Source organism: Streptomyces sp. NPDC003011 (genome assembly GCF_053591515.1).
Genome location: NZ_JBSFTY010000050.1, coordinates 1 through 56,039 on the forward strand (window position 1 = coordinate 1; position 56,039 = coordinate 56,039).

Annotated in this window: 51 protein-coding genes and 4 pseudogenes (1 of these 55 running past the window's edge); 23 read left to right on the forward strand and 32 right to left on the reverse strand. The window is 70.9% G+C overall.

The window, feature by feature from the left end; genetic code table 11:
• The 13 genes and pseudogenes from ACWD0J_RS24790 to ACWD0J_RS24850 form a co-directional block, all read right to left on the reverse strand.
• Window positions 1-252, reverse strand: a pseudogene (locus tag ACWD0J_RS24790) (glucose-6-phosphate isomerase); the annotation flags it as partial.
• A 64-nt stretch (window positions 253-316) separates the two neighbouring features.
• Complete coding sequence (locus ACWD0J_RS24795; RefSeq protein WP_451498021.1) at window positions 317-1,585, reverse strand: MFS transporter; 1,269 nt, start codon at window positions 1,583-1,585, stop codon at window positions 317-319.
• Window positions 1,586-1,717: 132 nt separating this feature from the next.
• The gene (locus ACWD0J_RS24800) at window positions 1,718-2,053 is read right to left on the reverse strand and encodes an RNA polymerase-binding protein RbpA (protein WP_010352468.1); all 336 of its coding nucleotides are present in this window, start codon (window positions 2,051-2,053) and stop codon (window positions 1,718-1,720) included.
• Between the two features lie 213 nt (window positions 2,054-2,266).
• Window positions 2,267-2,497: a preprotein translocase subunit SecG gene (gene secG, locus ACWD0J_RS24805; RefSeq protein WP_086757824.1), complete on the reverse strand. Its 231-nt coding sequence runs from the start codon at window positions 2,495-2,497 to the stop codon at window positions 2,267-2,269.
• A 104-nt stretch (window positions 2,498-2,601) separates the two neighbouring features.
• On the reverse strand, window positions 2,602-3,378 hold the full coding sequence (gene tpiA, locus ACWD0J_RS24810; protein ID WP_451498022.1) for a triose-phosphate isomerase: 777 nt from the start codon (window positions 3,376-3,378) through the stop codon (window positions 2,602-2,604).
• 6 nt (window positions 3,379-3,384) lie between these two features.
• On the reverse strand, window positions 3,385-4,596 hold the full coding sequence (locus tag ACWD0J_RS24815) for a phosphoglycerate kinase (RefSeq protein ID WP_451498023.1): 1,212 nt from the start codon (window positions 4,594-4,596) through the stop codon (window positions 3,385-3,387).
• Window positions 4,597-4,739: 143 nt separating this feature from the next.
• The gene (gap, locus tag ACWD0J_RS24820; RefSeq protein ID WP_451498024.1) at window positions 4,740-5,750 is read right to left on the reverse strand and encodes a type I glyceraldehyde-3-phosphate dehydrogenase; all 1,011 of its coding nucleotides are present in this window, start codon (window positions 5,748-5,750) and stop codon (window positions 4,740-4,742) included.
• Between the two features lie 224 nt (window positions 5,751-5,974).
• Entirely contained in the window at window positions 5,975-8,926 is a 2,952-nt protein-coding gene (locus ACWD0J_RS24825) for a M14 family zinc carboxypeptidase (protein WP_451498025.1), read from the reverse strand.
• Between the two features lie 148 nt (window positions 8,927-9,074).
• A complete protein-coding gene (gene whiA, locus ACWD0J_RS24830) occupies window positions 9,075-10,064 on the reverse strand; it encodes a DNA-binding protein WhiA (RefSeq protein WP_451498026.1) in 990 nt (329 codons plus the stop codon).
• Entirely contained in the window at window positions 10,055-11,122 is a 1,068-nt protein-coding gene (locus tag ACWD0J_RS24835) for a gluconeogenesis factor YvcK family protein (protein WP_451498027.1), read from the reverse strand. The genes whiA and ACWD0J_RS24835 overlap by 10 nt, the downstream gene beginning before the upstream one ends.
• Window positions 11,119-12,123: an RNase adapter RapZ gene (rapZ, locus tag ACWD0J_RS24840; protein WP_451498028.1), complete on the reverse strand. Its 1,005-nt coding sequence runs from the start codon at window positions 12,121-12,123 to the stop codon at window positions 11,119-11,121. Before rapZ ends, ACWD0J_RS24835 begins: the two co-directional genes overlap by 4 nt.
• Window positions 12,120-14,165: an excinuclease ABC subunit UvrC gene (uvrC, locus tag ACWD0J_RS24845; protein WP_451498029.1), complete on the reverse strand. Its 2,046-nt coding sequence runs from the start codon at window positions 14,163-14,165 to the stop codon at window positions 12,120-12,122. The genes rapZ and uvrC overlap by 4 nt, the downstream gene beginning before the upstream one ends.
• An 84-nt stretch (window positions 14,166-14,249) precedes the next feature.
• Window positions 14,250-14,435 (reverse strand): annotated as a pseudogene (locus tag ACWD0J_RS24850) (response regulator transcription factor); the annotation flags it as partial.
• A 192-nt stretch (window positions 14,436-14,627) separates the two neighbouring features.
• On the opposite strand from ACWD0J_RS24850, the gene ACWD0J_RS24855 reads away from it, so the two are divergent.
• Entirely contained in the window at window positions 14,628-14,789 is a 162-nt protein-coding gene (locus ACWD0J_RS24855) for a hypothetical protein (RefSeq protein ID WP_451498030.1), read from the forward strand.
• A gap of 125 nt (window positions 14,790-14,914) precedes the next feature.
• On the opposite strand, the gene ACWD0J_RS24860 is transcribed toward ACWD0J_RS24855, so the two are convergent.
• Complete coding sequence (locus ACWD0J_RS24860; protein ID WP_451498031.1) at window positions 14,915-15,343, reverse strand: sensor histidine kinase; 429 nt, start codon at window positions 15,341-15,343, stop codon at window positions 14,915-14,917.
• Window positions 15,344-16,028: 685 nt separating this feature from the next.
• On the opposite strand from ACWD0J_RS24860, the gene ACWD0J_RS24865 reads away from it, so the two are divergent.
• The 3 genes from ACWD0J_RS24865 to ACWD0J_RS24875 all read left to right on the forward strand — a co-directional run bounded on the left by ACWD0J_RS24865 (window position 16,029) and on the right by ACWD0J_RS24875 (window position 19,360).
• Window positions 16,029-16,985 (forward strand): hypothetical protein, encoded by a 957-nt coding sequence (locus ACWD0J_RS24865; RefSeq protein ID WP_451498032.1) that lies wholly within the window; start codon window positions 16,029-16,031, stop codon window positions 16,983-16,985.
• Between the two features lie 233 nt (window positions 16,986-17,218).
• Complete coding sequence (locus ACWD0J_RS24870; protein WP_451498033.1) at window positions 17,219-18,328, forward strand: LacI family DNA-binding transcriptional regulator; 1,110 nt, start codon at window positions 17,219-17,221, stop codon at window positions 18,326-18,328.
• A 123-nt stretch (window positions 18,329-18,451) separates the two neighbouring features.
• Window positions 18,452-19,360 (forward strand): carbohydrate kinase family protein, encoded by a 909-nt coding sequence (locus ACWD0J_RS24875; RefSeq protein ID WP_451498034.1) that lies wholly within the window; start codon window positions 18,452-18,454, stop codon window positions 19,358-19,360.
• A gap of 230 nt (window positions 19,361-19,590) precedes the next feature.
• Here ACWD0J_RS24875 and ACWD0J_RS24880 read toward each other — a convergent pair whose 3' ends face one another.
• Complete coding sequence (locus tag ACWD0J_RS24880) at window positions 19,591-19,923, reverse strand: MmyB family transcriptional regulator (protein WP_451498035.1); 333 nt, start codon at window positions 19,921-19,923, stop codon at window positions 19,591-19,593.
• A gap of 38 nt (window positions 19,924-19,961) precedes the next feature.
• On the opposite strand from ACWD0J_RS24880, the pseudogene ACWD0J_RS24885 reads away from it, so the two are divergent.
• Window positions 19,962-20,473, forward strand: a pseudogene (locus ACWD0J_RS24885) (YceI family protein); the annotation flags it as partial.
• A 122-nt stretch (window positions 20,474-20,595) separates the two neighbouring features.
• On the opposite strand, the gene uvrA reads toward ACWD0J_RS24885, so the two are convergent.
• Window positions 20,596-23,649: an excinuclease ABC subunit UvrA gene (gene uvrA, locus ACWD0J_RS24890; RefSeq protein ID WP_451498036.1), complete on the reverse strand. Its 3,054-nt coding sequence runs from the start codon at window positions 23,647-23,649 to the stop codon at window positions 20,596-20,598.
• Window positions 23,650-23,873: 224 nt separating this feature from the next.
• Here uvrA and ACWD0J_RS24895 point away from each other — a divergent pair, with 224 nt between their 5' ends.
• From ACWD0J_RS24895 to ACWD0J_RS24915, 5 genes are all read left to right on the forward strand, one after another.
• On the forward strand, window positions 23,874-24,560 hold the full coding sequence (locus ACWD0J_RS24895) for a maleylpyruvate isomerase family mycothiol-dependent enzyme (RefSeq protein ID WP_451498037.1): 687 nt from the start codon (window positions 23,874-23,876) through the stop codon (window positions 24,558-24,560).
• Window positions 24,561-24,657: 97 nt separating this feature from the next.
• Complete coding sequence (locus ACWD0J_RS24900) at window positions 24,658-25,308, forward strand: MBL fold metallo-hydrolase (RefSeq protein ID WP_451498038.1); 651 nt, start codon at window positions 24,658-24,660, stop codon at window positions 25,306-25,308.
• Window positions 25,309-25,701: 393 nt separating this feature from the next.
• A complete protein-coding gene (locus ACWD0J_RS24905; RefSeq protein WP_451498039.1) occupies window positions 25,702-26,586 on the forward strand; it encodes an ABC transporter substrate-binding protein in 885 nt (294 codons plus the stop codon).
• On the forward strand, window positions 26,583-27,500 hold the full coding sequence (locus tag ACWD0J_RS24910; RefSeq protein WP_451498040.1) for an amino acid ABC transporter permease: 918 nt from the start codon (window positions 26,583-26,585) through the stop codon (window positions 27,498-27,500). The genes ACWD0J_RS24905 and ACWD0J_RS24910 overlap by 4 nt, the downstream gene beginning before the upstream one ends.
• A 20-nt stretch (window positions 27,501-27,520) precedes the next feature.
• Complete coding sequence (locus ACWD0J_RS24915) at window positions 27,521-28,249, forward strand: amino acid ABC transporter ATP-binding protein (protein ID WP_451498077.1); 729 nt, start codon at window positions 27,521-27,523, stop codon at window positions 28,247-28,249.
• An 87-nt stretch (window positions 28,250-28,336) separates the two neighbouring features.
• Here ACWD0J_RS24915 and aroQ read toward each other — a convergent pair whose 3' ends face one another.
• A complete protein-coding gene (gene aroQ, locus ACWD0J_RS24920) occupies window positions 28,337-28,810 on the reverse strand; it encodes a type II 3-dehydroquinate dehydratase (RefSeq protein ID WP_451498041.1) in 474 nt (157 codons plus the stop codon).
• 103 nt (window positions 28,811-28,913) lie between these two features.
• Here aroQ and ACWD0J_RS24925 point away from each other — a divergent pair, with 103 nt between their 5' ends.
• Both ACWD0J_RS24925 and ACWD0J_RS24930 read left to right on the forward strand, forming a co-directional pair.
• Window positions 28,914-29,960, forward strand: coding sequence for a S66 family peptidase (locus tag ACWD0J_RS24925; protein WP_451498042.1), 1,047 nt, complete (start codon window positions 28,914-28,916; stop codon window positions 29,958-29,960).
• A gap of 92 nt (window positions 29,961-30,052) precedes the next feature.
• The gene (locus tag ACWD0J_RS24930; RefSeq protein WP_451498043.1) at window positions 30,053-31,324 is read left to right on the forward strand and encodes an MFS transporter; all 1,272 of its coding nucleotides are present in this window, start codon (window positions 30,053-30,055) and stop codon (window positions 31,322-31,324) included.
• Between the two features lie 42 nt (window positions 31,325-31,366).
• On the opposite strand, the gene ACWD0J_RS24935 is transcribed toward ACWD0J_RS24930, so the two are convergent.
• The 7 genes from ACWD0J_RS24935 to ACWD0J_RS24965 all read right to left on the reverse strand — a co-directional run bounded on the left by ACWD0J_RS24935 (window position 31,367) and on the right by ACWD0J_RS24965 (window position 40,335).
• Complete coding sequence (locus tag ACWD0J_RS24935) at window positions 31,367-32,467, reverse strand: calcium:proton antiporter (protein WP_451498044.1); 1,101 nt, start codon at window positions 32,465-32,467, stop codon at window positions 31,367-31,369.
• A gap of 63 nt (window positions 32,468-32,530) precedes the next feature.
• Window positions 32,531-32,833, reverse strand: a complete 303-nt coding sequence (locus tag ACWD0J_RS24940) for a hypothetical protein (protein WP_451498045.1) — start codon at window positions 32,831-32,833, stop codon at window positions 32,531-32,533.
• A 132-nt stretch (window positions 32,834-32,965) separates the two neighbouring features.
• Window positions 32,966-33,967 (reverse strand): TerC family protein, encoded by a 1,002-nt coding sequence (locus tag ACWD0J_RS24945; RefSeq protein WP_451498046.1) that lies wholly within the window; start codon window positions 33,965-33,967, stop codon window positions 32,966-32,968.
• A gap of 225 nt (window positions 33,968-34,192) precedes the next feature.
• Complete coding sequence (locus tag ACWD0J_RS24950; protein WP_451498047.1) at window positions 34,193-36,436, reverse strand: TerD family protein; 2,244 nt, start codon at window positions 36,434-36,436, stop codon at window positions 34,193-34,195.
• A gap of 52 nt (window positions 36,437-36,488) precedes the next feature.
• The gene (locus ACWD0J_RS24955; RefSeq protein ID WP_451498078.1) at window positions 36,489-37,055 is read right to left on the reverse strand and encodes a TerD family protein; all 567 of its coding nucleotides are present in this window, start codon (window positions 37,053-37,055) and stop codon (window positions 36,489-36,491) included.
• 237 nt (window positions 37,056-37,292) lie between these two features.
• Entirely contained in the window at window positions 37,293-39,425 is a 2,133-nt protein-coding gene (gene uvrB / locus ACWD0J_RS24960) for an excinuclease ABC subunit UvrB (RefSeq protein WP_451498048.1), read from the reverse strand.
• 49 nt (window positions 39,426-39,474) lie between these two features.
• Window positions 39,475-40,335: an MHYT domain-containing protein gene (locus ACWD0J_RS24965; protein ID WP_451498049.1), complete on the reverse strand. Its 861-nt coding sequence runs from the start codon at window positions 40,333-40,335 to the stop codon at window positions 39,475-39,477.
• Window positions 40,336-40,614: 279 nt separating this feature from the next.
• Here ACWD0J_RS24965 and ACWD0J_RS24970 point away from each other — a divergent pair, with 279 nt between their 5' ends.
• The 3 genes from ACWD0J_RS24970 (at window position 40,615) to ACWD0J_RS24980 (ending at window position 42,340) form a co-directional block, all read left to right on the forward strand.
• On the forward strand, window positions 40,615-41,490 hold the full coding sequence (locus ACWD0J_RS24970; protein WP_451498050.1) for a glycerophosphodiester phosphodiesterase: 876 nt from the start codon (window positions 40,615-40,617) through the stop codon (window positions 41,488-41,490).
• Between the two features lie 85 nt (window positions 41,491-41,575).
• Window positions 41,576-42,130 (forward strand): methylated-DNA--[protein]-cysteine S-methyltransferase, encoded by a 555-nt coding sequence (locus ACWD0J_RS24975; protein WP_451498051.1) that lies wholly within the window; start codon window positions 41,576-41,578, stop codon window positions 42,128-42,130.
• Window positions 42,131-42,151: 21 nt separating this feature from the next.
• Window positions 42,152-42,340 (forward strand): hypothetical protein, encoded by a 189-nt coding sequence (locus ACWD0J_RS24980; RefSeq protein WP_451498052.1) that lies wholly within the window; start codon window positions 42,152-42,154, stop codon window positions 42,338-42,340.
• A gap of 54 nt (window positions 42,341-42,394) precedes the next feature.
• Here the strand turns inward: ACWD0J_RS24980 and ACWD0J_RS24985 are convergent, their stop codons facing one another.
• Window positions 42,395-42,823, reverse strand: a complete 429-nt coding sequence (locus ACWD0J_RS24985; RefSeq protein WP_451498053.1) for a VOC family protein — start codon at window positions 42,821-42,823, stop codon at window positions 42,395-42,397.
• Window positions 42,824-42,925: 102 nt separating this feature from the next.
• Between ACWD0J_RS24985 and ACWD0J_RS24990 the strand changes: the two genes are divergently transcribed.
• Together ACWD0J_RS24990 and ACWD0J_RS24995 are read left to right on the forward strand one after the other, a co-directional pair.
• Window positions 42,926-43,831 carry a pseudouridine-5'-phosphate glycosidase gene (locus ACWD0J_RS24990; RefSeq protein ID WP_451498079.1) on the forward strand — a complete coding sequence of 302 codons (906 nt, stop codon included), beginning with the start codon at window positions 42,926-42,928 and terminating at the stop codon, window positions 43,829-43,831.
• 8 nt (window positions 43,832-43,839) lie between these two features.
• A complete protein-coding gene (locus tag ACWD0J_RS24995) occupies window positions 43,840-44,799 on the forward strand; it encodes a carbohydrate kinase family protein (RefSeq protein ID WP_451498080.1) in 960 nt (319 codons plus the stop codon).
• Window positions 44,800-44,962: 163 nt separating this feature from the next.
• On the opposite strand, the gene ACWD0J_RS25000 is transcribed toward ACWD0J_RS24995, so the two are convergent.
• Window positions 44,963-45,757 carry a methyltransferase gene (locus tag ACWD0J_RS25000; RefSeq protein WP_451498054.1) on the reverse strand — a complete coding sequence of 265 codons (795 nt, stop codon included), beginning with the start codon at window positions 45,755-45,757 and terminating at the stop codon, window positions 44,963-44,965.
• Between the two features lie 241 nt (window positions 45,758-45,998).
• On the opposite strand from ACWD0J_RS25000, the gene ACWD0J_RS25005 reads away from it, so the two are divergent.
• The gene (locus ACWD0J_RS25005; protein ID WP_451498055.1) at window positions 45,999-47,126 is read left to right on the forward strand and encodes a magnesium and cobalt transport protein CorA; all 1,128 of its coding nucleotides are present in this window, start codon (window positions 45,999-46,001) and stop codon (window positions 47,124-47,126) included.
• Window positions 47,127-47,180: 54 nt separating this feature from the next.
• On the opposite strand, the gene ACWD0J_RS25010 is transcribed toward ACWD0J_RS25005, so the two are convergent.
• The 3 genes from ACWD0J_RS25010 to ACWD0J_RS25020 form a co-directional block, all read right to left on the reverse strand.
• On the reverse strand, window positions 47,181-47,612 hold the full coding sequence (locus ACWD0J_RS25010) for a CBS domain-containing protein (RefSeq protein WP_451498056.1): 432 nt from the start codon (window positions 47,610-47,612) through the stop codon (window positions 47,181-47,183).
• A gap of 183 nt (window positions 47,613-47,795) precedes the next feature.
• Window positions 47,796-48,209, reverse strand: coding sequence for a PPOX class F420-dependent oxidoreductase (locus tag ACWD0J_RS25015; protein WP_451498057.1), 414 nt, complete (start codon window positions 48,207-48,209; stop codon window positions 47,796-47,798).
• 68 nt (window positions 48,210-48,277) lie between these two features.
• The gene (locus ACWD0J_RS25020) at window positions 48,278-48,910 is read right to left on the reverse strand and encodes a uridine kinase (RefSeq protein WP_451498058.1); all 633 of its coding nucleotides are present in this window, start codon (window positions 48,908-48,910) and stop codon (window positions 48,278-48,280) included.
• 269 nt (window positions 48,911-49,179) lie between these two features.
• On the opposite strand from ACWD0J_RS25020, the gene ACWD0J_RS25025 reads away from it, so the two are divergent.
• The 4 genes from ACWD0J_RS25025 to pdxR all read left to right on the forward strand — a co-directional run bounded on the left by ACWD0J_RS25025 (window position 49,180) and on the right by pdxR (window position 53,604).
• The gene (locus ACWD0J_RS25025) at window positions 49,180-49,761 is read left to right on the forward strand and encodes a DUF2293 domain-containing protein (RefSeq protein WP_451498059.1); all 582 of its coding nucleotides are present in this window, start codon (window positions 49,180-49,182) and stop codon (window positions 49,759-49,761) included.
• Between the two features lie 49 nt (window positions 49,762-49,810).
• Window positions 49,811-50,290 carry an anthrone oxygenase family protein gene (locus ACWD0J_RS25030; protein WP_451498060.1) on the forward strand — a complete coding sequence of 160 codons (480 nt, stop codon included), beginning with the start codon at window positions 49,811-49,813 and terminating at the stop codon, window positions 50,288-50,290.
• A 193-nt stretch (window positions 50,291-50,483) separates the two neighbouring features.
• Entirely contained in the window at window positions 50,484-51,971 is a 1,488-nt protein-coding gene (locus tag ACWD0J_RS25035) for a glutamate synthase subunit beta (RefSeq protein ID WP_451498061.1), read from the forward strand.
• 145 nt (window positions 51,972-52,116) lie between these two features.
• Window positions 52,117-53,604 (forward strand): MocR-like pyridoxine biosynthesis transcription factor PdxR, encoded by a 1,488-nt coding sequence (gene pdxR, locus ACWD0J_RS25040; protein WP_451498062.1) that lies wholly within the window; start codon window positions 52,117-52,119, stop codon window positions 53,602-53,604.
• A 165-nt stretch (window positions 53,605-53,769) separates the two neighbouring features.
• On the opposite strand, the gene ACWD0J_RS25045 is transcribed toward pdxR, so the two are convergent.
• From ACWD0J_RS25045 to ACWD0J_RS25055, 3 genes are all read right to left on the reverse strand, one after another.
• Window positions 53,770-54,582, reverse strand: a complete 813-nt coding sequence (locus tag ACWD0J_RS25045) for an SAM-dependent methyltransferase (protein WP_451498063.1) — start codon at window positions 54,580-54,582, stop codon at window positions 53,770-53,772.
• Between the two features lie 78 nt (window positions 54,583-54,660).
• Window positions 54,661-54,915 carry a DUF397 domain-containing protein gene (locus tag ACWD0J_RS25050; RefSeq protein WP_451498064.1) on the reverse strand — a complete coding sequence of 85 codons (255 nt, stop codon included), beginning with the start codon at window positions 54,913-54,915 and terminating at the stop codon, window positions 54,661-54,663.
• Window positions 54,916-55,776, reverse strand: coding sequence for a helix-turn-helix domain-containing protein (locus tag ACWD0J_RS25055; RefSeq protein ID WP_451498065.1), 861 nt, complete (start codon window positions 55,774-55,776; stop codon window positions 54,916-54,918).
• 245 nt (window positions 55,777-56,021) lie between these two features.
• Here ACWD0J_RS25055 and ACWD0J_RS25060 point away from each other — a divergent pair.
• Window positions 56,022-56,039 (forward strand): annotated as a pseudogene (locus ACWD0J_RS25060) (ATP-binding protein) (its annotated part continues 570 nt past the right edge of the window); the annotation flags it as partial.

Here is a 56,039-nt window from a genome sequence, read left to right on the forward strand (position 1 = left end):
CATGGCGTCCCGCAGCCCGGACACGCCGGTCGCGGCGGCCAGTTCCCGCAGCAGCCGCAGCGTCTCGTCGGTGACCAGGTGCTTGGAGTAGTCGATGTACAGGTCACCGACCCGCTCCGTGTATCCGGTGCCGCGGCTCGGGTCGGCGGCGAACAGCTCGCGCAGCCGCACCTCCCCGAGTTCCTCGCGGTGCTTCGCCAGAGCGGTCCACTCGGGCGTCTGGTTGAGCCTGGTCCGGCCGTCTGCGTTCATGTCGGGCTTCAGCCTTCTTTCGTACCTGTCCCTGGTGCCCCGCTGCCGGTCCCAACCTAATTGATCAGCGCGGGGCGTGAGCCGTCGTGGTGTCGCCGTCGGGCGCACCCACCCGTACGTCCCTCGTGAGCGCGGGTATCAGCGAGATGACGGACAGGACGAAGAATCCCGCGGCGAGCAGGGCCGGGGTGTTCAGACCCCAGGCGGTGGCCACGGCACCGCCCAGCAGGGCGCCCAGGGGCGCTCCGGCGACGGCCAGGGTCCGGAAGGCCGCGCTGACCCGGCCCAGCATCTCGGCGGGGCCGCACTCCTGCATCAGCGTCCTGGTGCTGACGTTCCACACCATGCCCATGCATCCGAAGACGGCCATGGCGGACACGAGGGCGACCGGGCTGCGTACCGTGCCCATGACCACCAGCGCACCGGTCTGCGCCGTCCCCGCGAACAGCACCGCGCGGACCCGCCCGAGACGGGCGGCGAACCGGCCGCTCGCCACTCCCCCGGCCAGGCCGCCGACCGTGTACGCGGCCATGGCCGCCGCGTACCCCGTCGTACCGGCGTCCAGCCAGCCGGTCACCAGGAGCACCAGACCCGCGATGAGGGCGCCTACGCCGACGTTGCACAGGGCCGTGGCGGCGCACAGTGCGCGCAGTGCGCGGTCGCGGCCCAGCGTGCGCAGCCCTTCGGTGATCTCGCGGCGCAGGGTGCTGCCCGCCGGTCTCGGCTTCCGCTCGGGCATCGCGGTGCGCAGTGAAGCGATCAGGGCGGCCGCCACCAGGAAGGTCACGGCGTCGGCGGCGAAGGGGACGGCGGCGCCGGCCGCCAGCAGCAGCGGTACGACGGGGGCGCCCAGCAGGCCGCCGGCGATCTGCTGGCCGGTCATCAGGCGCGCGTTCGCGCTGCCCAGCGCCTCGCGGTCGACCAGGGCGGGCAGCAGGGCGGTGGCGGCGTTGTCGAAGAGCGTCTGGAGGGTGGTCAGGGCGAAGGCCAGCGCGATCAGCAGGCCGATCGAGGCGTGCCCGAGGGCGACGGCCACCGCGAAGCACGCGACCAGCAGCCCGCGTACCGCGTCCACCGTCCACATGGCGCGCCGCTGGTCCGCCCGGTCGGCGACGGCCCCGCCGAGCAGGCCGAAGACGAGCCAGGGCAGATACCCGCAGGCGGTGACCGCGGCGATGAGCAGCGGCCGGTCGGTCAGTGTCGCGGCGAGCAGGGGCAGTGCGGAAGTCCGCAGCGCGTCACCGAAGCTGGAGAGCACGGCGGCGCTCCACAGCCGTCCGAATCCCCCGCGCCACGCGGGCGCACGCCCGCCCGCCGTCTCGACCGTCGCCACAAGTCCCCCTCACGATGCGCCGATACACACACCGTAGAAGGCACCACTGACAATCGGTCCGCGGGCGGTCCGCCGCCGGCGTCCGAAACCTCTCCGGCCGGGCATCCGCGATGCCCGGCCGGCTCTCAACTCCTAGATCTCGCCTCGCAGTTTGGCGAGCGCCTCGGCGAGGATCGCCTCGCCGTCCGCGTCGCTGCGCCGTTCCCGCACGTAGGCGAGGTGCGTCTTGTAGGGCTCGGTGCGCGGCGGAGCCGGGGGGTTGTCCCGGTCCTGCCCCGCCGGAAAGCCGCAGCGCGGGCAGTCCCAGGTATCGGGAACCTGCGCGTCGCTGGCGAAGCTGGGCTGCGTCTCATGCCCGTTGGAGCACCAGAAGGAGATGCGCAGCCGGGGCGCGGACTCGCCCCGCTCGGCCTCGCCCATCGGCCCCGCCCCGACCCGGCTTCCTCGGATCGCGTTGCCACTTGCCACGGTCGTAACTCCCTGCGTGATGGTGCCGCGAAGCGAGTCGGCGTTTCGCTTCGCTGCGAGCGCCTCAGTCTACGTAAGGCCCAACGCGCGTCCAGTGAATGGAGTTACAACCCCCGTACACAGACGCAAGCCCCATGATAGGCCGCGCTCAGCTGCGCGTACCGAACATGGGGCCTTACGTGTGGAATGGGCGTGCTGCGTGTGTGACGCTGATCAGTTGTTCACCTTCATCAGGATGCCGAGCACGACAATGCACGCGAACCACATCAGACCGACCACCACGGTGATGCGGTCGAGGTTGCGCTCGGCGACCGAGGAGCCGCCGACGGACGACTGCATGCCGCCACCGAACATGTCGGAGAGGCCGCCGCCCTTGCCCTTGTGCATCAGCACCAGCAGCATCATCAGCAGGCTGAAGACGATCAGGGCGATCGAGAACCCCATTACCACGGCTGGACCAACTTCCTCGGAACTGGATGGACGACGGGGGCACGGTGGCTGGCCACCATGCCCCCGCAAGAGTACGACGGATCGCCGCTACCGCACACTCACTGGTCGCGGAACCGCACGATCTTGACGAACTCGTCGGCGTCCAGCGACGCGCCGCCGACCAGGGCGCCGTCGATGTCGGCCTGCGCCATGATCTCGGCGACGTTGCCGGACTTCACGGAGCCGCCGTACTGGATGCGGACCTGGTCGGCCAGCTCCTGCGTGTACAGCTCGGCGATCTTGCCGCGGATCGCCGCGCAGACCTCCTGGGCGTCCTCGGCGCCGCAGACCTTGCCGGTGCCGATGGCCCACACCGGCTCGTAGGCGATCACGACGGTCTCGGCCTGCTCGGCCGCAAGGTCCTTGAGGCCGCCCTCGACCTGGGCGAGGGTGTGCGCGACGTGGTTGCCCGCCTCGCGGACGTCCAGTTCCTCGCCGACGCACAGGATCGGGGTCAGGCCGTGCTTGTAGGCGGCCTTGACCTTGGTGTTCACCAGCTCGTCGGTCTCGTTGTGGTACTGGCGGCGCTCGGAGTGGCCGACGGCCACGTACGTGCACTTCAGCTTGGCCAGCATCGAACCGGAGATCTCGCCGGTGTAGGCGCCGCCGTCGTGCGCGGAGATGTCCTGGGCACCGTACTTGATCTTGAGCTTGTCGCCGTCGACCAGGGTCTGCACGGAGCGCAGGTCGGTGAAGGGCGGCAGGACGGCGACCTCTACGGCGTCGTAGTCCTTGTCGGCCAGGGCGAAGGCGAGCTTCTGGACGTGGGCGATGGCCTCGAGGTGGTTGAGGTTCATCTTCCAGTTGCCCGCCATCAGCGGCGTGCGAGTGGTCATACGGGGTCAGTCCTCCAGTGCGGCGAGGCCGGGGAGCGTCTTGCCCTCGAGGTATTCGAGGGAGGCGCCGCCACCGGTCGAGATGTGGCCGAATGCGTTCTCGTCGAAGCCCAGGATGCGGACGGCCGCGGCGGAGTCGCCACCGCCGACGACCGTGAAGGCCGGGGAGTCGAGAAGGGCCTGGGCGACCGCCTTGGTGCCCTCGGCGTAGTCGGGATGCTCGAAGACGCCCATCGGGCCGTTCCAGAAGACGGTGGCCGCGTCGGCGAGCTTCGAGGCGTACAGCTTGCGGGACTCCGGACCGATGTCCAGGCCCATCCGGTCGGACGGGATCGCGTCCGCGGCCACGGTGGCCGGGTCGGACGGAGCCTTGGTCTTCAGGTCCGGGAACTCGGCCGCGACCACGACGTCGACGGGGACGATCAGCTCGACGCCGTTCCTCTCCGCGCGCTCGACGTACTCGTTGACGGCCGGCAGCTGGTCCTCCTGGACCAGGGAGGCACCGATCTCGTACCCCTTGGCCTTGAGGAAGGTGAAGGCCATGCCGCCGCCGATGAGCAGCTTGTCGGCCTTGCCGAGCAGCTCGTCGATGACGGCGAGCTTGTCGGAGACCTTGGAGCCGCCGAGGGCGACCACGTAGGGGCGCTCGACGTCCTCGGTGAGCTTCTTCAGGACACCGACCTCGGTCGCGATGAGGTAGCCGGCGTAGTGCGGCAGCCGCGCCGGGAGGTCGAAGACCGAGGCGTGCTTGCGGTGCACCGCGCCGAAGCCGTCGCCCACGTACAGGTCGGCGAGCCCGGCCAGCTGGTCGGCGAAGGCACCGCGCTCGGCGTCGTCCTTGGACGTCTCGCCGGCGTTGAAGCGCAGGTTCTCGATGACGGCGACCTGGCCGTCGGCGAGGTCCGCGACGGTGGCCCGGGCGGACTCGCCGACCGTGTCGGTCGCGAACGCCACGGAGGTGTCGAGGAGTTCGCCGAGGCGCGCGGCGGCCGGGCCGAGCGAGAAGGCGGGGTCCGGCGCGCCCTTGGGGCGGCCCAGGTGCGAGGCGACGACCACCCGGGCGCCCGCCTCGGCGAGTGCCTTGACGGTGGGCACGACGGCGCGGATACGGCCGTCGTCGGTGATCGTGGTGCCGTCCAGCGGCACGTTCAGGTCGGCGCGGACGAAGACCCGCTTGCCGCCCACGCCTTCGGCGAGAAGTTCGTCGATCGTCTTCATGGAGGGAACTCCTGGTGAGGACTCGTGATGCCGGTGATGCCCGTGATCGTGGAAGAGCTGATCTGTACGTGAGTCAGGGCTCGGACAGCGCGTCGCCGCACTGCCCGAGCCCTGTCCTCACACGGAGGTGCCTGCTCTGTCGATCAGAGCTGGTCGCCGACGAAGACCGTCAGGTCGACGAGGCGGTTGGAGTAGCCCCACTCGTTGTCGTACCAGCCGAGGATCTTCACCGAGTTGCCCTCCTGGACCATGGTCAGGGAGGAGTCGAAGGTGCAGGAGGCCGGGTCGCCCACGATGTCCGAGGAGACGATCGGGTCCTCGGTGTAGGACAGGTAGCCCTTGAGGTCGCCGTCGTCGGCGGCCTTCTTGAACGCGGCGTTGACCTCGTCCTTGGTGACCTCGCGCTGCAGCGTCACGACCAGGTCGGTGGCCGAACCGGTCGGGACCGGGACGCGCATCGCGATGCCGTCGAGCTTGCCCTTGAGCTGCGGCAGGACCAGGGCGGTGGCCTTGGCGGCACCCGTCGTGGTCGGGATGATGTTCTCGGCGGCGGCGCGGGCGCGGCGCAGGTCCGAGTGCGGGAAGTCCAGGATCCGCTGGTCGTTCGTGTATGCGTGCACCGTCGTCATCAGGCCCTTGACGATGCCGAAGTTCTCGTCGAGCACCTTGGCCATCGGCGCCACACAGTTGGTGGTGCAGGAGGCGTTGGAGATGACGTGGTGGTTCGCCGGGTCGTACTTGTCCTGGTTGACGCCCATCACGATCGTGATGTCCTCTTCCTTGGCCGGAGCCGAGATGAGGACCTTCTTGGCGCCGCCGGCGATGTGCTTCTCGGCGTCGGCCTTCTTGGTGAAGATGCCGGTCGACTCGATCACGATGTCGACGCCGAGGTCGCCCCACGGGATGTCGGCGGGGTTGCGCTCGGAGAGCACCTTGATCGTCTTGCCGTCGACGGTGATCGTGTCGGCGGTGTGCGACACCTCGGCCTTGAGGCGGCCCAGGATGGTGTCGTACTTCAGCAGGTGAGCGGTGGTCGCGGTGTCACCCAGGTCGTTGACAGCCACGATCTCGATGTCTGCACCCTGCTCCAGCAGCGCGCGGAAGTAGTTACGACCGATGCGGCCAAAGCCGTTGATGCCTACGCGGATCGTCACGAAACCGATCTCCTCGTTGGTACGCCGGGTTCGAATCCGGCGAGCTGTATGGGATGTCCCCGACCGCCTACGACCCTACCTCTCCGTGGCCCCCGGGGTGACATCGAGATGCCCCATACACGGCGAGGCGGCCCGTACCCGCCAGTAGGGGTACGGACCGCCCGGGTCCGAAGACCGATCACCCGTTCTCGCTGTACCGAGTCACACCGGGTTGACCTGGTACGTCACTCGTCGAGCGCCGCGAGGGCCTTCCTCAGCAGAGCCGTCCGCTCGGCCGCCGAGGCGACGTGCTCCAGGCCGAAGCCGAGCAGCACGGTGTCGTCCGTGGTGACCGCCCCGTAGGTCCGGAACAGGGTCCCGGTACGCGCCCAGTCCTTGAGGACGGCCGGGCTGCCCGGGGGCGGTCCGGCCGCGCTCCAGGCGCCGAGCGACGTCTCGAAGCCCTCGGTCTCGGTGGCGCTGCCGCCGACGACCAGGGAGGCGTCGTCCGCGAGGACGCCGTGGCCGCCGCTGCCCGGGTCGGTGACATAGCTGATCGCGACCTCGACCGACCTGCCGGCGTACGCGCTCAGGTCGAAGTTCACCTGCTGCCAGCCGTCGGAGGCGCCGGTCAGGGCGTTCCACGCGCCCGTGGTGCCGGTCGCGGCGCAACCGTCGGGGGCCGCGGTCAGGTAGTGCGCGAGCTGCGGGTGCTCGGCCACGTAGTACCCGGCCGAGCACTCCGCCGGCACGGTGGCGCGGGTGGCGCCGCCCGCCTCGGGGAGCGTGGTCCAGTCGTCGGCGCCGGTGGTGTGCGCCTCGACGAGCACGTTGTCGTAGCCGGGCTCGGTGTCCCACAGCAGCTGCGTGCGCAGCGTGGGCCGGTCGGCGGCGCTCACCCCGGTGAGGTCGACGGTCCGGGTCAGCCGCTTGTAGGCGTCGTCGGTGTGCACGGCGGCCGCCATGGAGGAGCCCGCGTAGGGCCCGTACGGGTTGACGGTCCCGGCGAACTGGCCCGCGCCGGCGCTGACGAACTGGGGGTACCTGTCGGCGGGCAGTTCGTCCGAGGTCACGCCGTACGTGCCGGCCCGGTCCAGCGGGTTGCCGGTGGCGGGACCGAGCGCGCCGGTGAAGCCGCCGAGTTCTCCGGAGCCGGTGAAGCCGGTGGCCCCGGGGGTCGACGTGCGTGAGTAGGCGCCCAGGTAGTACTGGCTGAAGTCGTTCGTCGGGGTGCCGTCGGCGAGGGCGACGCTGCCGCCGGCCAGCTCGCCCGCCTCCAGCAGTTTGCCGCCCTCGTTGAGGAAGGCGCGCAGCTGGAGCTGGGTGGCGATGCCGGGGACGCTCGCGCCCGTGTAGTGGACGACCGTGCCGAAGTGGCTGAGCACGCCGAGCGCGTCGGGCGCGCCCTGGGTGGCGACGTCCCAGACGAGTGCCCTGTGTCCGGCCGCCTTCAGCGTGTCGACGTAGGTCTGCGCCTGCGTGGCTGCCGCGCCCTCCTCGGCGACGACGAGGACGTCCGCGCGGGGCCGCTCGGCCACGGTGTAGGTGAAGTGCGTGCTGGAGATCTTCTTGCCGCTCTTCGTCTCGCCGGTGAACCACACCTCCACCGTGTCGCCCGGAACACCGTCCTGGACTCTGGCCCGGTACTCGTCGAAGTAGAGGTTGTCCTCACCGCCGTAGGTCTCGCCGCCCTTCCAGGGCCGCAGCGCCTGGTCCAGCGTGCGTCCGCCGTTGACGCGGTACTTGAGTTCCTTGTCGCGCACCGACTTCCGTACGACGACGGAGACCTCCTGGTCGGCGCCGCGTGCGTACGACGTCGTGAACGGGGCCGGGGTGAAGTCGGCGGCGCTCAGGCCCGCCGCCGAGGACGGCCGGTCGGGGTGGGAGGCGGACTCGGCGACGGAGAGCGCGAACGGGATGTTCTTCGCGAACTCCTGCTGGATCAGCTTCTCGTCGTCGGGGAAGTTGAAGACCGACTGGCAGTCGGCGGCGTTCCAGCGGTCGTCCGGGTAGAGGTTCGAGATGGTCTGGCAGGTCGACATCTCGGGGGTGAACATCGCCGTGCCGTTGACGTTGGCCGCGTGACCGTCGGCCTCGCCGTTGGTGGTGTAGAGCTCCGAGGAGACCTGCGGGTGGTAGCCCGGGATCGCGGAGTTCTCCGGGGTGCCGGCCAGCGCCTCGTAGAGGACGTCGTCCGGGGTGTCGGTGGCCACCTGCCAGCCGACCCCGTAGAGGAGGAGTTCGGCGGCGGAGTGGTAGTTGATGCCGTACGTGAACCCGATCCGCCTCTCGAAGGCGTCCAGGGCCTGGGTCTCGGGCTCGGAGCCGGGGGCGGTGCCGCGGTAGGTCTGGCTGGTGGGGTTGGGGGACGAACCCTCGTCGTCGTAGCCCCACTTGTAGGGGAAGTTGCGGTTGAGGTCGACGCCGTCGCCGGTGGCGATGGTCCCGTCGCCGTTGTTGTCGCGCAGGTTCTTGCGCCACAGGCGGTTGTCGGAGTCCTGGAAGGTGTAGTCGTAGCCGTCGGGGTTGGCGGACAGCACGAACCACAGCTCGGTGGAGTCGACGAGCTTCTTGATCTTCTTGTCCGTCTTGTAGTTGTCCAGGTAGTGGTGCATCAGCCGGCGGGTCATCTCCGGCGTGATCCACTCGCGCGCGTGCTGGTTGGACAGGTACAGCACGGACGGCTTGGAGCCGTCCTTGGACTTCTTGGCGCCCTTGGTCATCTTCAGGGCGAGGATGTCCTGGCCGTTGACCGTCTTGCCGATGGAGACGACCTTGGTGAGGCCGGGGTTCTCCTGGCCGGTCCTGACGATCTCCTCCTTCAGCCCGCCGCTTCCGCTGTAGGGGCGGAACACCCCCTCGGCGGCGTCCTCGACGCGCGCCTCCGCCTTGGCGGACAGCTTGTGCTCGGTGAGGTCGACGCCCTGTTCCTCGAGTGCGTCGGCCTGCTGGTCGGTGAGATAGGCCTCGACGGTGGCCTTGCCCTTCTCGGGCACCTGTTCACTGAGTTCGTGTCCGTCCTGGCCGGCCGCCAGCAGCAGGGGTACCTGCTGCCGGGTGACCTCGGCGCGGAAGACCTTGACCTCGTTCGGATCCGACGAGGCGGGGCTTTCCGCCGCCTGTGCGAGGGGTGCGATGCCCGCACCGCCCAGCAGGAGCGCACCAACAGCGAGGATCGGTCTCGCTCTTCGTCTCATGAACCCCCCTAGCGTGTGTTCCCCACAGCGGAGAACCATGCCAGGCTCATGTCAATCCATGATCGAGTCAAGGACACCGCGCAGATGGACGAACGCCGGCGCCGACGGCCCAAGCGGGCGTCGGCACCGGCGTGTTGCGAGACTCGGGTCAGCCCACGAGATTGTCGGCCAGGTCCTCGCTGAGGTTGGCGTCCGTGCCCGGGATGCCGAGGTCGGAGGCGCGCTTGTCGGCCATCGCCAGCAGCCGGCGGATACGGCCCGCCACGGCGTCCTTGGTCAGCGGCGGGTCGGCGAGCGCGCCCAGCTCCTCCAGCGAGGCCTGCTTGTGGTCCATGCGCAGGCGCCCGGCGGCTGCGAGGTGCTCGGGGACGTCGTCACCGAGGATCTCCAGGGCGCGCTGGACGCGGGCACCGGCGGCGACGGCCGCGCGCGCGGAGCGACGCAGGTTGGCGTCGTCGAAGTTGGCGAGACGGTTCGCCGTGGCCCGCACCTCGCGGCGCATCCGGCGCTCCTCCCAGGCCAGCACCGACTCGTGGGCGCCGAGCCGGGTGAGCAGGGCACCGATCGCGTCGCCGTCCCGGACGACCACCCGGTCCACGCCGCGCACCTCGCGGGCCTTGGCCGCGATCGACAGCCGGCGGGCGGCGCCGACCAGCGCGAGCGCGGCCTCCGGGCCCGGGCAGGTCACCTCAAGGGAGGAGGAACGGCCCGGCTCGGTGAGCGAGCCGTGCGCGAGGAAGGCCCCGCGCCAGGCGGCCTCCGCGTCGCAGGTGGCCCCCGAGACCACCTGCGGGGGCAGCCCCCGGATCGGACGGCCCCTGCCGTCGACCAGGCCGGTCTGCCGGGCCAGCTGGTCACCGCCGGCGACGACCCGGACGACGTAACGCGAGCCGCGGCGCAGTCCGCTGGGCGCCATCACGATCAGTTCGGAGCTGTGGCCGAAGATCTCCAGGATGTCCCGTTTCAGGCGGCGGGCCGCCATCGCGGTGTCCAGCTCCGCCTCGATCACGATGCGCCCGCTCACCAGGTGGAGGCCGCCGGCGAACCGCAGAATGGCGGAGACCTCCGCCTTCCTGCAGCAGGTACGGGTGACGGGGAGCCGGGAGATCTCGTCCTTCACCGCTGCCGTCATCGCCATGGGCCGATCCTTCCATGCATCCGAAAAATACGGTCGTACGCGGCGGCCAACAGCTCCGGGTCGTGCCGCGGAGTTCCGTCTCTCCGGGCGACCGGGGCCAGCTCGACCGCGGCACCGAGCCGCTTGGCGGCCTCGGTGAGCACATCTCGGTCGGGCACGGCGGCCTCGTCGGCCAGCACCACGTCCAGGGCGAGTTTAGGGGCGTGTCGTCCCAAAACCTCCACATGACGCTGCGGGGAGAAGCCCTCGGTTTCTCCCGGCTGCGGCGCGAGGTTCAGGGAGAGTACCCGGCGCGCCTTCGTCTGCGTGACCGCGTCCAGGAGTTCGGGCACGAGCAGGTGCGGGATGACCGAGGAGAACCACGAGCCCGGGCCGAGGACCACCCAGTCCGCGTCGAGAACCGCCTCCACCGCCTCCGGCACCGCGGGCGGGTCGTGCGGCACCAGGTGCACGGACTGCACCTCGCCGGGTGTGAGGGCGACGGTCGCCTGTCCCCGCACGGTGTCGACGTCCTCGGGCCGGTCCGGGTCGTGGCCCTTGACCAGTGCCTGGAGCTCCAGGGGCACGGCGGACATGGGCAGCACACGCCCGTGCGCGCCGAGCAGCCTGCCCACCAGGTCCAGGGCCTGGACGTGGTCGCCCAGCTGTTCCCACAGGGCGACGATCAGCAGGTTGCCGACCGCGTGTTCGTGCAGGTCGCCCTTGGATTGGAAGCGGTGCTGGATGACCCGCGCCCAGGTCTGGCCCCAGTCGTCGTCGCCGCACAGCGCCGCCAGCGCCTTGCGCAGGTCGCCGGGCGGCAGCACACCCAGTTCGTCACGCAGACGCCCGCTGGAGCCGCCGTCGTCGGCCACGGTGACGACGGCGGTGAGGTCACCGGTGATCCGGCGCAGCGCGGCGAGCGAGGCCGACAGGCCCATGCCGCCGCCGAGGGCGACCACCTTGGGCTGGGCACCCCGGCGGCGCGGCTTGGCCCCGCGGGCCTCGACGGGCTTGCTCGCGCGTCCCTCGGGGACGGCCCGGCGCAGCCTGCTCAGCCGCGGAGAACGTCCCGTCATTCCCGTCCCATGTCCCGGTGCACGACCACCGTCTCCACACCCTCGGCGGCAAGGCGCGCGGCGAGCTTCTCCGACGTGGCCACCGAGCGGTGCTTGCCGCCGGTGCAGCCGATGGCGATCGTCACGTACCGCTTGCCCTCACGCCGGTAGCCGGCCGCGATGAGCCGGAGCAGCTCGGCGTACCGGTCGAGGAACTCCTTGGCACCGGGCTGGTTGAAGATGTACGCGGAGACCTCTTCGTTGAGGCCGGTGAAGGGGCGCAGCTCCGGGACCCAGTGCGGGTTGGGCAGGAAGCGCATGTCCGCGACCAGGTCGGCGTCGACCGGGAGGCCGTACTTGAAGCCGAAGGACATGACGGTGGCCCGCAGCTCGGGCTCCTCCTCGCCGGCGAACTGGGCGTCCATCTTGGCGCGCAGCTCGTGCACGTTCAGGCTGGAGGTGTCGATCACCAGGTCGGCGTCGCCGCGCAGCTCGCGCAGCAGCTCGCGCTCGGCGGCGATGCCGTCGACGATGCGGCCGTCGCCCTGGAGGGGGTGCGGGCGGCGCACCGACTCGAAGCGGCGCACCAGGGCGTCGTCGGAGGACTCCAGGAAGACGATCCGCCGGGTGACCTGCTTGCTTTCGAGGTCGGCGAGGGACTCCCGGAGGTTGTCGAAGAAGCGGCGGCCTCGGACGTCGACGACGACCGCGATCCGTGCCACGTTGCCCTGCGAGCGGGCGCCGAGCTCCACCATGGTGGGGATCAGCGCGGGCGGGAGGTTGTCGACGACGAACCAGCCGAGGTCCTCCAGACACTTGGCGGCCGTCGAGCGGCCGGCCCCGGACATGCCGGAGATGATCACAAGCTCGGGGATGGCCGCATCGGGCGTCCCGGCTGCTTCGCTGCCCGTACTCACGTGTGCTCCGTCTTCCTGGCGTGCGTGGTGCTGTGCGGGATCCTCGCCTGTTTCCTTGTGCGTGCGATCTCGCTCCGCTGTGGGCTGTGCTTCCTGCTCGGTCATGTCTCCTGCCCCCGTCGTTCGTCCGGGGCGCCCGCGGTCACGGGCTCCCCCGGGGCTTGGGTGGTGGTCTCGAGTGCCCCGTTCCCATCGTCTTCCATGATCTCGCCGGTCGCCGTGTTGACGGCGGGTGCGGCCGGGGCCGCCCGGGCGAGGGCGGCGGCGATGGTCTCGGCCGTCTTGCGGCCTATGCCGGGCACCTCGCAGATCTGGTCGATCGTCGCGGACCGCAGCCTCTTCACCGAGCCGAAGTGCTTGATCAGCGCCTGCTTGCGGGTCTCGCCGAGGCCCGGCACGTCGTCCAGCGGGCTCGACCGGAAGCGCTTGGCGCGCTTGGTGCGCTGGTAGCTGATCGCGAAGCGGTGCGCCTCGTCGCGGACGCGCTGGAGGAGGTAGAGGCCCTCGCTGGTGCGGGGCAGGACCACGGGGTCGTCCTCGCCGGGCAGCCAGACCTCCTCCAGGCGCTTGGCGAGGCCGCACACGGCGATGTCGTCGATGCCGAGTTCGTCGAGGGCCTTCTTGGCGGCGGCCACCTGGGGCCGGCCGCCGTCGACGACGACGAGCTGGGGCGGGTAGGCGAACCGCTTGGGACGGCCGTCCTCCTCGGTGAGCGCGTCCTCGCCGTCGGTCCACTCCCCCGTCCGCTCCTTCTCGGCGAGGTAGCGCCTGAAGCGGCGGGTGATCACCTCGTGCATGGAGCGGACGTCGTCCTGGCCCTCGAAGCCCTTGATCTGGAAGCGGCGGTACTCGCTCTTGCGCTGGAGGCCGTCCTCGAAGACGACCATGGAGGCCACGACGTCGTCGCCCTGGAGGTGCGAGATGTCGTAGCACTCGATCCTCAGCGGGGCGCTGTCGAGGACCAGGGCGTCGGCGATCTCCTCCAGCGCGCGCGAGCGTGTGGTCAGGTCGGAGGCGCGTTTGGTCTTGTGCAGCACGAGCGAATGCCGGGCGTTGCGCTCCACGGTCTCCATGAGGGCCTTCTTGTCGCCGCGCTGCGGGATGCGCAGCGACACGTTCGACCCGCGCCGCTCGGTGAGCCAGTCCTGGACGGGCTCCACCGGGTCGGGCAGCGCCGGGACGAGGACCTCCTTGGGCACCGCGTCGCCCTTCTCCTCGCCGTAGAGCTGCTGGAGGGCGTGCTCGACGAGGGCGCCGGTGGTGATCTCCTCGACCTTGTCGGTGACCCAGCCGCGCTGGCCGCGCACCCGTCCGCCGCGGACGTGGAAGATCTGCACGGCCGCTTCCAGCTCATCCTCGGCGACCGCGATCAGGTCGGCGTCGGTCGCGTCGGCGAGCACGACCGCGTTCTTCTCCATCGCCTTCTTCAGGGCCTCGATGTCGTCGCGCAGGCGGGCTGCCCGCTCGTACTCCATCTCCTCGGCCGCCGCCGTCATCTGCTTCTCCAGGCGGCGCAGATACGTGCCCGTGCGCCCGGCCATGAAGTCGCAGAAGTCGTCGGCGAGTTCGCGGTGCTCCTCCGCGGAGACCCGGTCGACGCAGGGCGCGGAGCACTTGCCGATGTAGCCGAGCAGACAGGGGCGGCCGGTGCGGGTGGCGTTCTTGAAGACGCCGGCCGAGCAGGTGCGGACCGGGAAGACGCGCAGGAGGAGGTCCACGGTGTCGCGGATCGCCCAGGCGTGCCCGTACGGCCCGAAGTACCGCACACCCTTCTTCTTGTGACCGCGCATCACCTGCACGCGCGGGAACTCCTCGTTCATCGTCACCGCGAGGTACGGGTAGCTCTTGTCGTCGCGGTACTTGACGTTGAACCGGGGGTCGTACTCCTTGATCCAGGAGTACTCCAGCTGCAGCGCCTCCACCTCCGTGGACACCACCGTCCACTCCACGGACGCCGCCGTGGTGACCATGGTGCGGGTGCGCGGATGCAGGCCCGCCAGGTCCTGGAAGTAGTTCGCCAGGCGCTGGCGCAGGCTCTTCGCCTTTCCGACGTAGATCACCCGGCGGTGCTCGTCACGGAACCTGTAGACCCCGGGGGAGTCCGGGATCTGTCCCGGCCGGGGGCGGTAGCTGGAGGGATCGGCCATGTCTCACACCCTACTGGCGAGGGCTGACAGCGCGGCGGGCCTGTGGACGACGCCGGGCCGCCCGGATGCCGGGAACCGGGTCTGCCGCGGCTCCGGGCGGGTGAGCACGGCCAGGGCGCGGCGGCGGGCGCCGGTGTCCTCCTGGAGGCCCGGTTTGCCCAGGCTGCTGCGGACGTGCTTCCCGACGGTGCCCTCGGCCACCCACAGCCGGCGGCCGATGCCCGCGTTCGAGCGGCCCCGCGCCATGAGGGCGAGGACCTCGCGCTCACGGGCGCACCGGCTCATGCGGTACGGCGTCCCGACAGCCTGCCGGAGGCCCGGGTGCGGCTGACCGGATGCGGAATGTGGGGGCCTGCCCTGACGACTTGAGGCCGGGCGCGAGGGAGGCTCCAGTCGCTGCGGATAGAAAAGGGCTTGTCGCTCCGGACGGGGCGGCGGTCATCGGCCGAAGGGCTGCGGGACATGCGGCGGACACGGATCGAGAAGCGACGGCGGCCGGCCCGGTCCGGCCGGACCACGGACGAGACGTCCACGCTGCACGACCTGCTAGACCCGCGCGACCCCGACATCGTGCGCGCCAAGCGCGTACCGCGGGAACGAGGCGGTGGTCACCCCCGCCCCTAGAGCCGGACGGCTTCCTTCCTCTCCGTCCGACCCGACCGTCCGACCCGGCCGCCCGAGGCGTACGCGCGTCACCGCGTCCAGGCTCCCCCTCCTGGGCAGCGCCCCTCCGCGTACGCCTCGGGCGGTCACCTCTGTGCTCCGGGCCCGGGTACGGGTACGGGCAGCTGTACGGTCAGGGTCGTGCCCCGGCCGGGCGGGCTGCTGACGGCCGGCCTGCCGCCGATCGCCTCGACCCGGTTGACGAGCCCGATCAGGCTCCAGCCGCGGGCGGGGCCGGCGCCACCGCCGGTGCCGTCGTCGCGGTTGATCACCTCCAGGACGTCGCTGTCGGTGCGGGCCGTCACCTTCACCTGGCGACACCCGCGCGCGTGTTTCACGGCGTTGGTCAGGTACTCCGAGGTGACGTGACAGACGGCGACCTCCAGCTGGACCTCTAGAAGGGGCCAGGCCTGCTGGAGGAGCGGGCCGACGGGCTCCCCGAGCAGCTCGAACGCCTTCGCCGAGGACTGGGCGACGCCTTCGACGAGCTCCTCCAGGCCGCGCGCGGCATCCACCGGGCGATCCTCTCAGCCCCATGCCGGAGTCGAAGGTGCCCACGCCCCGCAACCGGCCGATACGCGCGCTGCCCTCGATCTTCCCGTCGCAGGTGGTGTCCTGGCGCACGGCCCGCCTGCCGCCCCTGCGTCCCTGCCGCCCCTGTCGACGCCGCCATCGCGCGCGGCCGGCGGCGGAGCGGCCTACAGGCTGGCTGCAAAGCGCTTCCGTCGTCCGGTTGGCAAGCTGTGCGCATGTCACTGCGCTGTCTCAGCGTCGATGACAGCGTCCGGTTCATGCAGGCCACCCGTGCCTGCTGCTGGAGCGGAGTGGGGTGGGGTGGGGTGGGGTGGGGTCCAGGTCGTCGGCCTTGCCGCGACCGGCGCGGAAGCCCTCGTACGGGTCCGGGAGACGAACTCATCGCCGACAGTCCCGCGCGCGGGTTCCCGCACAAGTCGGCGCTGTCCGCGCGGGCGATCAGGGAGGTACTGGCCCTGCGGGCGTGAGCGCCGACTCGGCCGGGAGTAGGCCGCTGTTGGGCATCAGGTGTTGTCGGGACCTGGTCAACACGCTTCAATGCGGGGGAACTCGGGGCCCTGAACGACGGCGTACGGATGTGAAGACCCCGACGCCGGCGCGGTGGCCCCCGGCACCTCTCGCACACGGTCCGACCAACCGTGCCGACCATTCACAGAAAGGGCCCGCATGCCGCACGCCACACAGCACGCGGACGTCGCCGGCGTCGCCACCGCGGAACTGGACTCGGCTCTGCGCGGCGGCCCCTTCCACGTCGCCCTGCGTGCCGCGATCGCCGCCCGCGGACTGCCGCTGCAGCGCGTGCAGCACCATCTGTCACGCCACGGCGTCAAGGTCGGTGTGACGAGCCTGAGTTACTGGCAGCAGGGTGCCCGGCGCCCTCAGCGCCCGGAGTCGCTGCGGGCCGTACGGGCGCTGGAGGAGATCCTCCAGCTGCCGGAGGAGTCGCTGATCCGGCTGCTCGCCCGGGCCGACGAAGAACCTTCGGGGCAGCGGCCCGCGGCCCGCTCCTACCGATCCCTCGTGGCCGCCTCGGACATCCTGGAACAGTTGCTGGGCGAGCTGGGTTCGCCGCTCGACAGCGGACTGCACACCCTCGGACACCACGAACGGGTACGGATCGGGGCCCGCCGCGAGCTGACGGGACGCGAGTCGCACCACATCGTGCGTGCCCACCGGGACGGCGTCGACCGCTTCGTGGCCGTCCACCACGGCGACCCGGGGTGCGCACCGGAGCGGATGGCCGTCCACGCACTGGAGAACTGCCGTACCGGTCAAGTCCGTTCGGACCAGGACACCGGGGTGCTGGTGGCCGAGCTGCTCTTCGACACGCGGCTGCGGGCCGGTGACACGTTCCTCTTCCGCTACACCGTCGAGGACGGCACGGCGGGCGTGTCGCGGGAGTACGTCCGCGGTTTCGGGCCCGCGGGCGGTCAGTACGCGCTCCAGGTGCGGTTCGACGAGAACGCGCTGCCCATGCGCTGCCACCGGTTCACCCAGCATTCGGCGGCGGCGCCCCGCAGCGGCCGCCAGGAGCTGGCCCTCACCGGACGCCACCACTCGGTGCACCTCGTCGAGCCGCGGGTGCGGTCGGGGATCGTGGGGATCGCCTGGGACTGGGAGTGACCGCACCAAGCGGATCCTGAGCCGGCGCAGCCGGTGACGGTGCGGGACCGGTTGCGGCGCGGGACCGGTTGCGGCGCGGGACCGGTTGCGGCGCGGGACCGGTGCGCTCATCGATGACGTTTTCGAGGGACGTAAGCGTTTGCGCAAGCGTTTACGTCTGCCGCTCGATTGCGGTACGTTCCCGGTGCCGGCATCGTCCGCGGGGGCGTCGTCCGGCTCGGGAAGGGGACTCCATGCCGACCATGGCCGACGTCGCACGCAGCGCCGGTGTGTCCGTGGCGACCGTCTCGCACGTACTCAACGACACCCGGCCGGTGCTGCCGCACACCCGGCAGGCCGTGCTGGACGCCATCGACGAGCTGGGCTACACGCCCAACACGCTCGCCCGCTCCCTGGTGACCTCCCGCACCCGGTCCATCGGCCTCGCGGTGTCGGCGATCAGCAACCCGTACTTCACGGAGATTCTCCAAGGTGTCGAGACCGCCGCCCTGGAGCACGGCTACAGCCTGCTCATCGCCGATCCGCACGACGATCCCGCGCACGAACGCAAGGTCGTCCAGCTCCTGCACGAGCGGCGGGTGGACGGCATGATCGTCGCTCCTTCCGCGGACCCGAGCGAACTCGTCTCCTACCTGAGGCGTCATGACGTACCGGCCGTTTTCCTGGACCGGGTGGTCGACTCCCCCGACTCCCCCGGCTCCCCAGAGAACGGTGCGCCGCGCTTCGACCAGGTCTGCGCCGACAGCGCCGAACCGACGGCCGAGCTGGTCACGCATCTCGCCGGACTCGGTCACCGGCGGATCGCCCTGGTCGCGGGCCGGCCCGGGTTGAGCACCACCAGCGAGCGGATCACGGGATACCGGCACGGCCTCGCCGCAGCCGGGTTTCCCTACGACGAACGTCTGGTGGCGCACGGCGACTCCGAGTCCGCCGGCGGGCAACGCGCCACGGCTGCCCTGCTGTCCCTGGCCGCGCCGCCCACCGCGCTCGTCACGGCCAACAACGCGATGACCCTGGGCGCCCTGCGCGCACTGCGCGAACGGGACCTGTCCGTGCCCGGGGACATCGCGCTGTGCTGCTTCGACGACTTCGACTGGGCCGACCTGTTCACGCCCCGGCTCACCGCGATCGCCCAGCCCAGCAAGGAGATCGGCGCCCAGGCGGTCCGGGTGCTCCTGGAACGCCTGGCCGCGCCGGACCGGCCCGCCCGCACCGTGCGGCTGGCCTGCACCTTCGTCCACCGCGCGTCGTGCGGGTGCCCGGCCGGGCGGGAGCGGGAGAGGGCCGCGCGGTCCCAGGAGTCCGACCAGTCCCAGCAACCCCAGCAATCCCAACAGCCCTAGAAGTTCCGTAACTCTGGAAGTCCCAGCAATACCAGCAGTACCAGCAGAGCAGTCCCAGCAGGTGTTGCAGGTGTTTCAGTTCCCTCAGTCCCCTGTCTCTCAGTCCGAGGAAGGAAGCTTCTCGTGATCGTCGTCGCCGGTGAGGCCCTGATCGACCTGGTACCGCAAGGCGTGGGCGCCCTCGCGGGTCTGCAGCCAGCATGCGGCGGCGGCCCCTACAACACGGCCGTGGCCCTCGGCCGGCTCGGCTCCCCCACGGCCTTCTGTTCCCGCGTCTCCCGTGACGCCTTCGGCGAGGCCCTGCTCGACGGGCTGCGGCGGGCGGAGGTGGACGTGTCCGCCGTACAGCGTGGCACCGAGCCGACCACCCTCGCCGTCGCCACCATCGACACGCACGGCTCGGCTGCCTACTCCTTCTACGTCGACGGCACCGCCGACCGGCTGTTCACGGCCCCCGCGGCACTGCCCGAAGGGACGCGGGCGGTGTCGTTCGGCACCTGTTCGCTCGTCCTGGAGCCGGGGGCGACTGCCTACGAGAAGCTGATGCGGACCGCGTCCAGGCAAGGCGTGTTCACCGCGCTCGACCCGAACATCCGGGCCGGTCTCATCCCGGACGCGGACGCCTACCGGGCCCGGTTCAAGAGCTGGCTGCCGGCGGTGTCGCTGCTCAAGCTCTCCGAGGAGGACGCCCTGTGGCTGGGCGGCACCCCGCGCGAGTGGCTGGCCGCCGGTCCCTCGGCCGTCGTGATCACCCAGGGCGGCGACGGACTGACCGTCTTCACCCGGGACGGCTCGGTGCACTCCGTACCGGGCGAGAAGGTCGACGTGGTGGACACGATCGGCGCGGGTGACACCGTGAACGCGGCCCTGCTGCACGGCCTGTCCGCGCGGGACGCCCTGTCCTGCGAGGCGCTCGTCGCCTTGGGCGCCGACGGCTGGACCCAGTTGCTGCGCTTCGCCGCCCGCGCGGCTGCGATCACCTGCTCCCGCGCGGGGGCGGAACCGCCGTACGCCCACGAACTGGACGGCTGACAACCGACGGTTGAGGCAGACGGTCAACGGTTGACGGCTGGCCGTCTGCGGTTGACGGGCCGCGTTTGCGGCGGACCCGGCAGCCGAAGGGGCGGCTGTCACCTACCGGGAGTTGAGGCCAGGGGCGACGGTCCGTGCCGTTGCGGACCCACCCACAGCCATACCGGACTCGACCGCTGCAGCCACTGGTCACGACCGAAACACGTGGCGCACGCGGCCGCCCGCTCTCGTCAGCCAGCCCCTCCCACAGCCCGCAGTGCGCCGGGGCGGCGACCGCTCAGGCGGTCGAGGGCGGCGGCCGTGGCCTCGTCCGCGGGCAGGTGGACGACCACACGCTGACCGTCGTCCACAAGCGCGAGTGTCTCGTGCCGCAGCCGCAGCGGCCCCGCCTCGGGGTGTTCGAGGTGCTGGGATCCGACCTGCCGCGGTGTCACCGCCAGGTCGGCGAACCGATGCGCGAAGTCCGCGCCCGCCGTCACCGTCAACTCGTCGGCCAGTTCGCCGACATAGGGGTCACGGAGCGGGGCGTCGTGCCTGAGCCGGGCCACCAGGTCGTCGGCCACCCGGTCCCAGTCGGGGTAGGCGGTGCGAGCCCGCGCATCACTGGGAGCTGGACCCTCTCCACTCGGCCGTCGACTTCACCATCCGTCACCTCGGGATCGCCAAGGTCCGCGGACGGTTCAGGGAACTGACGGCCGGGCTGTTCGTCGGTGGGACGGTCGACGACGTGCGGGTGAGCGCGGAGATCGCCCTTGCTTCCATCGACACCGGGAATGCCGACCGGGACGCGCACACCCGCGCGGCCGACCTGCTGGACCTGGAGAAGCGTCCGACGATGGCGTTCCGCTCGACACGGGTGTCCGGGGAGGGTGGGGAGTGGACGATGGAGGGGGACCTGACCATCGGGGACGTGACCCGCCCGGTCACGCTCGCCGTCGAGTTCGGCGGGGTGGTGGACTCCCCTGTGGATCAGAGGAGGCACGCCGGATTCGAGGCGACGGGTGAGACCGGCGCAGCGACTTCGGGCCGGACTTCGGTGCCGGATTCCTCGGTGATGTTGTCAAGATTCAGCTGGACATGCAGTTCGTCGAGCCGCAGGGCCAGGGTGGCTGATGGTTGAACGGGCGGCGCCCCGCCGGGAGTTCCCGCGCGGGGCGCCGCTTTTTCTGGACTTGTCCGGACGTGCCGTGCGTTCGACCCGGGCCCAGCAGGCCCGGGTCCGCCGTCCGTACGACTCAGGCCTTGCCGGCCCGGGTCGTCTTCTTCGCCGGTGCCGTCTTCTGCGTGGTCCCGGCCGCCTTCTTGGTGGCCGCACTGCCGGCGGTGGCCGTCCTGGCCGTCGCCGTCTTCGGCGTCGTCGCCCTGGCCGCGACCGTCTTCTTGGCCGCGGCCGTCTTCTTGGTCGTCGCCCTGCGCGGAGCCTTCACCGGGGCCGCGTCGCTGATCCGGTCGGCGTCGAGGATCTCCCGCAGGAACTTGCCGGTGTGGCTGGCCGGAACCCCGGCGACCTGCTCCGGTGTGCCCTCGGCGACCACGAGACCGCCGCCCCCGCCGCCTTCGGGGCCCATGTCGACGACCCAGTCGGCGGTCTTGATCACGTCGAGGTTGTGCTCGATGACGATGACCGTGTTGCCCTTGTCGACCAGACCGGACAGGACCTTCAGCAGCTTGCTGATGTCCTCGAAGTGCAGACCGGTGGTCGGCTCGTCCAGCACGTAGACCGTGCGCCCGGTGGACCGCTTCTGGAGCTCGCTGGCGAGCTTCACCCGCTGCGCCTCACCGCCGGACAGGGTGGTCGCGGACTGGCCGAGGCGGACATAGCCGAGGCCGACATCGTTCAGCGTCTTGAGATGGCGCGAGATCGCCGGGACGGCCTCGAAGAAGTGCATGGCTTCCTCGATCGGCATGTTCAGGACCTCGGCGATGGACTTGCCCTTGTAGTGGACCTCCAGGGTCTCCCGGTTGTACCGGGCGCCGTGGCAGACCTCGCACGGGACGTACACGTCCGGGAGGAAGTTCATCTCGATCTTGATGGTGCCGTCGCCCGCGCAGTTCTCGCAGCGGCCGCCCTTGACGTTGAAGGAGAAACGGCCCGGCATGTAGCCACGGACCTTCGCCTCGGTCGTCTCGGCGAACAGTTTGCGGACGTGGTCGAAGACACCGGTGTACGTCGCCGGGTTGGACCGGGGCGTACGGCCGATGGGCGACTGGTCGACGTGCACGACCTTGTCGACGAGGTCGTCGCCGTCCACGCGCGTGTGCCGCCCGGGGACGCTCCGGGCGCCGTTGAGCTCACGGGCCAGGTGTGTGTACAGGATGTCGTTGACCAGCGTCGACTTGCCGGAACCGGACACGCCCGTGACCGCCGTGAACACGCCCAGCGGGAACGACACGTCGATGTCCTGGAGGTTGTTCTCGCGGGCGCCGTGCACCGTGAGCTGCCGGGACGGGTCCAGGGGGCGCCGGACGTCGGGCAGCGGGATGGCCTTCTTGCCCGACAGGTACTGGCCGGTCTGCGATTCGGGGTTGGCCAGCAGGCCCTTCAGGGAGCCGCTGTGCACGACATTGCCGCCGTGCTCTCCGGCGCCGGGACCGATGTCGACGACCCAGTCGGCGACCTTGATGGTGTCCTCGTCGTGCTCGACGACGATGAGCGTGTTGCCCATGTCACGCAGGCGGACCAGGGTCTCGATGAGCCGGTGGTTGTCACGCTGGTGCAGGCCGATGGACGGCTCGTCGAGCACGTACAGGACGCCGACCAGGCCGGAGCCGATCTGGGTGGCCAGGCGGATGCGCTGGGCCTCGCCGCCGGAGAGCGTGCCGGCCGCGCGGTTCAGCGAGAGGTAGTCCAGGCCGACGTCGACCAGGAACCGCAGCCGCTCGTTGACCTCCTTCAGGACGCGCTCGGCGATCTTCTTGTCGCGGGCGCTGAGCTTCAGCTCGCCCAGGAAGTCGGCGCAGTCGCTGATGGACATCGCGGAGACCTCGGCGATCGACTTCCCCATGACCGTGACCGCGAGGACGAGCGGCTTCAGGCGCGTGCCCTCGCAGGTGGGGCAGGGCACCTCGCGCATGTAGCCCTCGAAGCGCTCGCGGCTGGCGTCGCTCTCGGACTCGCTGTGCCGGCGCTTGATGAAGGGGACGGCACCTTCGAAGGGCGTCGTGTAGACCCGCTCGCGGCCGTACCGGTTGCGGTAGCGGACCTCGATCTGGGTCTTGTGGCCGTGCAGCAGGGCCTTCTTGGCGCGCTGCGGCAGACCCGCGAAGGGGATGTCCGTGCGGAAGCCCAGGGCGTCGGCGAGGGCACCGATCAGACGGCTGAAGTAGTCCTTGGTGTGGCCGTGCGACCAGGGGTGGATGGCACCCTCGTCGAGCGACTTGTCCTCGTCCGGGACGATCAGCTCGGGGTCGACCTCCATGCGGGTGCCGATACCGGTGCACTCGGGGCAGGCGCCGAAGGGCGAGTTGAAGGAGAAGGAGCGCGGCTCCAGCTCCTCGAAGGACAGGTCGTCGTACGGGCAGTACAGATGCTCCGAGAACATGCGCTCGCGCTCGGGGTCGTCCTCGGGGAGGTCGATGAAGTCGAGCACGACCATGCCGCCGGAGAGGCCGAGGGCCGTCTCCACCGAGTCGGTGAGGCGGCGCTTGGCGGAGTCCTTCACCGTGAGGCGGTCGACGACCACCTCGATGGTGTGCTTCTCCTGCTTCTTCAGGGTGGGCGGGCTGGAGAGCTGGACGGTCTCGCCGTCCACCCGCGCGCGGCTGTACCCCTTGGTCTGGAGATCGGCGAAGAGATCGACGAACTCGCCCTTGCGCTCACGCACGAGCGGGGACAGCACCTGGAAGCGGCTGCCTTCCGGCAGCTCCAGGACCCGGTCCACGATGGCCTGCGGCGACTGGCGCGAGATCGGGCGGCCGCACTCGGGACAGTGCGGCTTTCCGATGCGGGCGAACAGCAGTCGCAGGTAGTCGTAGACCTCGGTGATGGTGCCGACCGTCGAGCGCGGGTTGCGCGAGGTCGACTTCTGGTCGATGGAGACCGCGGGCGACAGACCTTCGATGAAGTCCACGTCCGGCTTGTCCATCTGGCCGAGGAACTGGCGGGCGTACGAGGAGAGCGACTCCACATAGCGCCGCTGGCCCTCGGCGAAGATGGTGTCGAAGGCCAGGGAGGACTTGCCCGACCCGGAGAGGCCCGTGAAGACGATGAGCGAGTCGCGAGGCAGGTCGAGCGAGACGTTCTTCAGGTTGTGCTCGCGCGCGCCACGGACGATGAGACGGTCGGCCACGCCGGTCCGCACCTTTCTTGAGAGAAGTGACAGGGGCGAGGCCCCCGTGCTTTCTCAGACTAGGGGGAGCCACTGACAACGCCGGTCGGATTCCCGGATGCATAACAATCCCCGGCCCTCCAGCATGCCCGACGCCACACGCGACCATATAGCACGCACATTCGATTTACGGTACTCGCTCACCACCTTCACCCGAAGGTGTGGCCGGGGCTAGGGTCATGCGCATGATGGATCACGCGCATGACCTGGCGTCTGTACGCGACGCTACCGAGCGGCTGCTCAGCGCAGTCGCCGAACTGGACGACGCGTCTGTGACGGAGCCGTCACGGCTGCCCGGCTGGACCCGCGGTCACGTCCTGGCTCACCTCGCCCGCAACGCCGACGCCCTGGTGAACGTCCTGGAGGGCCGCCCCATGTACGTCTCCGGCGACGCCCGGGACACCGACATCGAGCGGGACGCACCACGCGTCCTGGCCGTCCAGCTCGCCGACCTGCGCGCGAGCGCGGCCCGTTTACAGCAGGCGGCGGCCGCGCCGGCGGACTGGTCGCGCACGGTCGAGCTGCGGGGCGGGGTCACCGATTCCGCGTCCCGGGTGCCGTTCCGGCGCTGGATCGAGGTGGAGCTGCACCACGTGGATCTCGGCATCGGGTACGAGCTGGAGGACCTCCCCGAGGAGTTCGTCCAGCGCGAGATCGACTTCCTCGCCGAGCGCTTCCGGGGCCACTCCGACGTGCCGTCCCTGCGGCTGGAGCAGGACGACCGCCGCCGGATCCCGACCGGCCGCGACGGCGAGCCGGAAATCACCGTCGCCGGATCCCGGGCCGACCTCCTCGGCTGGCTGTGCGGTCGCCGCGCGGGGTCCACGCTGACCGTGGACGGCGGCTCCCTGCCGAAGCTGCCGCCGCTGTAGCCCGGCGGTTCCCGCCACCGCTCCCCTGCGGTCCCGGCTCCTCGGCACGGTTCCGCGGCCCGGTTCCTCCCCCGGCCTCCGCTATAGGCTGACCGTCATGACGTACAGCGGAGCGGTGAAGGTCGGTGGCCCGGCCGACGTGCACGAACTGCGCGACCTGATGATCACGAAGATCGCGGTCGGCCCCATGGACAACAACGCCTATCTGCTGCGCTGCCGGGCCACGGACGAGCAGCTGCTGATCGACGCGGCGAACGACGCCGACACCCTGCTCGGCATGATCGGTGACGACGGCATCGCGTCCGTCGTCACCACGCACCAGCACGGCGACCACTGGCAGGCGCTCGCCGAGGTCGTCGCGGCCACGCGCGCGCGTACCTACGCCGGGCGGGACGACGCCGACGGCATCCCGGTGCCGACCGACGTCCTTGTCGACGACGGCGACACCATCCGCGTGGGGCACGTGGAGCTCACCGCGCGCCACCTCGTCGGGCACACGCCGGGGTCGATCGCCCTGGTCTACGACGACCCGCACGGACATCCCCATGTGTTCACCGGCGACTGTCTCTTCCCCGGCGGTCCTGGCCGGACAACACGTCCTGAGGACTTCAAGAGCCTGATGGGCGGCCTTGAAGCGAAGGTGTTCAGCCTGCCGGACGAGAGCTGGATCTACCCGGGACACGGCAACGACACCACGCTGGGCAACGAGCGTCCGCATCTGCCGGAGTGGCACGCGCGCGGGTGGTGAACACGAGACAGGTGAGCACGGGGCAGTGAACGCGGGGCAGTGAACGCGAGGTGGTGCGGCGCCCCGCGCGTACGCCCCCTGTCCCCGCGTACGCCCCCTCGATCAGCACGCCCGCGCACGCGCCCCGTGTGAACCGTTCGCACGCGCCGGTGTCACACGTGCGCTCCCGACGCACGTGGTTGCGCAGTCAACTGGAAGCAGCCCCGCACAGGACGACGGCTCCTGCGCGGTACGGGCCGCCGGTCTGCCGATCCCCGCCCTCGACCGGCGGCCCGGCTGCTCTCGTGGGACCGCGCGGGGAGTGTTCACAAGAACGCAACACCGGTTCCCACCATGCGAACAGTTTCCGCTGTGACCTCGACAAACGGGACAGCGGACTGTCAATCTCGCGCCATGCATCCTGCCCCGCGTGTACTGCGCCGCGCTGTCGCCGCCGCGATAACAGCCCTGCTCGCCACCGCCGTCGGCTGCGCTCCGCAGCCGCAGGAGAAGGCGGCCGACACGCCTTCGGGGTCGGCCGGGACCACCTGCGCCCAGGGCAGGCTCGCCACCGAGACCCCCGGCAAGCTGACCATCGCCACGGACCAGCCCGCGTACGAACCGTGGTTCGAGGACGACGAGCCGACGAACGGCCAGGGCTTCGAGTCGGCGGTCGCGTACGCCGTGGCGAAGCAGCTCGGCTACGGCAAGAGTGCCGTCGTCTGGCAGAGCGTCCCCTTCAACAAGGCCTTCGCGCCCGGTGAGAAGACGTTCGACTTCGACATCAACCAGGTGTCGATCAGTGAGGAGCGCAAGAAAGCCGTCGACTTCTCGTCCGGCTACTACGACGTACGCCAGGCCGTCATCGCGCTCAAGGGCACCAAGGCCGCGAAGGCGACGAGCATCACGGACCTGAAGGGCCTCAAGCTGGGCGCGCAGGTCGGGACGACCAGCCTCGACTACATCGACGACGTGGTGCGGCCGGTCCGGGACGCGGCTGTCTACGCCAAGAACGACCAGGCCAAGTCCGCTCTGCAGAACGGCCAGATCGACGCCATCGTCACCGATCTGCCGACCGCCTTCTACATCACCGCGGCCGAGGTCACGAACGCGACGATCGTGGGTCAGTTCGAGAACCAGGGCGGTGAGCCGGAGCAGTTCGGGCTCGTGCTCGACAAGGGCAGCGCACTCACCTCCTGTGTGACGGACGCCGTGGACGCCCTGCGCGAGGACGGCACGCTGGCGAAGCTGGAGAAGCGGTGGCTGTCCGACGCCGTCGACGCCCCGGTGCTCAAGTGACGCTCACGAAGGACGAGTCCGGCCGGGAGGGAGCGGACGACAAGGGCGGCACGACCGCCTCGGAGGACGAATACACGCCGTCGCAGCGCCGCATCGAACGCGAGGCCTACAAGCGGGCCCGTTCCCGCCGCGCCACGGCCGTCGCCGCCCTCTCGACCCTGGCCACGGCAGCCGTCCTCTACCTGGTCGTCGTGGGCGCGCCCGGCTGGCCGCGTACCAAGGAGACCTTCTTCAACGGGCACTACGCGCGCGAGGCGCTGCCCAAGGTCCTCGAAGGACTGTGGCTCAACGTCCGGCTGCTGCTGGTCTGCGGCGCCGCCGTGCTGGTCCTCGGAATGCTCATCGCGATCGCCCGCACCCTGCGCGGCCCGGTGTTCTTCCCGCTGCGCGTCCTGGCCGCCGCCTACACCGACTTCTTCCGCGGGCTGCCGCTCATCATCAGCCTGATGATCGTGGTCCTCGGTGTCCCCGCGCTGCGGCTGCAGGGCGTGACGGTCGACCCGGTGCTGCTGGGCGGAACGGCCCTCACCCTGACGTACTCGGCGTACGTGGCCGAGGTGTTCCGCGCCGGCATCGAGTCCGTCCACCCCTCGCAGCGCGCCGCGGCCCGCTCGCTCGGCCTCAACAACCGGCAGGCACTGCGGTACGTCGTCCTCCCCCAGGCCGTGCGCCGTCAGGTGCCGCCTCTGCTGAACGACCTGGTGTCGCTGCAGAAGGACACCGGGCTCGTGTCGATCGGCGGCGCGATCGACGCCGTCCGGGCGGCCGACATCATCGTGGGCCGCAGCCTCAACTACACGCCGTACATCGTCGCGGGTCTGGCCTTCGTGGCGCTGACGATCCCGATGACCCGGTTCACGGACTGGGTGACGGCCCGGATGGACCGTCGCCGGGCCCAAGGAGGATCCCTGTGAGCGACACCCCCGTCCTGCGCATGCAGTCCGTCCGCAAGACCTTCGGCAGTTCGGTCGTGCTGCGGGACGTCGATCTGGAGGTCGCCCCGCACACGGTGACCGCGCTGATCGGCGGATCGGGCTCCGGCAAGTCCACGCTGCTGCGGTGCGCGAACCTCCTGGAGGAGATCGACGACGGCGCGATCTGGCTGGACGGCGAGGAGATCACCGACCCGCGTGTCGATCAGGACGCGGTGCGCCGCCGGATCGGCGTGGTCTTCCAGGCGTACAACCTGTTTCCGCACATGACGGTGGAGGAGAACATCACCCTGGCTCCGCGCCGGGTGCACGGGGTGTCCCGCGCGGAGGCCGAGGCACGCGCGCGTGCGCTGCTGGAGCGGCTCGGGCTCGCCGAGAAGGCGGGCGAGTATCCGGACCGGCTGAGCGGCGGCCAGCAGCAGCGTGTCGCCATCGCCCGCGCCCTGGCCGTACGTCCGCGGCTGCTGCTGCTCGACGAGATCACCGCCGCGCTCGACCCGGAGCTCGTGGGGGAGGTCCTCGCCGTCGTCCGCGACCTGAAGGACGACGGCATGACCATGGTGCTGGCCACGCACGAGATGGGCTTCGCCCGCGAGGTCGCCGACCAGGTCTGCTTCCTGGACGCGGGAGTGGTGCTGGAGCAGGGCACCGCCGAGCGGATCTTCGGTGACCCGCAGCAGGAGCGTACGCAGCGTTTCCTGCGGCGGATCGTGGAGGCGGGCCGGCTGTGAGGGGCGCCCTGGGACGCAGGTGTCGGGAGGCCTTTGAGGACTCCGTCCAAGGGCTCGTGCAAGGAGCCCTCTGCACCCCGTAAACGCTTACGCTTCGGCCTGTCCCGTCCCCGCGAGCGCCGCCACCCGCTCCACGCCGAACACGTACCCCTGCACCCCGCACCCCGCGATGACACCGTCGGCGCGCAGCGAGACGTACGAGTGGTGCCGGAAGGACTCGCGCTGGTGGATGTTGGAGATGTGGACCTCCATCACCGGCAGCCCGTCGCAGGTGTTGAGCGCGTCCAGGATCGCGACGGACGTGTGCGAGTAGGCGCCGGGGTTGATCACGATCCCGCAGTGGTTCAGCCGTGCCTCGTGGATCCAGTCGACGAGTTCGCCCTCGTGGTTCGACTGGCGGAAGTCAACCGTGCCGCCGTGCGCGGCCGCCGCCTTGGCGCACAGGGCCTCGACGTCGGCGAGGGTGTCGGAGCCGTAGATTTCCGGCTGGCGCTGGCCGAGCAGGTTCAGGTTCGGGCCGTTGAGGATCATGATCGGGGCGTTGGCCAGGGTGCGGGGCACGGTTCCTCCGGTCCGTCGGGGATGGGCGATCCGGCGCGGACCGCTGCTCAGACCCCGGTTTATCACGGTGCGCGCGCGGGAGGGCGGCCCCTACCCTCACGGGATGACGACACCCGTGTATCCCCCCAAGCCCTCGCCGGGCGACCGCGTAGCCGTCGTCTCGCCCTCCGCCGGCCTCCCCGGCGTCTTCCCGCTCCCCTACGAACTGGGCCTGGAGCGGCTGCGCACGGAGTACGGGCTCGAACCGGTCGAGTATCCGGCGACCCGGAAGGCGGGCTCGACGCCCCAGGAGCGGGCCGACGACCTGCACGCGGCCTTCGCCGACCCGGACATCAAGGCGGTCGTCGCCTCGATCGGCGGTGACGACCAGATCACCGTGCTGCCGTACCTGGACCGGCAGTTGATCCGCGCTCATCCCAAGCCCTTCTTCGGGATGAGCGACAACACGAACCTGCTCGCGTACCTGCGCACCACCGGGATCGTCGGTTTCCACGGGGGCTCCGTGATGTGCGAGCTGGGCCGCCCCGGCGCCCTGCATCCGCAGACCGCCGAGTCCCTGCGGGCGGCGCTGTTCACCTCGGGCGCGTACGACCTGCGGCCCGCCGAGCGCTGGAACGACGTCGACCGCGACTGGGCGAGCCCCGCGACCTTCGACAGGGAGCCGGAGACCCGCCCGGGCACCGGGTGGACCTGGCTGAACGCCGACCGGGTGGTCGAGGGCCTCAGTTGGGGCGGCTGCCTGGAGATCGTCGGCTGGCTGCTGATGGCCGACCGGGAGATCTCCCACGACCTGTCGGTGTACGACGGCGGAGTGCTGTTCCTGGAGACCTCGGAGGAACTGCCGAGCGGCGAGGAGGTCTTCCGCACCCTGCGCGGCATGGGCGAGCGCGGTCTGCTCCAGCGTTTCTCCGCCCTCCTGATGGGCCGCCCCAAGACCTGGTCCTTCGAGCACCCCCACAGTCCTGAGGAGGCCGCGCGGTACGCCGCCAGCCAGCGCGAGGCGGTGGTGCGCGCCACGCGCGCGTACGCCCCCGGCATGACGATCGTCTTCGACGTGGACCTCGGGCACACCGATCCGCAGCTCGTCATCCCCTACGGCGGCACCGTGCGCGTCGACGGCCCCGCCCGGCGCATCACCGTCACCTACTGACCCGGGCCACCCGCCTCACGCCCCCGTAACCCATGGTCACTCTGGGTAGTTGACGCGGCATGCGCGACGTACACACCGTAAGGGCACCCTCCATGCTGCGGCTCGCGGCCGCCTCGCTCGCCGGGACGGCCATCGAGTTCTACGACTTCTTCGTCTACGGAACGGCGGCGGCGCTCGTCCTGGGGCCGCTGTTCTTTCCCACGTTCTCGCCGCTGGCGGGCACGCTGGCCGCTTTCGGCACCTTCGCCGTCGGGTTCGTCGCCCGGCCCTTGGGTTCGGTGCTGTTCGGGCACATCGGGGACCGGCACGGGCGTCGGCCGGTCATGGTCGCCTCACTGCTGCTGACCGGCGCCGCCACGGTCGCGGTCGGCTGCGTACCGACGTACGACACGATCGGTGTGGCCGCTCCGGTGCTGCTCCTGGTGCTGCGCTTCGTGCAAGGGCTGGGGCTCGGCGGGGAGTGGGGCGGGGCCGTCCTGCTGACCGCGGAGCACGCGCCCGCCGAGCGGCGTGGCCTGTGGTCGAGCTTCCCCCAGGTGGGGCCCGCGCTGGGCTTCCTGCTCGCCAACGGCGTGGTGCTGGCACTGTCGGCGACACTGTCCACCGCGCAGTTCGCCCAGTGGGGCTGGCGGGTGCCGTTCTGGGCGGCCGGTGTGCTGGCCGTGGCGGGGCTGTGGCTGCGGTCGTCGCTCGTCGAGAGCCCCAGTTTCCTCGATGTCGACGACCACGCGCGCGTGCCGCTCTTCGAGGTCGCACGCGACCACTGGCGGCTCGTCCTGCTGACGGCCGGAGCACTCGCCGTCGGGTACGCGATCTTCTACGCCGTCACGACCTGGTCCCTGGCCTACGCGACGGAACGGCTCGGGGTGAGCCGTACGGTCATGCTGACCTGCATCATGGCCGCCGTCCTGGTGAAGGGCTCGCTCACGCCGGTGGCGGCGCTGCTCGGTGACCGTTACGGGCGGCGGCCCCTGTGCCTGGCCGGATGTGCGGCCGCCGCCGTGTGGATGTTCCCGATGGTCGCGCTGCTGGCGACGGGAGCGCCGTTGCTGATGTTCCTCGGCTTCCTGGGCGCGATGCTCGCCTTCATCACGATGTTCGCCGTGATCGCCGCGTATCTGCCCGAGTTGTACGAGCCCCGGGTGCGCTGCACGGGCGCCGCCGTCGGCTACAACCTCGGCGGGGTCCTCGGAGGGGCGCTCACCCCGATCGCGGCGACCGCGCTCGCCGAGCAGGGCGGCCGCGTGCCGTGGGGTGTGGGGGCGTATCTGACGGGGATCGCGCTGCTGAGCCTGGCGTGCTTCGCGATGCTGCCGGAGACGCGGCCCGTGCCAGTGGTGGTGGCGAAGCCGGCCACGGGGTGAGCCGGTGGCGCGTAAGCGCTTGCGCGAGCGTTTACGCACCGTCTACGGGTTGATCGCCAGCTCCAGATAGGCCGCGAACAGCACCAGGTGCACGCCGCCTTGAAGGGGTGTGGCCCGGCCCGGCACCACGGTCAGGGAGCTCACCGCCACAGTCAGGGCCAGCAGCACCATGTGCGTGGCGCCCAGGCCGAGGACGAGCGGACCGGCGAGCCAGACGGACGCCAGGGCGACCGCGGGGATGGTCAGGCCGATGCTGGCCATCGCCGAGCCGAGCGCGAGGTTGAGACTGGTCTGCACCCGGTCACGGCGGGCGGAACGCAGTGCGGCGATGGACTCGGGCAGCAGCACCAGCAACGCGATGATCACACCGACGACGGCATGGGGCAGGTCGGCGGCCTCCACACCGGACTCGATGGTCGGTGACACGCCCTTGGCCAGGCCGACCACCCCGATGAGGGCGAGACCCAGCAGTGCGACGCTGATCAGGGCAGCGCGGGCGGACGGTGCGCCGGCATGTTCGTCGCCGGTGATCACCTCACCCTGACGGGTGACCGGGAGGAAGTAGTCGCGGTGCCGTACGGTCTGGGTCGCCACGAACAGGCCGTAAAGGATCAGCGAGGAGAGTGCGGCGAAGGTCAGCTGGACGCCGGAGAACTCCGGGCCCGGTTTGCTGGTGGTGAACGTCGGCAGCACCAGGCTGAGGGTGGCCAGGGTGGTGACGGTCGCGAGGGCGGCGCCGGTGCCCTCGGGATTGAAGACCGCCGTGCCGTGGCGCAGCGAGGCGACGAGCAGGCTGAGGCCGACGATGCCGTTGCAGGTGATCATCACAGCCGCGAAGACCGTGTCCCTGGCCAGCGTGGAACTCTTGTCACCGCCGTCCGCCATCAGGGTGACGATCAGGGCGACCTCGATGATCGTGACGGCCACGGCGAGAACGAGGGAACCGAAGGGTTCGCCGACCCGGTGGGCGACCACTTCGGCGTGGTGCACGGCGGCCAGGACGGATCCCGCGAGGACCAGCGTCACGAGCGCCACGACCGCGCCGGGCAGGTCCCGCCCCCAGGTCAGCACCAGCAGGACGGCCGCCAGGGCCGGCACCACGGACGTCCACCGTGTCGTGAGCGACCTGAGCCGAGCGATCATGCAGCGATCGTCGCAGAGGCGAACAGGCCCCGCATTCCAGAGCAGGGCCCGTGCACGCACGCGCTACTTGAGCTGGTCCGCCCGCAGCAGGTCGCAGTTGGTGTAGACGCGCTCGCCCACGCTCAGCTCACCCAGCCGCTCTGCCAGCTGGGTCGTCTCGGGATCAGCGCTGTTGCGCATGGCTTCCTCGTACGAGTCGAACTCGATCACAGCCAGATGGCGGCGCGGGTGGTCGCGGTCCTTCAGGAGCATGCGGTGGGTCGGGCCGCCCTCCCTGCCTGCGTTGCGCTGTCCCATCTCCTGGAGCAACTGCTCCATCTCCTCCAGGCGCTCGGTCTCGAAGTCGATGATCTGCACGAACTTCACGGGTGCCTCCACGCGGCCATGGCGTTCTCCGGGGCGGGGAACGCGCTCCGGAACCACGCAAACACCGGGAGCGGTGATCGGCAATTCGCCGCTCACCGCTCCCGGCGATGGTCGTTCCTGCGTGCGCCGTGGTCAGGCCTCGATGCTGTCCTTCGCAGTGCCTTCGCTCTGCGCCTGCGCCTCGTCGGCCGCCGCCTGCTTCTTGGACGCCCTGAGGCTGGTGAGCGTGGTGACGATCAGGACGGAGCAGATCACGCCGAGGGAGACCGGGATGCTGATCTCGGGGACGTGGACCCCGGACTCGTGCAGCGCGTGCAGGACGAGCTTGACGCCGATGAAGCCCAGGATGATCGACAGGCCGTAGCTGAGGTGGACCAGCTTCCGGAGCAGGCCGCCGATCAGGAAGTACAGCTGCCTCAGACCCATCAGCGCGAACGCGTTGGCCGTGAAGACGATGTACGGGTCCTGGGTCAGACCGAAGATCGCGGGGATCGAGTCGAGCGCGAAGAGCACGTCGGTGGAGCCGATGGCGAGCATCACGACCAGCATCGGGGTCATGACCCGCTTGCCGTTCTCCTGGATCCACAGTTTGGTGCCGTGGTAGCGGTCGGCCACACCGAAGCGGCGCTCGGCCGCCTTGAGCAGCTTGTTCTCCTCGAACTCCTCGTCCTCCTGGTCGGCCCGGGCCTCCTGGATGAGCTTCCAGGCGGTCCAGATCAGGAAGGCACCGAAGAGGTAGAAGACCCACGAGAAGCTGGCGAGGATGGCGGCACCCGCGGCGATGAAGATCGCCCGCAGCACCAGGGCTATGAGAACACCGACGAGGAGCACACGCTGCTGGTACTGCGAGGGCACCGCGAACTTCGCCATGATCAGGACGAAGACGAAGAGGTTGTCGACGCTCAGCGACTTCTCGGTGATGAAGCCCGCGAAGAACTCACCGGCGGGCTGTCCGCCGCCGAATATCATCAGACCGAGGCCGAAGAGACCGGCCAGGGCGATCCAGACGACGGTCCAGATCCCGGCTTCCTTGATGGACACGTCGTGCGGTTTGCGGCCGATGAAGAAGTCGACCGCGATCAGGACGGCGAGGCCCACGATCGTCAGGACCCACAGGGTCGGGGAAACATTCACTGCGCCTCCGGCAGTACGTAACGGCAAGTAACCAGCGTCGTCGCGCTGCCGGAGGTCTCTTCCACCCAGGATGGGCCGACGCCCCGGGATCTGATCAGATCCGTATTGACGGGTACGCCGCAGTCGACAGGGAGTACTCCCCTCCGTGGGGAAAACAGTACCCAATCCCCAAGGAAAGGTAAAGCGATTGGCAAAATAAAGGTCAAAATCGCTGGTCAGGAGACTTTACGTGCGCTTGGTACGAGCCCGTGCGACCTCGGTCAGCACCTGCTGGAGCACCTGGCTACCGGGCGGCATGAGCGCGGGTTCGTAGGTCCAGGCATGTCCCACCCAGGGGTCGGCGAGGTGGTCGTCGGGCACCGGCGTGAGGCGCATCAGCGAACGCCACAGCGGGTCCAGCAGCGGGCCGTATCCGGCGGCCTCCTCACGGTCCGCGACCATCATCAGGTGGACGCCGACCGCCGGGCCCTCGTCCGCGAGGTAGCGCAGCTGGTTCACGGCACGGTCGTCGAAACCGTGCGGGAAGTCGTTGACGATCAGCAACTGCTCGGCGGTGTCGAGGCTGGGCGGGAGCGAGTCGGCCACGCCGCCACGCACCGCCATCTGCACCAGGTCGACCCGCTCGGTCAGCCGGGCCAGGACGTCCGCCACGCCCGCCGCCCCGGTCCCGGGCGGCCTCGCGAGGGCACCGGACCGCACCAGGGGAACGAGCGCCTGCGCTCCCGAACCCGCGGGGTCGATGACGTGCACGGTGAACGCGTTGGCGGGATGGACCGCGAGAAGCCGGGCCGCGTGCGCCACCGCCGTCTCCATGGCGAGGCGCCGCAGGTCGTGGGTGTCGGTGAACGAGCCGTCGAGCGATCCGTCGGCTCCGCTGTCGATCCACAGGCCGCGCTCCAGCGGCAGCCGGACCAGCATCGGTATGCGCAGGTCGGTCGCCTCGGGGAGGTGGAGGTCACCCAGGCGCAGTGCCATGGGGATCTCCATCGGCACCCGGTAGGCGTGCCACACGGGGTTGTCCCAGCGTGCGTAGGCCGGCGGCAGCGCGGGCTCGACGACCTGGGACTCGGCGGTGAGCTGGGCGAGGTCCCGTTCCAGGGCCGCCCTGGCCTGGTCGACGAGCTGGGCGTGCTTGGCGCGGGCCGCCTCGCGGGCGGCGTCGCCCTGACCGCCGATCCGGCTGCGCGGGTCGGACAGGATCTGGTCGAGCTCCTTCTCCATACGGGAGTCGGCGAAGTCGACGGTGCTGCGGTATGCGGCCGTGCTGCGGGCCAGGTCCTCGAACATGCCCCAGACCTGGTTGTAGAGCCTCTCGTCCATCGTCCAGCCGGTCGCGTCCCCCGCGACCGGCGGCGTGGGGTGTCCGGGCGGGACCGGAGGCGCGGTCCTCGCAGCGGGTGGCGAGGCCGCGCTCCGCCGACGCGGGTGGCTGTAGTCGATCGGGCCGCCCGCGGCGGACCCCGACGGCTGGATGATGGCGGAGGGGGCGGCAGGGGCAGCGGGCTCGGGTCCCTGAGATGCCACGGGCTGCGGTGCTACGGGCGCCGCCGGGGTGCCGGGCGGGCCGTGCGGGAAGGCGGGCTGGGCGGGCACACCAGGGGACGAGGCGCCGTGCGGGCCGGACGGAGAGGTGGACGACGAGGGCGTGCCGGCCGTCGGCGTGCCCTGCGGATCGTACGGAGAGGCAGGGTGCGAGGGTGCGGCCGCCGGTACGCCCTGCGGGCCGTACGGAGAAGCGGGTCGCTGCGGTCCGTCGACGGGCGGGGTCCCGTACGGAGGCGTCTGCGGGGGTGGTACGGGTCCCGAGACGCTCTGGGGTACGGGTCCGGCCTGGTCGGCGCCGGGACTCGATGCCGCCGTCTGGCGGGAGCGGTCGGCGTCCGCCGGGCGCGGCGGCGCGGGGAGCGAGCGGGCCAGGCCCTGGGCGACCGCGTCGTCGATACCGCTCGCGAGCAGGCCGGCCCGGGGCAGGCCCTGGTCGGTGAGGAGCTCGGCGAGACCGCCCGCGTATCCCTGGCCGACCGCCCGCACCTTCCAGGCGCCCTGCCGTCGGTAGAGCTCGAGGGCGACGACCGCCGACTCGGCATCGAGATCCGTGATCGTGTAGCTGGCGATCTCGGTGCCGTCGAGGCCGGTGACCGCCACGAACGGGGCGGCCACGGCACCGAAGCGGACGGGGCCCCCGGTGCCCGGTGCGGGCAGGGCGAGCAGCACACTGACCCGGTGCACGGCCTCGGACAGGGCGCCGAGGTCGACGGCGAGGCGGTGGTCGGCGGCCGCCTGCCGGGAGACCTCCAGCCCCGGCAGGGCGGGGGAGCCCGGATGGGCGACCCACTCGACGCCGGGCACCGTGCCGTGCTCGTCGCCGGTCGTGGCCACCGCCACGACCGGCGTGCCGGCCGAGACCCGGATCTCCAGACGGACCTGGGAGAGCGGGTGGTTCTGTCCCCGTACCAGCTCGGCCGTCATCGCGTTCGCCCCCCTGTGTGTCGCTGTGTCGTGTCGGGCGCCGCTCGCGGCCCTACAGGTGCGGCAGGATCGCCGGCATCAGGTCCTGGAAGGTGCGGCCGTTGGCCGGAGTACCGAGGGCCGTCATCGTCCAGCCCGGGCCCGTGCGGTGCACCTTGGCCATGATCTGGGCCGTGTAGGCGCCGCCGCCGGCGAGCGTGTAGCGGGCGAGCTCCTGGCCGTTGGTCTCGTCGACCAGGCGGCAGAACGCGTTCTGCACCTCTTGGAAGGTCTGGCCCGTGAACGAGTTCACGGTGAAGACGATCTGGTCGATGTGGACCGGGATGCGTGCCAGGTCGACGAGGATCGCCTCGTCGTCGCCCCCCTGGCCGACTCCGCCGACCAGGTTGTCGCCGGTGTGGCGCACCGAGCCGTCGTCACTCACCAGGTGCCGGAAGAAGACGACGTCCAACGGCTGCTTGTCCGCGAACAGGACGGCCGAGGCGTCGAGGTCGATCTCCCGGGTGCGGGAGCCGAAGAGGCCGCGCCGGGGAGCCGCCTGCCAGCCGAGGCCCATGCGCACCGCGGTGAGGCTGCCCCCGTCGTTCTTCTGCAGGCTGATGGCCTGACCCTTGGTCAGATTGACGCTGCCACTGGGCGTGCCGCCCTTGGATACGTCCACCACGCGCTGGTCCCCTCTCGTGTTTCCCCTGCTGCCGCGGGATCCGCGGATGATCCGAACCCTACGCAGGGGCACTGACAGTGACGCACCCTCGTCCGCACTTTGTGTCGGTCTTGCAACACAGCGCGTACGCGCCGCGGGCGGGAGACCTCGCGGAGCGCCGGTCGGGGTACGGCCGGCGTCCGTGCGGGACGGTCAGGCCAGGCCGGCCTCCTTCATCTGACGCAGTTCCTTCTTCATCTCGGACACCTCGTCGCGCAGCCGGGCCGCGATCTCGAACTGGAGGTCGGCGGCCGCGGCACGCATGCGCTGGGTCATCTCCTCGATCTGTTCGGCGAGTTCGGCGGCGGGACGGTCGGTCGGGACGGTGGCCTTGCCCTTGGCGGCCTTGCCGCCCTTGGCCGCCTGGGTGGCGAGCGCGGGCACGGGGGCCTTGGCGCTCTTGCCGTCCTTCAGCTTGCGGTAGCCGGAGCCGAGCAGTTGTTCGGTGTCGACGTCCTCGCGGGCGATCTGCGCGACGATGTCGTTGATCTTCTTGCGGAGCGGCTGCGGGTCGATGCCCCGCTCCGTGTTGTACGCGACCTGCTTCTCGCGCCGGCGATTGGTCTCCTCGATGGCCTTCTCCATCGCCGGAGTGATCTTGTCGGCGTACATGTGGACCTGGCCGGAGACGTTGCGTGCCGCGCGGCCGATGGTCTGGATCAGGGAGGTGCCGGAGCGCAGGAAGCCCTCCTTGTCGGCGTCGAGGATCGCCACCAGGGACACCTCGGGCAGGTCGAGGCCCTCGCGGAGGAGGTTGATGCCCACCAGCACGTCGTACTCGCCGGAGCGCAGCTCACGCAGCAGTTCGACGCGGCGGAGGGTGTCGACGTCACTGTGCAGATAGCGGACCTGGATGCCGAGTTCCAGGAAGTAGTCGGTGAGGTCCTCGGCCATCTTCTTGGTGAGCGTGGTGACCAGGACCCGCTCGTCCTTCTCGGTGCGCAGGCGGATCTCGTGCACCAGGTCGTCGATCTGACCCTCGGTGGGCTTGACCACGACCTCGGGGTCGATGAGACCGGTGGGGCGGATGATCTGCTCGACATAGCCGTCCGAGCGCGACAGCTCGTACTTGCCCGGCGTCGCCGACAGATAGACGGCCTGGCCGATGCGCTCCTGGAACTCCTCCCACTTCAGGGGCCGGTTGTCCAGGGCGGAGGGGAGCCGGAAGCCGTGGTCGACGAGGGTGCGCTTGCGGGAGGCGTCGCCCTCGTACATGGCGCCGATCTGGGGCACCGTGACGTGCGACTCGTCGATGACGAGCAGGAAGTCGTCGGGGAAGTAGTCCAGCAGGGTGTTCGGCGGGGAACCGGGCTCGCGGCCGTCGAAGTGCATCGAGTAGTTCTCGACGCCGGAGCAGGAGCCGATCTGGCGGAGCATCTCGAGGTCGTACGTCGTGCGCATGCGCAGCCGCTGGGCCTCCAGGAGCTTGCCCTGCTTCTCCAGCTCGGCCAGGCGCTCCCCCAGTTCCTTCTCGATGTCGTTGACGGCCCGCTCCAGGCGCTCGGGGCCCGCGACGTAGTGGGAGGCGGGGAAGACGTACAGCTGCTCGTCGTCGCTGATGATCTCGCCGGTGAGCGGGTGGAGGGTGGACAGGGCCTCGATCTCGTCGCCGAACATCTCGATGCGGACGGCGAGCTCTTCGTAGACCGGGAAGATCTCGATGGTGTCGCCGCGGACGCGGAAGGTGCCGCGGGCGAACGCGAGGTCGTTGCGGGTGTACTGGATGTCCACGAAGCGGCGCAGCAGCTGGTCCCGGTCGATCTCGTCGCCGACCCGGAGGGGGACCATGCGGTCCACGTACTCCTGCGGCGTGCCGAGGCCGTAGATGCAGGAGACCGAAGCGACCACGACGACGTCGCGGCGGGTGAGCAGCGAGTTGGTCGCGGAGTGGCGCAGCCGCTCGACCTCCTCGTTGATCGAGGAGTCCTTCTCGATGTAGGTGTCCGACTGCGGGACGTACGCCTCGGGCTGGTAGTAGTCGTAGTACGAGACGAAGTACTCGACCGCGTTGTTCGGCAGCAGCTCGCGGAACTCGTTCGCCAGCTGGGCGGCCAGCGTTTTGTTCGGCGCCATCACGAGGGTGGGGCGCTGGAGCTTCTCGATCATCCACGCGGTGGTGGCGGACTTGCCGGTGCCGGTCGCGCCGAGCAGTACGACGTCCTTCTCACCGGCCTCGATGCGTCGGGCCAGGTCGGCGATGGCCGCCGGCTGGTCGCCGCTGGGCTGGTAGGGGCTGACGACCTCGAAAGGTGCCACCGTACGTTCGATGTGGGAAACGGGCCGCATGCCATCCACCGTACGACCCCCCACTGACAATGCGGCCCGATCAGCGGTTCTACGGGGTGCGGGTGGTGTGGTGGTCCGGCTGACGGCGGGGGCGGAGCGCCGGGCGTCGGGCGGCGGGGGTGGCGACCAGATCGCGCGCGGGTACGCCCGGCTTGCTCTCGGTGGGTGTCAAGCCGGGCTTGCCCATGACCATCAGCGGGTCGAACAGGACGACGACGCCCGCGAGGAGCAGGAACGCGAGCGGACCGATCATCATCGGTGCGAGCAGGGCGGCGGCCGAGTCACCCGGGACGGGGGCCGCCGTTTCGTGGACATGGACGCTGAGCGCGGCCATGCCCGTGTAGTGCATGCCGGTGACCGCGAGCCCCATGACTCCGCTCGCGCCGACGCTCCACAGGAACCCCCGGACCTGTCCGGCGGCCCACAGGGCGGTGGTGGCGGCGACGACGGCTATGGCGACGGAGGCGGCCACGGTGAGCGTGTTGTACTCCAGCTCGCCGTTCAGGCGCATGCCGGCCATGCCCAGGTAGTGCATGGAGGCGATGCCCAGACCGGTGATGGCACCCCCGGTCATCAGGGCCGTTCCCCTGGCCCCCCGGTAGCCCACGATGAAGATCCCGATGCCCACCATGACGATGGCGACACCCAGGCTCGCGAACGTCATCGCCCTGTCGTAGTGGATCGGCGCCTGCTCGACCTCGAACCCCATCATCGCAATGAAGTGCATGGTCCATATGCCGGAGCCGATCGCCGCCGACCCGAGGGCCAGCCAGCCGGGCCGCCAGGAGTTGTTGACGAGCAGGGACCGGGTGGTGCAGCGCAGCCCCAGAGCGCCGCCCAGGCAGGCCATGAGATAGGCCACCAGCGGTGTGACGAGTCCGTAGCTGAATCCGTCGACCGTGCCGTGCATGCGCGGTTGCCCTTCCGCCTTCTACATCCCGGAATATTCCGATGTGCGCCCCTCCCCAGGACCGCCCGAGCGGTCAGAGCTGAGGCAGAGAGTATGACCCCCACCGGAATGGTCGAACGATTATCCGGCAAAGAAACACGCCCTTGCCTCAGTTGTGCGGCACCAGTGAGCGGACTTCGCGCAACTCCATTCACCTTGTGGTCGTTCCGCACTCCTCTTCCGTTGACTCCCTGCTGTCACAGTTGAGCTGTCCGTGATCGCTCGACGCGAGGAGTACGCATGCACGCGCGCGCAGTTGCCGCCACGACCACCGCGCTCCTGGGGACCGCCGCCTTCCTGCTTCCGCCCTCCGCCGCCCGGGCCGACGAGGACGGCGGGCGTCCCACGGTCATCGCCCACCGGGGAGCCTCCGCCCACGCGCCGGAGAACACCCTGGCCGCCGTGGACAAGGCGGCCGAGCTGGGCATCGTCTGGGTGGAGAACGACGTCCAGCGCACCCGGGACGGCGAGCTCGTCGTCCTGCACGACGACAGTCTGCAGCGCACCACCGACGTCGAGGAGGTCTTCCCGGGGCGGGCGCCCTGGAAGGTGAAGGACTTCACCGCGGCCGAGATCGCGCGGCTCGACGCGGGCGGCTGGTTCGGTCCCGCGTACGCGGGCGCGCGCGTGCCGACGCTCCGGCAGTACGTGCGCCGCGTGGAACTGCGCCACCAGAAGCTGCTCCTGGAGATCAAGAATCCGGATCTCTATCCGGGCATCGAGCGGCAGACCCTGAGGCTCCTGAACAACGAGGGCTGGCTCGACCGGCGGCATCTCGCCGGCCGACTGGTCGTGCAGAGCTTCAGCGCGGACTGTGTGCGGACCGTCCATCAGCTGAAGCCGGGCCTCAAGACCGGCTTCCTCGGTACGCCGTCCGTGTCGGACCTGCCCGCGTACGCCGCCTTCGCCGACCAGATCAATCCCTCGTACGCCTCCCTGTCCAGGGGGTACGTCTCCGCCGTCCACGCCTTCGCGGGGCCGCACGGCAGACCGCTGGAGGTCTCCGCCTGGACCGTCGACGACGCGGACACGGCCCGGCTGGTCACCGGGTACGGCGTCGACGGCATCATCACCAACAAACCCGACGTGGTGCGCGGCGCGCTGCCCGCCGCCTGAGCCGCGTCCCGCCCGGGGAGCCGGCGGGGAGCCCGCGACCGCCGTCCCCCGGGCGTTGTCAGTGGCGGGTCGTACCGTGGGCCGTATGAACAGTCCTGGGCAGTACGAGCAGCAGGTCGTGTGGACCGTCGTCCCCACCGGCGTCGGACCGCTGCTGCTGGCCGCGACCCGTGACGGCCTGGTCAACGTCGTCTTCCACGCCACGGACCCCGTGCGTGACAAGGCACTCGCCCGGCTCGGGTCCCGGCTGGGCGGTGAGCCGGTCGAGGCGCCCGACTCCCCGCTGCTGACCGAGGCGATACGTCAGGTGAGGGCGTACTTCGCGGGCGAGCGGCACGACTTCCAGCTGCCCCTGGACTGGTCGTTGACCTCGGGCTTCAACCGGCAGGTGCTGCGCGCACTCGCCTCCGGTGTGCCGTACGGCGCGGTGGTCGGCTACGGCGATCTGGCCGGCCGGGTCGGGCAGCCGGGCGCGGCGCAGGCGGTGGGGACGGCGATGGGCGCCAATCCGCTGCCGGTCGTCGTGCCCTGCCATCGGGTCGTCGAGAGCGACGGCGGTATCGGGGGCTTCGGGGGCGGGCTGGAGACCAAACGGAGACTGCTGGCGCTGGAAGGGGTCCTGCCCGAGCCGCTGTTCTGAGCCCCTGGGCGTCGTCCGTGCGTGACGGCTGGCCGGGAGGGCGAGGCGGTAGCAGACTCCGCCCTGCACATCGCCGAGGCCGTCAGCGCGACCGTCATCGGACTGGAGGACGCGCCGCGCGGCTACGCCGAGTTCGACCGGGGCGCGAGCCGCGAGCCGCGAGTACGTATTCGACCCGCACGGGGCGCTGGACGGGTGCGGCCGGTCTGAGGTCCGTGGAGGCGAGGGGGGCCACGCGCGCGTGGCCCCCTCCCGAGCCAGTCGCTAGTCGTAGTGCCGTGCCTCGAAGACGTTGCCGTCCGGGTCGCGGAAGTAGAAACTGCGCCGGGCCGCCCCGCGGGCGCCGAAGGAGTCGTACGAGATGTCCGAGACAGGCACCGACCGTTCCTCCAGCCGGGCGCGCAGGGCCTCGAAGTCGTCGGCGGGCAGGGCCAGGCAGACATGGTTGACCGGGTGGCCCGCGCTGTCGGCGGCGCCCGGGACCATCTTCATGCGCTCCGCCATGGACAGCGGCATCAGGTCGAAAATGGTCTCGTCGTTGAGCCGTACGGAGGGGAAGGGGACCGCTCCCGCGGCGAAGTCGGTGATCCTCAGGGTTTCCATCCCGACCGCCTTCTCGTAGAAGTCGGCCGACGCCAGCGGGTCGTGCACCCAGAGAACGACATGGTCGAGACGTGCCGTGTTGTCCGTCATGCGGCCCAGGCTGGTGGTCTCCCCCACAGGCCGCAAGTGTTTGGCCGGGCGTGCCGCCCGCCAGAGATGAGGGAAGACCGACCGACAGGAGGCAGGCCCGTGGTGCTGGTGGTGTCCGAAGAGGTGCGGGACGCGATCGACGCGCGTCACCCCGTGGTGGCGCTGGAGTCCACGATCATCGCGCAGGGGCTGCCGCGCCCGAGGAACCTGCAGGTGGCGCTGGAGCTGGAGGAGGTCGTACGGCAGGAGGGGGCCGTCCCCGCGACGATCGCCGTGCTGGACGGGCGTCCCCATGTCGGCCTGGACAAGCAGCAGTTGGAGCGGGTCGCCAACGAGGACGGTATCCGCAAACTGGGCCACCGGGACCTCCCGCTCGCGGTGGCCCGCGGGGCGAGCGGGGCGACGACGGTGTCGGCGACCGCGCTGCTGGCGGCCCGGGCCGGCGTACGGGTGTTCGCGACGGGTGGGCTGGGCGGGGTGCACCGGCAGTGGACGGTGACGCAGGACGAGTCCGCCGATCTCGGGCTGCTGGCGCGTACCCGGATCACCGTGGTCTGCGCGGGGGTGAAGTCGATCCTGGACGTGCCGGCGACGCTCCAGCGGCTGGAGACCCTGGGCGTCGCGGTGGCCGGATACGGCACGGACCGGTTCCCCGGCTTCTATCTGTCCGATTCGGGACACCCGGTGGAGTGGACGCTGGATTCGCCCCGGCAGGTGGCGGACGTGATGAGGGCGCAGGACGCGCTCGGCACGCCCGAGTCGGCGCTGATCGTCGCCAACCCCGTGCCCGAGGCGGAGCAACTCGATCCCGAGCTGCACGCGCGCGTGCTCGCCGAGGCGCTGCACGCCTGCGAGCAGGAGGGGATCACCGGCCAGGCGGTCACGCCGTTCCTGCTCGGCCATCTGGTGCGGCACACCGACGGGGCCTCACTGAGCGCCAACCTGGCGGCGGTGCGCGGCAACGTACGGCTGGCGGGGCGGATCGCGGCGGCCTGGGCCGGGGCGTGACCGCGGGGCTGCCCAGGCCCGGTGCGGCTGCGGCGGCGGATCGCGGGCGCGGCCGGGCGGACCGTCCGGCGGGTGCGCTGCTCGTCGTCGGGGACGTCATCACGGACGTCGTCGCCCGGCACCGGGGACCACTCGCCGCGGGCACGGACACCGCCGCGACGATCCGGACGGTGCCGGGCGGTGCGGGGGCGAACGTGGCCTGCTGGGCCGCCCGCGGCGGCCGCTCGGAGGTGCGGCTGCTCGGGCGGGTCGGCGCGGACTCGGCCGCCTGGCACGAGCGGGAGCTGGCCGGCCACGGAGTACGATCCCGGCTCGTCGTCGATCCGCAGGCGCCGACCGGCACGGTGATCTGCCTCGTCGACACGGACGCGGCGGCCGAGCGAACGTTCCTCACCGACAGCGGGGCGTCGTTGCGGCTCGGCCCCGAGGACTGGTCGGACGCACTGCTCGACGGGGTCGCACGGCTGCATCTGTCGGGCTATCTGCTGTTCTCCGAGCCGAGCCGGGCGCTGGTGGCGGTCGCCCTGGAGGCGGCCCGCGCGCGTGGCGTGCCGGTGAGCCTGGATCCGGCGTCGGCCGGTTTCCTGGCGGCGTCGGGGGTGGACCGGTTCCTGGCGCTCGTCGAGGGCGTGGACGTGCTGCTGCCCAGCCGGGACGAGGCCTGCCTGCTCACCGGGTTGCCCGGTGCGGCGGACGCGGCGGCCAAGCTGAGCCGCCATGTTCCGCTGGTCGTCGCCAAACAGGGCGCGGAGGGCGCGCTGGTCGCCCGGTCCGGCACCGTGGTCGCCCATGTCCCCGCCGTGCCGGCGACACCCCGGGACACCACCGGGGCGGGCGACGCCTTCACGGGCGCCTTCCTCGCCGCCCTGCTCACGGGCGCCGCACCCGAGGACGCGGCGGCGGAGGGATGCCGGGCGGGGGCGTCGGCGGTGGAGCGGGTCGGGGGGCGACCGGCGATGGAGGGCTGACGGGCGGGCTGACGGGACGGGGGCCGCGGTTGCAGGGGTGCGGGTCTGATGGGACCGGAGTTGAAGCGGTGGAGAGCTGAGGAGACGGGGGCCGGAGTGTGGAGGGCTGAGGGGCGGTCGCCGCCCCGGAACCCCACGCCACGTCCCGCCGAGGTACGCATTCCTACCCCTTGCGTCCCCACGCCGAGATCATCGGGGCCGTGGCGAGGTCCATGCCCCCGGAGGCGACATTGGCGAGGTGGCGGTCGATGTCCTGGTCCGTGGCGAGGCCCGCGGTGACGAGCTGGGCGCGGATCTGGCGGACGGTGGCCGACTCCAGGGCGCCGCAGGCGGGCGAGGTGACCGGGAAGTAGGCGTCGGCCTCCACCCTGCTCAGGCCGGCCTCGCGGAGCAGACGCGGCAGCTTGCGCCCATAGGCGAGGTCGGCGCCCCGGTCGGCGAGCAGGTGCCGGAAGCCCTTCCGCAACCGGTTCGCGAGCTGCTGCTCGGGGCCGTGCTCGTCGGGGCAGAGCAGCGGCTGGAGGGCCGGGTCGGCGTCCTCGACCAGGAGGCGTCCGCCGGGACGCAGTGCCTTGATCATCGATCGCAAGGCCCTTTCCCGGTCCGGCACGTGAACGAGTACGAGCCGGGCGTGCACCAGGTCGAAACCCTCCCCCGGCGGTTCCTCGGTGCCGACGTCGTGCACCCGCACCTGCACCGGCGGCCGGGCGGCCGCGGCGAGACGTGAGGTGTCGAGGTCGGTGGCGACGACCCGTCCGGTCGGTCCGACCTTCTTGGCCAGCCAGGACACCACGGAGGTGCCGCCGGCGCCGACCTCCCAGCAACGCCAGCCGGGGCCGATGCCGAAGCCTTCGAGGTGCCGGAAGGTCGTGGGGTCGAAGAGGGTGGCGAAGGCGTCGAAACGTTCTCCCGCCTCGATCTGCCGGTTGTCGAGGAGATATCCGTCGGTTCGCGTCATGCCGCGATCATCCCAGTTGCCCGGCTTGTCCAGAGTGGTCGACGCGAAAAGTACGACGAGATGGCCGACTCGGCTTCCGGGCCGCGCCCGCGCCCCTCGCCGGCAAGCCGTTGTCCACAGCCGGGAACCAAGCGGAACGCCCTGTTCCCACAGGCTCGCCCGCCACTCACGCCGAGCTGGCAAACTGGCTCGCCAGAGCGCGGGAACACGGCGCGAGGGAGATGCACGCAAGGAGATCCAGATGTCCATGGCAGGGAATCTGCGGAAGGTCACGAGCCTCGGCAAGGCAGGCGGCCTCCGCAAGGTGGCACGGCTGGCACGTCGGCGCCCCCGCGTCGACCTGAGCCATCCGGCCCGGTCCCCGCTGGGCTCGTCGGTGGTCAACTGCGTGACATACCGGGAGGGTGTCCGGGTCCCCGCCGGCACCGATCTGGTCGACGCGGTGGAACGGGTGCGCAAGCACCGCGACGGTTTCGTCTGGCTCGGCCTGCACGAGCCCACGGACCAGGAGTTCGCCGGCATCGCCGACCTCTTCGACCTCCACCCGCTGGCGGTCGAGGACGCGGTCGAGGCCCATCAGCGCCCGAAGCTGGAGCGCTACGGCGACACGCTCTTCGCGGTGTTCAAGACGGTCTGCTACGTCGACCACGAGGAACTCACGGCGACCAGCGAGGTGGTCAACACCGGAGAGATCATGGTGTTCGTCGGCCACGACTTCGTGATCACGGTGCGCCATGGACGGCACGGCTCGCTGGGACCGTTGCGCGAGGAGCTGGAGTTCGCTCCCCAGCAACTCGCCAAGGGTCCGGCGGCGGTGCTGCACGCGATCGCGGACCATGTGGTCGACGACTATCTGCACGTCACCGACGCCGTGCACGAGGACATCGACCAGGTCGAGACGGCCGTGTTCGCGGACAACGGCGCCCGGGTCGACGCGGGACACATCTACCAGCTCAAGCGCGAACTGCTGGAGCTGAAGCGGGCCGTCGTTCCGCTCGGCCGTCCGCTGGAGGACCTCGCCACCCGGCCGATCCGGGTGGTCGACCCGGAGATACAGGCCTACTTCCGCGACGTCTCCGACCATCTGCTGCGCGCCAAGGAGCAGATCGCGGCCTTCGACGAACTGCTCAACTCCATCCTCCAGGCGCACCTCGCGCAGGTGACGGTCGCGCAGAACGAGGACATGCGGAAGATCACGGCATGGGCCGCGGTGATCGCCGTACCGACGATGGTCTGCGGGATGTACGGCATGAACTTCGACCACATGCCGGAGCTGCGCTGGAGGTACGGCTACGGACTGGTCATCGGCGTGATATCCGTCGCCTGTCTTTCGCTGTACCGGGGCTTCCGGCGCAACGGGTGGCTCTGACCGGCGGCGTGTCTTCACGGCTCCGCGGCACGGTGTCCGGCAAGAGCGACCGGGTCAGCGGCGGTCGGGCGTCCGCGCGTAGACGCTCTCCGCCCAGCTCGCGATCTGGTCGTCCGCCAGGTGCCGGGCGAGGTCGGCCTCGCTGATCATGCCGACCAGGCGCTTGTTCTCGATGACCGGGAGCCTGCGGATCTGGTGCTCCTGCATCTCGTGGAGCACCTCGCTGACATCGGCGTCCGCGTCGATCCAGCGCGGGGTGCCCTGGGCCATCTGGCCCGCGGTGACCTCGGCCGGGTCATGGCCCATGGCGACACACCCGACGACGATGTCGCGGTCGGTGAGGATGCCGCAGAGCCGTTCGTTCTCGTCGCTGATGGGCAGGGCGCCCACGCCCAGGTCGCGCATCAGCTGGGCGGCGCGGTCCAGGGTCTCGTGGGCAGGGATCCACTGGGCGCCACGGTGCATGATGTCTCCGGCGGTGGTCATGGAGTACCTCCCGGTGCCGGGCGGCCGGCGCGGAGCGGGGGGGCACCGCAAGTCCCGGCGCCCTACATTCTCGCGGCGCCACCCGGCGCCCGCACCCGGAGCGGCTTCCCACCCCGGGCTGCGACCGCGGGCTCCCGCCGCGGGCTCAGACCTCGGACCGCGACCGCGGCTCCCTCCACCGGCTCACACCGCGAAGCCCACGATCTTCCGCGGGACGACGCGGATGATCACGCGGACCTCATCGTCCTTCTCGGCGGGCGGGTCGATGCCGAGGTACTTGTGCGAGAGCTCGTACGGGAGCCGCTTGCCCTCGTCCGGGAGGATCTCGGCAATGCCGCGGATCTCGACCGAGCTGTAGGGGTTGGCGAGGTCGAAGACCGACACGCTGATGCGGGGGTCACGGCGGAGATTGCGTACCTTCTGGCGCCCGTCGGTGGAGGAGAACAGCACGGTGTCGTCCTCGCGCTTGATCCAGACCACCGAGTTCTGGGGGGCGCCGCCGGGGCCGAGGGTGGCGACACTGGCGAAGTTCCTGCCGTCGAGGAGGGCGCGGACCGAGTCGTCGAAGGAGACGGGATCACTGGAGGAGGTCGACATGCGATCAGCCTATTGCATGCACGTACATAGACAAGCGGTTTTGCCGATCAGCTGAAAAGGGGCTCGGGTCAGCCGTTCCAGGCCGGGTGGCGTGGGTCGTCGGCGCGTACCAGGACGTCGGCCGTGCCAACCGGGTCGGTCTCGTTCTCGTAGCGCTCGAAGGCGGGCAGCGTCCAGTGCTCGGGCTCGGGGGTGCGGCGGCGCAGAGCGCCGGGCGAGAGGAGGACGTGGACGGTCAGGTCGAAGGGGAACCAGTGGCGCAGCAGGAGGGGACCGTGCAGCAACAGGACACCACCGGGCGGGATGTGGACGTAGGGGCTGCGGGTGGCGCGGTCGGTGGCCGGGTCCCGGAGGTCGGGAAGGACACGTCCGTCGCCATCCGGGTCGAGGGGGCCGAAGACCTCGCGCCACAGAGCACCGGTGTCGAACCAGCCGTCGTAGTAGGCCTCCACGTCCTGGTGGCCGTACTCCAGACGGAGCGAGGCGGGGCGCAGGAATCCGTGGGTGCCGACGACGAGGGAGGAACGGCCGCGTATGCGCAGCGCCTGGGAGACCCGCTCGGCGAGATCGCCGGGGTGGGCCGCCGGGGCGCCGTCGAAGGCGATGCGTGGCCAGGGGCTGCCGTCGGCCGGTTCCAGGTCGAGCACGCGGTCGGCGAGGAGGTCGCCGAGCCGGTCCCAGGTGATCGCTTCAAGTCGCACCCGGCCATGATGCGTCAGGGCGCGATCAGGATGCGTTCCGTTCGCGGGTACACGGCGCTCGTCGTCGCGGACGGGGCGCCTCGGGGCCTCGACTGTGCCGATCTGGGGCACCTGGTGTTCCTGCTGCGCGGCGACACCGCGCTGACCCGCCGGGCGCGGGAGGAGTGCGAGTTGCCGGCGGTGGTCGTGCGGTTCGACCGGCGCAGGGGCCGGTACGAGCGGCAGGGCGTCCTCGTCGAGGAGGCGGGGCTCGTCCGGGCCGGGGCGCGGTGCCTGGCGGACACGGAGGCGCGGCGGCGGCGCCGGGCGGGACGCTGCGCGGCGGACGGCGGAGGACGCGCGACGCACAGACGCGTTCGCGGGGCGCGGGGGAGATACGGCGGCTGTTTCCCGGATGTCCGGGGCAGCGGGCGCGGGAGATCGCGGCGCATGCCTCGGTGCGGGGCAGTGGCCGGGTGGGGCGGCGTGCGGCGCGACGGGCGCTGTCGGAGGGAACAGTGGTCTCGGCGGTCGTGGCATCCGTACGGCATGTGGACACGCCGTACGACCAGTTGTTGATGAGCGGGGTGGCGAGGCACCAGGCGCGGCGGCGGATCGTGGGGATGGTGGAGGCGGTGCTCGGGGGGGTGGCGGGAGGAGGGTGGAGGCGGAGGCCGGGTGAGCACGGGAGGGGGCGGGACCCGCGAGCGCTCGCCGTGGTGAAGGCGGGCGGCGATCCCTCAGGCGCCGGGCGGGACGTCGCCCGCGCCGGCGGTCCTCCCCGCCGGGCCTTGGACGCTCGCGTATGGGCCCGCGTGGCCCGGGCATGGTCGGGGGGTCCGCGCGGGGATTCACTGGGAGTGACGGTGTGACGGTGGGTGCCGGGAGGGGTCCGGCCGGATGGGGGGAGTGGGTGTCGGCGTGATCGACGGACCGTACTTCGTACTGACGCTGGTGGGTGTGCTGGGGACCGGGCTGGTCGCCGGTGTGTTCTGCGGGTTCTCGACGTTCGTGATGCGGGGGCTCGCCGCCTTGCCGCCCGCGCACGGTGTCGCCGCAATGCAGGCGATCAATGTGACGGCGGTACGGCCGGCGTTCATGCTCGTGTTCACCGGGTCGGCCGTGGTGTGCGTGGTGATCGCGGTGGTGACGTGCGTGCGGTGGCCGGGCGAGGGCAGCGTCGAGTCGCTGGTCGGCAGTGGGCTGTACCTGTTCGGCGTGTTCGGGCTGACCATGGTGGCGAACGTGCCGCGCAACAACGCGCTGGGCGGGCTGGAACCGGGCACGCGGGAGGCGGCCGCGTACTGGCCGGCGTATGTGCGCGAGTGGACGATGTGGAACCACGTCCGCACCATCGCCTCGGCCGCAGCGATGGTGTCCTACGTGCTGGCCCTCACCTGAGCGCACCCGCTCTCCCCGCCTGCGCGAAAGCGCTGTCGGACGCCAGCGGGCGCTGTCAGGCGCTCTGCGCGCGTGACCGAGGGGACGTATCGTGGCCGGAAGCAGTGCCGGAAGCAGTGCCGGAAGAGTGCCGCCCGATGACGCACGGCCACGTCGGACGCGCGAGCGTCATGCGTAAGCAAGGAACACGCCCATGGCCGACCCCAAGGGATTCATGACCACCCCCCGCCAGGACTGGCCGCGCCGGCCGGTCGAGGAGCGGGTCCGGGACTGGGACGAGGTGTACGTCCCCGGGGCGCTGCTGCCCATCATCGACCAGCAGGCCGACCGCTGCATGGACTGCGGCATCCCCTTCTGCCACGACGCCTGTCCGCTCGGCAATCTCATCCCCGAGTGGAACGACCTCGTCTCCCGCGACGACTGGCGGGTGGCCGCCGAACGGCTGCACGCGACGAACAACTTCCCCGAGTTCACCGGGCGGTTGTGTCCGGCGCCGTGCGAGGCGGGGTGCGTGCTGGCCATCAACCAGCCCGCGGTCACCATCAAGAACGTCGAGGTCTCCATCGCCGACCGGGCCTGGGAGCTCGGGTTCGCGCCGCCGAGTCCGCCCGACCGGCTGTCCGGACGGACGGTCGCGGTGATCGGCTCGGGGCCCGCCGGCCTCGCAGCGGCCCAGCAGTTGACCCGGGCGGGACACACGGTGGTCGTGTACGAGAAGGACGACCGGCTGGGCGGGCTGATGCGGTACGGCATCCCCGAGTTCAAGATGGAGAAGCACCATCTGGACCGGCGGATCGAGCAGATGCGGGCCGAGGGCACGAAGTTCCGTACGTCGACGGCGATCGGGCGGGACATCGGCGCCCTGGAGCTGCGATCCCGTCACGACGCCGTGGTCATCGCCACCGGTGCGACGGCGTGGCGTGAACTTGACGTGCCGGGGCGGGAGCTGACCGGTGTCCGGCAGGCGATGGAGTATCTGCCGCTGGCCAACCGGGTGCGCGAGGGGGACCTGGAGGTCTCGCCCCTGTCCGCCGCCGGGAAACATGTCGTCATCGTCGGCGGCGGGGACACGGGAGCCGACTGTCTGGGCACGGCGGTGCGGGAAGGAGCCGCGTCCGTGACCCAGTTGGACATTTACCCCCAGCCCGGCACCGAGCGGGACGAGGACGCCGAGCCGTGGCCGACGTACCCGCGGGTCTACCGGCTGTCGGCCGCCCACGAGGAGGCCCGTGACCTGCGGACGGCACCGGCGGCGGACGCGGACGCGCGGCTGTTCGCGGCGTCCACGCTCCGGTTCACCGGCGACGCCGACGGGCATGTGCGGTCACTGCACCTGGTCGAGGTGGACGCCCGGCGGCGGCCGGTGCCGGGCAGCGGGCGTCGCCTCCCCGCCGACCTGGTGCTGCTCGCGCTCGGCTTCTCGGGGCCGGACAAGGAGGACGGCCTGGTGGACCAGCTGGGGCTGGAGCTGGAGCCCCGCGGGACGATCACGCGGGACGCGGACTTCGCCACGAACGTCCCCGGTGTGTTCGCCGCGGGAGACGCCGCCCGGGGGCAGTCGTTGATCGTGTGGGCCATCGCCGAGGGGCGGGCGGTGGCGGCGGCCGTCGACCGCCGCCTGACCGGGAGTTCACGGCTGCCGGCGCCGATCGGGCCGTACGACCGCCCGATGACCGTGTAGCGGGTGCGGGCGGCGCATCCGACACGGGTGGCGCGTCCGACACGGGCGGCGGCGTTCGGCCGTCCCCGGGCCTTCGCCCGCCCCGCCGCACCCGAACGACCTCCGCGAGACCGGCAGAGCGAGGCCCTCTGTAGGGTGCGTCTCCATGGACGAAGCGTGGGTCGATCCCGCGGAGCGGATCGGTGTCGACCTGCATCTGGAGCTGTCCGGTCCGGGCGGTCGGCGTGCCGCGCTCATCCGGGCGCTGCGGGAGGCCGTCCGCACGGGGCGGCTCGCCCCCGGTACCCGGCTGCCGCCGTACCGTTCGCTCGCCGCCGACCTCGGGGTTGCCCGCAACACGGTGGCCGACGCCTACGCGGAACTGGTCGCGGAGGGCTGGCTCACCGCCCGTCAGGGCTCGGGCACCCGGGTCGCCGAGCGGGCCGAGCCGCTGCGACACGCCGTACATGTGCCCCGTGAGGCACCTCCACGCGCGCGTGGACCGCTGCACGATCTGCGGCAGGGCACGCCGGACGCGTCGTCGTTCCCGCGCGCGGCCTGGCTCACCTCCTACCGGCGGGCCCTCCAGCAGGCGCCCAACGAGGTGTTCGGCCCCGGTGACCCTGCCGGTCGCGTCGAGCTGCGGGAGGCGCTCACGGAGTACCTGGCACGCGCGCGGGGCGTACGTACCGAGCCCGGCCGGATCGTGATCTGCTCCGGCTTCGCACACGCGCTGCGGCTGCTGTTCGGCCAGGACCGGTGTCGGAGCGGGGACAGGGGTCAGGGTCAGGGTGCGGGCGGGAGCAGGGGCGGCGGGGTGCTGCGCGGGCCCCTGGCGGTGGAGGGGTACGGGCTGGGGTTCCACCGAGGGCTCCTCGCGGCCGCCGGGGTGCGGACCGTGCCGCTCCCCCTCGACGAACACGGCGGACGCGTCGACCGGTTGGGGCGTGAGCGGGGCGTACTGCTCACGCCCGCGCACCAGTTCCCGACCGGCGGTCCACTGGATCCCGCGCGCCGGGCCGCGGTCGTCGACTGGGCACGCGCGCGCGGGGCGGTGATATTGGAGGACGACTACGACGGGGAGTTCCGTTACGACCGCAAGCCGGTCGGTGCCGTCCAGGGCCTGGATCCCGAGCGTGTGATCTTCATCGGCTCGGTCAGCAAGAGCCTGTCGCCGGCGGTGCGACTGGGGTGGATGGTGCTACCGGAGCGCCACGTCGGCGACGTCCTCGCGGCCAAGGGCGAGCGTGAGGCCTGGGCGAGCGTGCTGGATCAGCTGAGTCTGGCCGACTTCCTCGCCTCCGGGGCCTACGACCGTCACGTACGGCGTATGCGGCAGCGGTACCGCGGCCGCCGGGACCGGCTCGTCGCGGCGCTCGCCCGGCACGCGCCGCATGTCGAGGTCACCGGAGTCGCGGCCGGACTGCACGCGGTCCTCAGGCTGCCGCCGGGCACCGAGCGGTCCACGGTCGAGGCCGCCGTCCGGCGCGGTATCGCCGTGGAGGGCCTCGCCGCGTTCCGGCACCCGGAGACCGACATGGCCGCGCGTGACGGCCTGGTGGTGGGGTACGCGACGCCCCCCGAGCACGCGTACGGGGCCGCCCTGGACGCCCTGTGCGCGGTGCTGCCGCCGGCGGAGCCCGCCCGCGGATGAACCTCCCGCAGCAGAGCCCGCCCGCAGATGAACCGCCCGCAGCGGAGCCTGCCCGCGGATGAGCCGCGGGCTCACGCCCGGGGACGAGCAGCGTGGTACGCCGTAGGAGTCGGCCGGCCGGGGGACGCGCCGCGGCGCATGTGGTCGTGGGTGTGCGTCACACCGTCACGGCTTGCGCGCCACGGCCCCGTACCCGGGAATGACGCCGTCGTCCTGACCCGGGACCGGGTCACCGAGCTCGGGGTGCCACAACTGCGGCACCTCCACGCCGGGTTCGACGAGTTCCAGGCCGTCGAAGAAGCGGGTGAACTCCGCGCGGGAGCGCAGCGCCAGGGTGACGCCGGCCGCCTTCAGCTTCTCGGTGGCCGCCCTGGACTCATCGGGCGTGAAGTCGGCCGTCGCGTGGCTGACCACCAGGTAGCTGCCGGAGGGCAGTTCGGCGAGCAGCCGGCGGACCAGTTCGTGCGCGCCGTCCTCGTCGGAGACGAAGTGCAGCAGCGCGATCAGCGAGAGGGCCACGGGCCGGCCGAAGTCCAGGATCTTGCGGGCACCTTCGAGGATGGCGTCCGGGTCCCGCACGTCGGCCTGCAGGTACTCGGTCACGCCCTCGTCCGTGCCGCGCAGCAGGGCCGCCGCGTGGGCGAGCACGATCGGGTCGTTGTCGCAGTACACGACCCGGGCGTCGGGGGCGGTTTCCTGGGCGACCTGGTGGAGGTTCGGTTCGGTCGGGATGCCGGTGCCGATGTCCAGGAACTGGCGTACGCCGTGCTCGGCGAGCCAGCGCGTGGCCCGGTGCATGAACGCGCGGTTGACCCGCGCCATCACCGGTACCCGCGGGTCCAGGGTGAGCATCTGCCGGCCCATCGCCTCGTCGACGGGGTAGTTGTCCTTGCCGCCGAGGTACCAGTCGTACATCCGTGCGGGATGCGGCTTGCTGGTGTCGATCTCGACGGCGCCGAGGTGGTCCTGCCCGGTCATGCGGCACTCCGTAAGACGTGATGGGTTGTCAATTCAGCACCAGGTTAAGGAAGTCGAGCGAAGAGAAAGGCAATCGGCTCAGGAAAGCAGGAAGTCGGCCTCCCCCGCCTTGGCGCCCTCGATGAAGGCGGTCATCTCGTCGGTCGTGTAGATCAGCGCCGGTCCGTCCGGGTCGGTGGACTGGCGGACGGCGATCCGGCCGTCGGCCAGTTTCATCGCCTCCAGGCAGTTGCCGCCGTTGCCGCCGCTCCACGGCTTGTGCCAGCCCTCACTGCCCAGCTCCCGCGCGGGCATGCCGTTGTAGACGCGTGGGCGCGGCTTGATGCGGTTCATTCACAGCTCCTTGCGGAGATCCCGGAGAATCTCCTTCGTGCGATGTGCAGTAGCGGCCTGCGCCGCCATGCGGTCCATGACCTCGAGGTGGGTCGCCACCTCGGTGCGCGCGTCCAGATAGACCGCGCCGGTCAGGTACTCGCTGTAGACCATGTCCGGAAGTTCCGGCACGGCGAATCGGAAGAGCACGAAGGGCCCGTACGTGCCCGGGTGCGGCCCGTTCTCGAACGGGGCGACCTGGAGGGTGACGTGGGGCAGTCTCGTGGCCTCGAGCAGCTTGTCGATCTGCGTACGCATCACCTCCGGGCCGCCGACGGGGCGGCGCAGCACGGTCTCGTCCATCACGACCCACAGCCGGGGCGCGTCCTGACGGGTGAGCAGTTCCTGGCGTTGCATGCGCAGGGCGACATGGCGCTCGATCTCGTCCGGGCTCGTCTGCCCGATGGCGCCCGAACGCAGGACACCACGCGCGTAGTCCTCGGTCTGCAGCAGTCCGGGGACGAAGTGCGGCTCGTACTGCCGGATGAGGGCAGCGGCCCCCTCCAGGCTGACGTGCATCGAGAACCAGCCGGGCAGCACGTCGTGGAACCGCTGCCACCAGCCGGGCCTGTTGGCCTCCTCGGCCAGCTGGACGAACGCCTCGGCCTCCTGGTCGGAGATGCCGTAGGCCTTCAGCAGGAGCTGGAGGTACGGGATCTTCAGCGAGACCTCGGCCATCTCCATACGACGGACTGTGGCGGGGGCCACACGGAGGATACGGGCGGCCTCCTCGCGCTTGAGCCCCGCGCGTTCCCGCAGGTCCAGCAGGCGCCGGCCGAGGACGACCTGGCCGACCGTCGGCGCGGACCGCGGTTCGCTCACCCTCCACCTCCACAAAGTCCCTGATCGGACGGCCGCGCGGGGATCGGGGCCGGTCCCGGATGCATGCTGACAGCCTTGCGGCGCCATTCGAAGACCTATTCGAAGATCGGTACGGATCTCCGCTGATCCCAACTGGCGCCGCTCGACGTGCTGTTGCGAGCAGTGTGCCACGGCCCTTCACCGCGTCACACAGCACTCTGCATTTTTCAGAGTGATACTTGCCAAGTGTTCACGGCGGGGCGATAGTGGCAAGCGTGATTCCG

What these genes read in the sequence shown, in the direction of transcription:
- secG (WP_086757824.1), bottom strand. Translation starts at nt 2,497, where the DNA reads ATGGGGTTCTCGATCGCCCTGATCGTCTTCAGCCTGCTGATGATGCTG.
- tpiA (WP_451498022.1), bottom strand. Translation starts at nt 3,378, where the DNA reads ATGACCACTCGCACGCCGCTGATGGCGGGCAACTGGAAGATGAACCTC.
- ACWD0J_RS24815 (WP_451498023.1), bottom strand. Translation starts at nt 4,596, where the DNA reads ATGAAGACGATCGACGAACTTCTCGCCGAAGGCGTGGGCGGCAAGCGG.
- ACWD0J_RS24825 (WP_451498025.1), bottom strand. Translation starts at nt 8,926, where the DNA reads ATGAGACGAAGAGCGAGACCGATCCTCGCTGTTGGTGCGCTCCTGCTG.
- whiA (WP_451498026.1), bottom strand. Translation starts at nt 10,064, where the DNA reads ATGGCGATGACGGCAGCGGTGAAGGACGAGATCTCCCGGCTCCCCGTC.
- ACWD0J_RS24835 (WP_451498027.1), bottom strand. Translation starts at nt 11,122, where the DNA reads ATGACGGGACGTTCTCCGCGGCTGAGCAGGCTGCGCCGGGCCGTCCCC.
- rapZ (WP_451498028.1), bottom strand. Translation starts at nt 12,123, where the DNA reads ATGACCGAGCAGGAAGCACAGCCCACAGCGGAGCGAGATCGCACGCAC.
- uvrC (WP_451498029.1), bottom strand. Translation starts at nt 14,165, where the DNA reads ATGGCCGATCCCTCCAGCTACCGCCCCCGGCCGGGACAGATCCCGGAC.
- ACWD0J_RS24855 (WP_451498030.1), top strand. Translation starts at nt 14,628, where the DNA reads ATGCGGCGGACACGGATCGAGAAGCGACGGCGGCCGGCCCGGTCCGGC.
- ACWD0J_RS24865 (WP_451498032.1), top strand. Translation starts at nt 16,029, where the DNA reads ATGCCGCACGCCACACAGCACGCGGACGTCGCCGGCGTCGCCACCGCG.
- ACWD0J_RS24870 (WP_451498033.1), top strand. Translation starts at nt 17,219, where the DNA reads ATGCCGACCATGGCCGACGTCGCACGCAGCGCCGGTGTGTCCGTGGCG.
- ACWD0J_RS24895 (WP_451498037.1), top strand. Translation starts at nt 23,874, where the DNA reads ATGATGGATCACGCGCATGACCTGGCGTCTGTACGCGACGCTACCGAG.
- ACWD0J_RS24900 (WP_451498038.1), top strand. Translation starts at nt 24,658, where the DNA reads ATGACGTACAGCGGAGCGGTGAAGGTCGGTGGCCCGGCCGACGTGCAC.
- ACWD0J_RS24905 (WP_451498039.1), top strand. Translation starts at nt 25,702, where the DNA reads ATGCATCCTGCCCCGCGTGTACTGCGCCGCGCTGTCGCCGCCGCGATA.
- ACWD0J_RS24915 (WP_451498077.1), top strand. Translation starts at nt 27,521, where the DNA reads ATGCAGTCCGTCCGCAAGACCTTCGGCAGTTCGGTCGTGCTGCGGGAC.
- ACWD0J_RS24925 (WP_451498042.1), top strand. Translation starts at nt 28,914, where the DNA reads ATGACGACACCCGTGTATCCCCCCAAGCCCTCGCCGGGCGACCGCGTA.
- ACWD0J_RS24930 (WP_451498043.1), top strand. Translation starts at nt 30,053, where the DNA reads ATGCTGCGGCTCGCGGCCGCCTCGCTCGCCGGGACGGCCATCGAGTTC.
- ACWD0J_RS24935 (WP_451498044.1), bottom strand. Translation starts at nt 32,467, where the DNA reads ATGATCGCTCGGCTCAGGTCGCTCACGACACGGTGGACGTCCGTGGTG.
- ACWD0J_RS24950 (WP_451498047.1), bottom strand. Translation starts at nt 36,436, where the DNA reads ATGACGGCCGAGCTGGTACGGGGACAGAACCACCCGCTCTCCCAGGTC.
- uvrB (WP_451498048.1), bottom strand. Translation starts at nt 39,425, where the DNA reads ATGCGGCCCGTTTCCCACATCGAACGTACGGTGGCACCTTTCGAGGTC.
- ACWD0J_RS24965 (WP_451498049.1), bottom strand. Translation starts at nt 40,335, where the DNA reads ATGCACGGCACGGTCGACGGATTCAGCTACGGACTCGTCACACCGCTG.
- ACWD0J_RS24970 (WP_451498050.1), top strand. Translation starts at nt 40,615, where the DNA reads ATGCACGCGCGCGCAGTTGCCGCCACGACCACCGCGCTCCTGGGGACC.
- ACWD0J_RS24975 (WP_451498051.1), top strand. Translation starts at nt 41,576, where the DNA reads ATGAACAGTCCTGGGCAGTACGAGCAGCAGGTCGTGTGGACCGTCGTC.
- ACWD0J_RS24985 (WP_451498053.1), bottom strand. Translation starts at nt 42,823, where the DNA reads ATGACGGACAACACGGCACGTCTCGACCATGTCGTTCTCTGGGTGCAC.
- ACWD0J_RS25000 (WP_451498054.1), bottom strand. Translation starts at nt 45,757, where the DNA reads ATGACGCGAACCGACGGATATCTCCTCGACAACCGGCAGATCGAGGCG.
- ACWD0J_RS25005 (WP_451498055.1), top strand. Translation starts at nt 45,999, where the DNA reads ATGTCCATGGCAGGGAATCTGCGGAAGGTCACGAGCCTCGGCAAGGCA.
- ACWD0J_RS25010 (WP_451498056.1), bottom strand. Translation starts at nt 47,612, where the DNA reads ATGACCACCGCCGGAGACATCATGCACCGTGGCGCCCAGTGGATCCCT.
- ACWD0J_RS25015 (WP_451498057.1), bottom strand. Translation starts at nt 48,209, where the DNA reads ATGTCGACCTCCTCCAGTGATCCCGTCTCCTTCGACGACTCGGTCCGC.
- ACWD0J_RS25035 (WP_451498061.1), top strand. Translation starts at nt 50,484, where the DNA reads ATGGCCGACCCCAAGGGATTCATGACCACCCCCCGCCAGGACTGGCCG.
- pdxR (WP_451498062.1), top strand. Translation starts at nt 52,117, where the DNA reads ATGGACGAAGCGTGGGTCGATCCCGCGGAGCGGATCGGTGTCGACCTG.
- ACWD0J_RS25045 (WP_451498063.1), bottom strand. Translation starts at nt 54,582, where the DNA reads ATGACCGGGCAGGACCACCTCGGCGCCGTCGAGATCGACACCAGCAAG.
- ACWD0J_RS25050 (WP_451498064.1), bottom strand. Translation starts at nt 54,915, where the DNA reads ATGAACCGCATCAAGCCGCGCCCACGCGTCTACAACGGCATGCCCGCG.